We start from the raw sequence: 57,671 nt of genomic DNA on the forward strand, positions 1-57,671 counted from the left end.
TCCAGAACCTGGTCATCACCGGAAGCCTGATCACCATCATCCCCCTGGTCATCGCCTTCCTCCTCCTGCAGAAATACTGGCAGTCCGGCCTCGCCGCAGGAGCCGTCAAAGAATAGCCAAACAAACCAAAACCGTGCTATAGGCCTTGAGCCGTAGGACAGTGAAAGATATCAGCAGTCATGTGTTGTTGCAAAGGACAACAGAAAAGGAGATAGGGACAATGAGGTTCGAAAAGATGACGAAGGTCATAGCCCTTACAGGTGCTGTGGCCATGGCGTTCGGACTCGCCGGCTGCGGCGGATCCGGCAGCGGTTCCTCTGCGTCGGGCAAGGGCGGGAAGACCGAAATCTTGGTCTGGTCCTGGGATTCGACCCTTCCTCGAACTGTCAAGGGATTCGAAGCCAAGAACCCCGACATCAAGGTGAAAGTCACCAATGTCGGCACCAACAAAAAAGAGTACACGGCCTTGAACAACGCTCTGTCCGCCAACAAGGGCGCCCCTGACCTTGCACAGATCGAGTATTATGCTCTGCCTGAATATGCCACTCAGGACAAGCTGCAGGATCTGTCTGACATGGGCGCCTCCGGATACAAGAGCTTCTATACGCCGGGCACATGGAATTCAGTGAATCTGAATGGGGGCGTCTACGCGCTGCCTATGGATTCGGGCCCCATGGCTCTGTTCTACAACAAGGAGGTGTTCGACAAGGCCGGAGTGACCGAGATCCCCACGACCTGGGATGAGTATTACGAGGCAGCCAAGAAGATCAAGGCTGTTGGCTCCTACATCACCTCGGACTCAGGCGATGCAGGGTTCTTCGATTCCATGACCTGGCAGGCCGGCGCCAAGCCCTTTGCCACCAGCAAGGACGGCAAGACCGTCACCATCAATCTGACCGGTGATTCCAAGGTCAAGAAGTGGGACGACTACTGGCAGAAGATGATCAATGAGGACTTGATCAACACCAAGATTCCCGGATGGTCTGATGATTGGAACAAGGGCCTCAATGACGGATCAATCGCTTCTTTGCTCACTGGCGCTTGGATGCCCTACAACCTGCTGTCGGGCGCCCCTGATGCCTCTGGCAAGTGGCGTGTGGCGCAGATGCCGACCTGGGAGAAGGGCGGCAAAGAGAATTCCGAGAACGGCGGGTCTTCGCTGGCTATGATCAAGACCAAGGACGATGCCAAAAGCAAGGCTGCATATAAGTTCCTGGAATACGCCTGCCACAACGCCCAGGGCATTAAGACCCGTGTCGATGGCGGCGCTTTCCCGGCTGACAACAACACGCTGAAGTCCAACGAGTTCCTTTCGATGACCACCTTGAAGGATGCCAACGGCAAGGACAACGAATACTTCGGCGGCCAGAAGTTCAACGAGGTGCTGTCGCAGGCCGCCAAGAACGTTCTGCCTGGCTACCAGTTCCTGCCCTTTGAGGTCTATGCTCGCGGGATCTACGGCGACAAGATGACCGCCTTCACTTCCAAGTCGGCCACCCTGGATCAGGGTATCGCGGCTTGGCAGAAGGACCTGCAGAACTACGCCAAGCAGCAGGGCTACACGCTCAAGGAGTAGGAGTGACTCATATCAAACCAGCGTTGTAGCGCGGGTTTCCTTATTGCAGTGCCGGCCAGAGGGGCCCCAGGGTATTTTCCTTTGGTCTTCCTCCGGCCGGTTTTTCATGCACATCGTCGTGTTTTCCCCGTGGCCTTCAGCAAGGCATGAAGCGGGTAAGAGGTTGTGATCACGATCAGTACCAGAATGTTCCACAATTGCAGTGGTCATCTGTTCGATTGTCGTCGTGCAGCGAAGGGGCAGCTTCGACAATTCCTGTCTTCATCGTCTGAAGAACAATAAAAGGAATACTCATGAAATTTATGCGAACTATGGCGGTTATCGTAGCGGCGGCAGCGACTTCGACAGCCTTGGGCGGTTTTATGCCGGCCTATGCCGAACCTTCCGCACCAGCAACAGTGACGGTGCGGCCAAATCCCTGGTATGCCAATGGCCCATTTCAAGGCTGGGGCACATCATTGGCATGGTTTGCCAATGCCACAGGCCAATACGGTGAACCAGGGTCCATTACCCGCAGCAGCGGAAACCCCGTGACGGATGCCAAAGCACTGGAGTATGGCAAGCAGCTGCGAGAGAAGTTCTACACCAGTATTTTCGGCAAGGAAGGACTGGGGCTGAATAAGGCCCGTTTCAACATTGGCGGAGGCAACGCCTCAGACGTGGCTTATGGATACCCGTTCATGCGTCAGGGAGCGGCTGTTCCCGGCTACTGGGCGGAAGACCAGGATGGAAGCAAGGGGTTGTATGGTGGCGTAACTACCAAACAAGCCGATAAGAATGCCTTGGATCAGGCTTTTGATCCGACATCGGAGGATTCCTACGTGTGGGGTCCCAAGTCTTCCAAGAGCGACGCCGCCAAGTCCGTGCAGGCGCAGGAATGGTGGCTGAAACGCGGGGTCAAGGACGGCGATATCACTCATCTGGAGGCTTTTGCCAACTCAGCCCCCTGGTTCATGACCGAAGACGGATATGCCACCGGCGGTTTTCGATCCGGAGACAACAACCTCAAGGATCCCGAGAAGTTCGCCGGATACATGGCCAAAGTGGTGAGTCATCTGGATCAGTTGAAAGCTGACAACGGCAACAAGGTAAGGATCAATACGGTCGAACCCTTGAATGAGTCGGAGACGGCCTATTGGGGGACGCCGGACGGAAGGGCCTCAGACGATTGGCCCAGTGATCAGCAGGCCCTGATCGCACGCTATTGGAATCGGTACTATGCGGATAAGGACAAGTCCGTCACGCCTTATTCGAATGCGGTGAAGAAGCCCCAGGAGGGCATGCACGTCGACAACGCCCAGGCTCAGCAAACGATTCTGGTCCTGGACAAGGCGCTCAAATCCGAAGGTTTGAAGGATGTCAAGGTCTCAGCGACGGATGCAACCGACTCCGGACAGTTCGTTGACTCCTACAACCAATATCCGCAGGAGGTTCGTGACGCGATAGGGCAGTACAACACGCATTCATACGGCACCAACCGTCAACGTGTGGCCAGGGATATCGCTCAGGGCGACGGCAAGGTCATGTCCATGAGCGAGGTTGACGGCTCCTGGCAGAGCGGCGGATTCAACCCCTACGGCTTCGACAACGGCCTGGGCATGGCAGGCAAGATCAACAACGATGTCTATGCGCTGCAGTCGCAGGATTTCACCTTCTGGCAGGTGGTTGAGGATCTGTATAACATGTCGACCAAAGACCAGGATGTCAACGGGAATCAAGCCAACCCTCAGGGTGAAAACACCAATTGGGGGACTGTCCTGATCGACTTTGACTGCACTGTTGCGGGCAGTGACGGAAAACTGTATTCCGAGCGCGCTGTGGACAACAACGGGGGCAGGACCACGGGCATCAAGCCTTGCTCCGTCGTAGTGAACTCCAAGTACAACGCGGTTCGGGCATACACCCAATTCATCCATGAGGGGGATTCGATCCTGGCTAATGATGCCACCAAGGATAATATGACCGCCCGTTCGGCCGATGGCAGGACGCAGACCATCATCCACCGCAACGACAGCGACAGCCAACAGCGCCTGGTCATTGACCTTTCCAAATACGGCAGCATCGACAAGAATGCAAGCGGCAAGCTGTTCCTGACCACTGCGCCTGAATCCAAGAGCGATCCCTACGAGGCCACCATGGATTACATGAACGGGTACTCCAATCAGGAGCGTCCCGGAGCGGTCCATATAGATTCAGTCGCCAAGACGGCCACGGTTGAATTGCCTGCCCGTTCGATCGCATCCATTCAGCTGTCGGGCGTGAGCGGCAAGTTCGATCAGGCAGGCGTGCAGGATGGCGAGAGTTACCAGCTTGTAGGGCAACAATCCGGACGAGCACTTCAGGCCCTTGGCGATGGCAGCCTGGCCATTGAAGATTCGGCGCCGGATTCAGGGGCCGGCGCAGCGCAGACCTTCGTCTTCCACCAGGTCAAAGCCCCTCGAGAGCGTCCGGAGCTCAAGCTGTATACCATCACCGATCCCACAGGGAAAAAGATATTGGGGGACCAGGGCACAATGGTCTCTGGCGCCGCTGACAAGGCAAATCCAGATCTGCGGCAGTGCTGGATATTCAACACCGAGGATGGATCCTCGTGGAGTCTGGTCAATGCAGCGAGCAAAAGCGCGCTTGAAGTGAGCGGGCAGGCTACTGCTGCTGGTTCGCCGGTCGGGCTCTACACTTCCAACGGCGGAGACAACCAGGCCTGGACTATGAGATCCACCAAGCCCTCGGGCGTGCAGCAGGTCTATGTCCAGGCTCGAAAAGGCGGACAGCTGAAGATGCCGGCGACGGTCACTCCCTACTATCCTTGGGGCCTCGGGTCCCCGGTCCCCGTTCAATGGGATACCAGCATGATCGACGTCAGCAAGGAAGGTCGATATCAGGTGACCGGTCAGGCTGTCGACGTATTTGGCCATGCCGTCACATGCAAGGCTGAGGTTTATATTGGCGACTTCACCGTCACTGATCCGGTATCCGTCATCCTTTTGGTTGGCTCAAGCCGTCAGCAGGTGGAGGATGCAATCAAAGTGGCCCCGGTTTATGCGCACGTCGGAGCTTCCGAGGCTATGGAGGCGGACCGCACGGCTGTGAAGTGGGACTTCTCTCAGCTGGACGGGCAGCTTGCCGATGCTCATGCAGGCGACAGACTGACAGTCAAAGGACGCTTGGGGTTGGTCGGCGGCACAGGGTTGCCGGTGACGGCCTCTGTCTATCTGATGCGGGCCAAAGAGCAGAACATTGCCGACACCAGCAGCAACTTGACGGTCACTGACCAACAGACCGAATACGGCAAGGCTGAACAGTGGAAGAAGCTGACAGACGGGGATACCGCCGCCGAGGCCTGGGTGACATGGAACTCCCAAGGCGATTACTCGCATAAGCCCACCGCCACTCTGGATTTCGGCCAGGAGCGGGAATTGGGCTCGCTGGTCATCACCTATGGCGACCACGCTCCAAGCCGCGCTCAGGCTGAATACAGCTTGGATGGTCGAACCTGGCTCCCTCTGGGATCAGCTGCCAGTCCAAAGCCCGGACAGACCGTGACATTCAAGGGCGATGCCCGGGTCAAGGCCAGGCAGGCCCGAATCGTCAATACGGTGCAGGGCGACTTCATGAACGCCTCCGAAATTCAGGCCTGGGCCATTCCGAAGGCTGATCCAGTGCATAATATCGCCCCCTCCTCCAGCTCTCACTTCAAGGTGAATGTGCAGGAAGGCTCGACGGCTGCGAAGGCCATAGACGGCGACAGCATCCACAAGGGCTGGTCCACCTGGAACCAGGCGGGAACCCCGGTTGCCACCTTCACCTTCGACAATCTTCAATCCATCAGCCAGGTCAAGACCACCTTCTTCCGGGATGGCCGTGCCTCCTGGCCCAAGTCCCAGACCTTGGAGTATCAGGACGACAAGGGCGCCTGGCAGAGGGTCGGCGTGAAGAGCGGCTGGTACGTCCAGCCGGGTTCCGGTGCGGATACCTCTACGGATGCGGACACTCCTGTGGCTGACTTCCGCATGTCTACGCCCATAGTCGCCAAAGCTCTGCGTCTGACCAATACCCTGCAGGATACGGGCGTCTATATCAACGTGGCGGAAATTGAGGTTTTCGGAACGCAGACGCAAGTCAAGGCTGAACCTATGCCGTCCGCAGACAAGGCCTTGGGCGATCTTCGTTTGGATGGCAAGACCATAGACGGGTTCCTTCCTGACAAGACTGATTACACCATGCCGCTCCCCGCCGGTTCGCAAGGCAATCCGAAATTGCAGGCCTTTGCGCGCGACACTGCCGCTACGGTGAAGGTCAGGCATGTGAATGCCGAAGAGTCCGTTAAACGTGACGGGATTATTCTGGGCGGCAAGGATGTGATCACGGTCAATGCAGCTGACGGCAGCGGGAGCTCTGAGTACACCGTCAACTACCTTCCTTCCGTTCTTCAGAAACTGCTGGTCACACCGCCCAGCAAAACCCGATATCTGCTCAATGAGCGGCTCGACCTGTCCGGCATGGCTGTCAAGGCTGTGTATTCAGGGCCAAGTGGAGAACCGGTCAAGGTGGATATCAGCATCAAGGATCCCGAATTGCAGATGAGCGGGTTTGATTCAGCACAGCCAGGCAGGAAAAATGTAACCGTGACCTACCGCGGTGTCAGTGCCGCCTTCCAAGTGGATGTGGTTGATGGCAATGCAGGAGATGCCGATTCACAGCCCGGCTCGAGTCATGGTTCAGGAGCTCCCGCTCATGCCAAGCAAGAGGGCGGCTCAGACGGTGGCAGCGCCTTGAGTCGGACCGGCGCGAATGTGACGCCAACGATTCTGGCGATCGTGGTCTGCCTGCTTTGTGCAGGATCAGCATTGGCTGCAGCTCGCCGTCATCTGAAATGATTCTGAGAAGAGGAAAGCGATGAAGCTCAATCGAAGAAACATATTGGGATTCGCCGCGGCAGTCGTCGCCTTAGCGCTCCTGTCGCCCGGATCTGCGGCTATAGCCGCGCAGGAGAAGGCGGAGCAATCCGGTTCCGCCGGATCCAATCGACAGAGAACCGTTCGGGATGATGATCTCCGGACCATATTGGATACCACGAGGATTGAGGATCTGCAGCCGCTGGCATCAGGTCATCGATCCGATGATCAGAGCACGGCGCCTTATGATCATGCAGAGCCTAACAAGGACGACGTGGATAGGCTCAAGCATGCGCGGTCTGCGGCCGAGGGAGTCCTGGCCTCAGGCTCTGCCGATGAAGGGGAAAAGGGTCAGGCCGGCAAGGACTTGAAGCAGGCCTTCGCCGCTGTGCGCTTCATCTACCATTACACTGCGGTGACAGGCACCAATGGCGACAGGATTTTCGACAACAAGGGCGATCTGATTCAGGCTCATGGCGCCGGAATCCAACGGGTCAGCGCTGCCCTTCTTCCTGCCGCTGATCGGGGCCTGGACGTGGATGGAGACGGATATGTCTACATCCTGTGCGGCGAGGACAAAACCAGCGGTCTGGTAGCGCATGGCGTGCGGATATACTATTCCGACGATCTGTGCAACTGGGTAGATAAGGGACTGGGCTTTCAGACTTACCAGGGCGACAAGGATCTGGCTGCTAAATTGGCGGGCTCTGACCGCGTCTATCAGCGTTATTACAACGTGTCCAACCTGGAATCCGATCCGGATTACACGAACATCTACGGCCAGGATTTCAAGGCATTCTCCACGGACGCCTCCAATGCCAACATCTCAGGACCTCAGCAGGCCTTGGACTACCTGCTTTGGGATTTGAAGGCGCTGAGAGGCGACGGATCGGATCCGAAGAAGTCCAGCTGTGTCTTCGAGCGTCCCAAGATGGTCTACAACCCGGCGACCAAACGCTGGGTTATCTGGTTCCATGCGGATGGGCCACGATACGGCAACGAGGCCACTGCAACCTATTCCAAGGCTAAGGCCGGGGTCGCCATTTCTGAAGGTTCCGATCCGGCTGGGCCATACAAGTATCTGGGTTCCTTCCGCATGAGTCCCGGCGCCAACCTCGGCAACCCTGGCATGGCGCGTGACATGAACCTATACGTGGACTCCGGCAAGGATCAGAATCATGACGGCGTTGATGATGCCTATCTGGTGTATTCCAGCAACGAAAACCGCGATCTGACCATCTCGCTTCTGGACAAGACCTACACCAAGCTGGTTGAGCCGAATGCTCGGCAGCAAAAAGGCGTGGATGTCTCCGCAGGAGACACCTACAACATCGTGGCCAGCAATAGCAAGGAGTCGCCGGCTCCCTTCAAGTGGAACGGCAGATATTACATCATCTATTCAGGCACTACCGGCTGGGCGCCCAATGAAAACAAGTATGCGGTCAGCCAGGGCGATGACTTTCTAGGGCCTTACTCGGAGGTAGGATCGCCCTTCGTCAAGGGGAATGGCTGGAACCAAAGCCCGGCCAATTCCTTCTCGACCCAATCCAGCTCGGTCATTCCCTATGACCCCGCGCACGGCGTTTTCCTCTATTGGGGCGACCGCTGGTTCAACCCTGACACCGGAAATGACATCAGCCAATCCAGGTATGTGATGACACCGATGCAATTGGTGAACGGGCATGTGCAGGTGCTGCCGGCTGCCGACTGGAAGCTGTCCGGCATGGATAGGTATCAGGCCATCGATGTGGTCAATGCCGATCTGCCGACTGAAAGCAGTTCTGTCAGTCGGATCGTTGCTGCGCTGCCCAAGAGCCTGAGCGTCAGAGTCGGCGGCCAGACAGCCATCCGGCAGGCCACGGTCAACTGGGAGCCCTACTTTGGCGCAGACCGCCCGTACGGGCAGGTGACGTTCAAGGGGAAGCTGCCTGATTACCAGAATGCGCCTATCAGCTTCACGGCTTCCATCTATCCGGAAAACTCCCGTCTGTTCATTGACGCGGGCTCGGACCCTTCGAATGAGTCGAGCTACTACCGCAAGCTCAAAACCAAGGCTCCACAACTGATGAATGCAGACCGCAGCGACCAGGAATACACCGCTCAAGGCAAGTGGGGCCTGAGCAGCCGCAAAGGTACCGATGTCGAAGCATACGAGACCAGCCAGAACGGCATCTATGAAACAGGATACTGGGCAAAGTCCGGCAAGGACATACGGTATCAGGCGGATTTGCCAGCCGGTACCTATACAGTTCAAGCGGGCTATCAGGAGTGGTGGAACAACAAGCGCCAAACCGAGTTCTCGGTCGTCTGCCATGACAAGACCATCGGCAAGACGAATATCGTGCCTGTTCAGGCCGGGAATGCCACCGATCCGATCACTTTCACCCTGGATCATGCCGACAGCGTGACCTTCCTGACAAGATCCACAGGCGGCGGCGATCCCTTGCTGAGCTGGATAGGGATCTCTGCGCAGGATGATGACCAGGTGGTTTCAGTCCAGCAGATTCAAGGCATCAGAACATTCAAGCAGGGCAGTCAGCCCGAGCTTCCCGACAAGGTGAGTGTCAGCAAGGCGAATGGAGAAAGCGAGGAGCGGGCCGTGCACTGGCTGACTGATACGTCGAGCTTGACCCTCTACGCGCCTACCGAGGTGCTGGGCACCGTAGAGGGCACGACGCTGCCTGCCAGAGCCAGCGTTCAGGAGGTGGAAGATGGGCTGTCCTACTTTATTGACGTCAATGGAGGGGAGTCCTCGCCCACCTACAATGCGCTGACTGCCTTATACGATGGCAAATTGGCCAATGGATCCGCAGATCAGAGCTTTGATGATCTGTGGGGCAATGCCTCTGGCAATTATGGAACGAAAGCTGACGGCAATGCCGACCCCTATGAGTCAGGCGTATTTGCCGGGGCTGATGGCAAGAAGGGGAATCTGTCATACAGGGTTCTGCTGGCACCTGGCGAGCATCAGGTCTCTTTCGGTTTCCACGATTGGTGGAGCCAGAGCAGGCCGACGGTGATCAGCTATTCCTATGACGGTCTTCCGGCATCCCGTGCAGAGAATCGACTTACGACCGCGACCGTTGACGGCGGACGAACGATTGCCTCAGGAAAGATCAAGATTCCGCAGGGCTGGAACAAGGTGGTCACTTTCACCTTGGATTCCTCTACGGGGACTGGGCCGATACTCAATTGGATCTCCATCAAGGGTCCGCTGCCCCTGGGACCAGTGCCTGTGCGGCAGCAGCCTGTGATCTCGGGGGCCTCCAATGCGAAAATCGATCAGGGCTCCAGCTTCGATCCTAAGGCCGGGGTCAGTGCAGTGGATTCCTTGGAAGGTGATCTTACCCAGGCAATTCAAGTACAGGGGTCCGTGAATAGCGCCAAGGCCGGGCAATATGCGCTCGACTACACGGTTGCTAATTCAAGGGGGAAACAGGCATCTGAAAAGCGGATAGTCACGGTCAGCACCGTTGCAGGCAGCTCTTCCGACGAGCCGAAGGATCCGGGTGACAGCTCCGGCATCAATCCAGGTAAGGGTGCCGGTGTAAAGCACAAGACCGGAACGCAGAAGCATTCTGAGGGTTCGAGGCTTTCAGAGACAGGGTCGAACACGGAATTCTTCCTAGCGATGGCAGCTCTAAGCATGCTGTCGGCCCTGGTTTGCTTTGGGCTGATTCCGCATATCCGTCAACACAGGATGGAGAACAGACTATAGTGCATCATCCCGGTGCGATGTGAAATGATGATGCCCCTATCCTCAGGGATAGGGGCATCGGTCAATCTGCTGGACGAGCTGTCTAGCTATGTCAGACCGTGTTTAAGCCGGACCGTGTTCGCACCTGCTCGGTCAGACTTGCTTTCTGGCTACCATCGAGAAGGTCAGGGGGATCTGAGGCTGACTGCGAGGCATGACCCATCCCTCAGGGGTGGACTCGAGCATTGGCAGTGACTGCCAGTCGGCCACATCATGCTCGCCAATGGCCTCTATGGTCAGTCCGGCTTCCAGGAGGACGCTGCTTATCTCCTGGAAGTCATGAGCCCAATTGTGATTGGTGGTGTGCGTAATTCGGGGTTTCGTCTCGTCTTCGGTCGAGTCGACTGCCGACGTGTAGGTTTGATCCGTTTCATAGGTCGTTTCTGTTCCGCCGAAATAGTCTTGAACTATCGACAAGCCCTCATTGTCCAGGGCGAAAAGCAGGGGATGGTTGTCGCGGATCATAAATAGTCCACCGTCTGCCAGCAGGGAGGCTATTGAGCGAGCCCAGTCCTCCAGATCAGGAAGCCACGTGATCGTCCCGCTGCTGCTGACGATCAAGTTGAACGAGCCTTGTTGCTCGGGCATGGCGTTTGCGGCATAACGGGCATCACCTTGGACATAGGTTATGGATGCGCCGGCCCGTTCAGACAGACTTCTAGCATAATCCAGCGAAGTGGGTGAAAAATCCAGACCATATACGTCTCGAGCTCCCAGACGCCACCATGACAAGGTGTCAACGCCTATATGGCATTGCAGATGCAAAAGACGCAACCCTTTGACGCCGTGTTCGGATAGGTGCGGCTTCAAAACCTCCAGATCGCGCAAGGTCACTGCCGACAGGGCCGATGGGTCATCCGCAAAAGCGTCAAGATCTCCATAACCACCGTTGGCGTGCACAACAGCCCTGTCATTCCAGTTGAGAAGATTATCCTGTATATCCTCGTTCTGGTGCATTTGATGAGGCATAGCGCTCCTTCCGGATGAGGCTTATTGACAGTGATTCAGTCGGGCAATGTTTAAAAAACAGGCTTTCAAGTGCAGATTTGTCGATCATGTGCGAACACGCAGCTCTGTTATATCCTGATTATCCACTTCCTTGGCAGATACAGGGTGCCCCGGATGCGATTCGAACGCACGACACCTTCTTTAGGAGAGAAGTGCTCTATCCCCTGAGCTACCGGGGCAACGGAAACTACTGTACCACGACGTGGGACTTGGGCAGGTCGCCGGTGTGCAGGCTAGCGCCTTACTCTTCGTGGAAAAGTCAGCACCCTATCCCCGCCCGCCATAGGATCATGGTTTACAATTGCTCAACGGTCGAGCTGACTGCGTGTCCCTTGGAAGGGGCCGAGTCGGCGATGATTTGCTGGAGGAGACCATGGCGAGATTCAGACAGTCCTTCCTGGTGAGGCATGTCTTTGGGTGGGTGGCTAGGCTGTTGGCGCTGGCAAGCTTGCTGGCTCTGGCGGCGAGAGCCTGTCCGGCATGGCTTTCATCGATGCCTTACCTGCCGGATCTGGCTGCTCTGACGCCCTGGTTCATCTTATTGGGCCTACTGGCCCTGATCCTCGCTCTGATGGCTTCACGATGGTTCACGGCTTTGGTGCTTATCGCTGCCTTGGCCTTGAACGTCTACTGGCAGTATCCCTTCTACCAGCAAGGATCCCAGCTCAATGGGCAAGCCGATCAGTCCATGACTGTTGAGCATCCTGACCGGTACGACAACGTGGCCCGGGTCATGACGATGAACGTCTACAAGGGTCAGACCGATGCCGATCAGGTAGTCAAGACCGTCAGCGACAACCGGGTCGAGGTGCTGGCTCTGCAGGAGGTCAGCAGGGATTTTGTGGACCGTCTGCACAAGGCTGGCATCGACCGCTATCTGCCGCACGAGCAGCTTTCCACATCTTCGAAGGAATACGCCAATGGCCTTTGGACGGCCGCGCCGATGCAGTCGCCCTCAAAGGACGACGTGGGTTCTCGTTCCTCCATGATGCCGGCGGCCAGCATCGACTTCGGCAGGGGGAAGACCAGTGTCAGATTCGTTTCGGTCCATACCACCTCGCCGCAACCAGGCAGCTGGAATGCCTGGCGACGCAGCGTGTCCGACCTGGGAAACCTGCGAAAGCATGAGCACACACGATACGTGCTGATGGGCGACTTCAACGCCACCTATGACCATGCGGTCTTCCGAGACATGCTGGGGGAGCGGTTCAGTGATGGCGCACGTCAGGCCGGGCACGGCATGAGCATGACCTGGCCGGCCAACAGAGCACCATTGCCCAGGCTGGCGGCCATCGATCATGTGGTGGTGGACCGCGGCATCAGGGCCAATCGGCTGCAGACCATACCTATCGCGGGCTCGGATCATGCAGCTTTGCTGGCTACGCTGATGGTGGAGTAGGGGGCTTTTCAGGCATCCAAATTGGACTGGGTGCCAGCCTGAGCTCCGGCGCTGGCCTGCTCCTGCTGGGCGGCATCGAGCTTGGCCCGCACCTGGCCCAGCAGCTCCTGGGCACGTTTGGCCAAGGCTTCACCGATTTCCCACTGACGCATGGAGGCATCCAGGTCCAGGCCACCTGCCTCCAGCGCTTGAACCGCCTGAATCAGCTGGTCTCGGGCCTGCTCATAGGGCAGTTTGGCGATGGTTTCGCGTTCCTTCTGACTCAGAGCCGAAGCCAATACCGGCTGATCCTTGCTTTGCTCCTCATCGGTGTCGCTCATGCCTGCTCCTCTTCTTATCTGATTTTTATCTGGTGTGTTATCAAATTGCAGATAACGCAGATGATTATCGCGGATGATTATATGTGGCTGAACATCTCGGACGGGTCACTGCCCGCTGACGACTCTGGTCTCGATTCGCCCCTCCTTGACAGTCAGAGTCAGATCCTGATCGGTCTGAACCTGCTGAGGACTGATGACTACCTTCCCATCCAGAGTCTGCACGACTGCGTATCCACGGTCCAGCGTGGACTGGGGAGAGAGGGCGGTCAGCGAGGACTGGAGCTTCTCCACGGTCAGGGATGCGTCGTCCACGATCCGCCGAAGGGCAATGTCCAGACGGACCAGTGACTCGTCGACCAGCCGCTGGGGCTTGTCCAGCATGGTCTGCGGCTTGGTCAGGCTAGGGCGGTTGGCATAACCCTCAATCAACCGTGTTTCGCCTTCTACCATGTTTTCGATGCGCGCGTTTATGCGCATCCGGGCCTCCTGGATGATTCCCTCCTGCTCGACCAGGTCGGGCACCACCCGCTTGGCGGCATCGGTGGGGGTGGAAGCGCGCAGATCAGCCGCCAGGTCGATCAGGGTCCAGTCGTCCTCGTGGCCGATGGCCGAGACGATGGGGGTGACGCAGGCTGCGGTGGCTCGGACCACGGATTCGTCCGAGAAGCCCAGTAGATCCTCAAAGCTGCCGCCGCCCCTGGCCACGATGATCACATCCACTGCAGGATCCGCATCCAGCTTTCGGATGGCCTCGACCACCTCGGGCGGGCACTGAGGTCCCTGGACGTGGGCGTGCACCACGGAGAATTCGATGGTAGGCCAGCGCAGGCGGGCATTGGTGATCACGTCCCCTTCGGCTCTGGCCTTGGGGGCGCATATCAGGCCGATGCGCTGGGGAAATTCAGGCAGGGGAACCTTGTTCTCTGCATCGAAGAGGCCTTCGCCCTTGAGCTTGCGTCTGAGCTGATCGATCTGCTCCTTGAGGTCACCGGTGCCGACACGCTTGATCCGGTCGGCCATGAAGCTCAGACGGGTCTGCTTGATCCAGAGGTCAGGCCGCCCGTGCACCACCACCCGGTCGCCCTGGCGGAATTCCCTGGCCTGGGCGGCGAAGGCCCGAAAGCCCATGACGTTGATGGAGATGTCTTCGAAGTTGTCGCGCAGGGTCAGATATGCCGAACCGGTCCGGCGGGTGTTGATCTCTACGATCTGACCTTCCACCCAGGCTCCGGGCCAGCGGGCCACTGCGTCGTGGTACTTCTGGCTGAGCACGCTGACCGGCCAGGGGTCTTCCTCGGTGGTATCGCGTGCCAGGCGAGGCAGCTGATCCAGGGGCTTGGGAGCCAGCCCTGACGAGGCTGACCAAGCTGGTGCACCCATTGACCCGTGCATGTTCGAACCCATGTATGCTCGCACCTGATGCCTCCTGACCATCGATTCCGCCAGCCGACCAACTCATCTGGCATCGGCCTGTGCAGGATGGCATGCGGGTTGGTCAGTGAAGAAAACGTTCTTTCAGGGTCTCTCAATACGGGGACAAATCCATGGCCTCTGAAGGGCCTTCGCAAGATCTCTGCCGGCTGCTCATAAGTTGATTTCATCGTGGGCACAGTTGTTTTCTACCCTTCCAGAGAGGGCCGTGGTTGAGGCGCAAGCGTGGAGGGCAAGGGTTGCGACCAATTCTTTGATCCACCTGCGCAAGTCTGAGGCTTGCCCGTCCAGAGGCGGTTTTGCTGGCGGCTATGTCGAAGTTGACAGCCTTGATTCCTCGATATCGCAGAAGTTATTCACAATCTGGCGGTAGCATGAATACATAAGCCGGATATGATGCGGCGTCTGCTTCTTGAGCCCATCATGCGGCGGTCTCACGGATTGAGGTTGTTTCATGTCTGACGGCGTCGACATAGCAGGTCGATATAAGGGCACAGGACCGCGGGATCTCCTGCGTGTGGGATTGGACATTGGTTCCACCACGGTCAAGGCCGTCGTTCTTGGCAGGGGTGACGGGCTGGATCAGGCGCTTTTCAGCGACTATCGCCGCCATCACGCCAATGTGCGGCAGTGCGTGGCCGAATTGGTTGCGGACATCAGGCTTTCGTTATCCAAGGTTGGTCTGGCTGGCAATCCCATCAGCCTGGTGATCACCGGCTCGGGCGGGCTGGAACTGGCTAGCCAGCTTCAGACTGAGTTCGCCCAGGAGGTCATCGCCGAGACCGAGGCTATCAACGCCACCTATCCCGAGGGGGATGTGATCATCGAGCTGGGCGGCGAGGATGCCAAGATCACTTATCTAAAGCCCACTCCGGAGCAGCGGATGAACGGGTCCTGCGCAGGTGGAACAGGAGCTTTCATCGATCAGATGGCCACCCTGCTCAACACCGATGCTGCAGGTCTGAACGATATGGCCTCCAAGTACAAGACCATTTATCCTATCGCCTCGCGCTGTGGAGTCTTCGCTAAGTCCGACCTTCAGCCCCTGATCAACGACGGAGCCGCCAAGGAGGATCTGGCTGCGTCCATTTTCAACGCCGTTGCCACACAGACCATATCAGGGTTGGCCTGCGGACGTCCCATCCGTGGCAACGTCATCTTTTTGGGCGGGCCTCTCTTCTTCATGAGCGAGCTCCGGGAGGCATTCAAGCGGATCCTCCAGGACAGGGTCGGGCGTTATATCATTCCCGAGAATGCACACCTCTATGTGGCCTACGGCGCTGCCATCATGGCTGGCCGCCGCGACCAGGACGATCAGGACAAGGCTGCGCAGGTCAAGACCGATTACTCGCCTGAATCTGATGTGAACGACCCCTTCGGCCCGGCTTGGGGGCTGGACCAGGAGAAGGTCGACAGGGCACGGTCCGAAAAGGCTTCGAGCCTGGACAAGGTGGCTCTGCAGGATGCCATGCAGGATGGCCGCACTACCACCTTGGTCGACGGTGAGCATAAGGATCCCGCAACGGAAACCGCCAAGGATGGCCGCCAGGATCAAGAGATGCACTTTGGTCTGACTACGCTGGAAGGCGTTCTTTCCGCATTGAAGGGTCTGGAGGACATGCCCTCGGCGGCCAGAACAATACGGCCGCTCTTCCTGACCGAAGACGAGCGCAGGGAGTTCAACGACCGGCATGGGGCCCAGGTCATCCCTACTGGTGATCTGTCTGGGGCCAAGGGGCCGCACTTCCTGGGCATCGATGCGGGCAGCACCACCATCAAGGCCGTGCTGATCAACGATGACAAGACCATCGTCTGGTCCACTTACGGGGTACATAAGGACAGCCCGCTGATCGCCGCCGCCAACATCGTCAAGGAGGTCAGGAAGTCTCTGCCGAAGGGCGCCTACATTGCCCGCGCCTGCGCTACTGGCTATGGTGAGGGTCTGGTCAAGGCAGGTCTGCATGTTGATGATGGCGTGGTCGAGACGATGGCTCATTACCGGGCTGCCGAGGAGATCAGCCCCGGCGTTACCTCGGTCATCGACATCGGCGGACAGGACATGAAGTATATCGCCGTCAATGATGGGGTCATCGATTCGATCTGCGTCAACGAGGCCTGTTCGGCCGGCTGCGGGTCCTTCCTGCAGACCTTCGCCCAGTCCATGGGCATCAGCATCCAGGAGTTCACCAAGCAGGCACTGGCCTCCGAGGCTCCGACCGATTTGGGCTCCCGCTGCACGGTCTTCATGAACTCCTCGGTCAAGCAGGCTCAGAAGGAGGGCGCCTCCCCGGAGGACATCGCCGCCGGGCTCTGCTACTCGGTGGTCAGGAACGCCCTCTACAAGGTCATCAAGCTGCGTGATGCCAACGCCCTAGGGCCGGTGGTCGTGGTCCAGGGAGGTACCTTCCTCAACGATGCCGTCCTGCGGGCCTTTGAGCTCCTTACCGGTCGCAAGGTGACCAGGCCCAACATTGCCGGACTCATGGGAGCCTACGGCGCCGCACTGACGGCCCGCATGCACTGCCCGCAGAATGACGAGGTCGAGGATCTTACTGTGGCCAGCTCTCACATGGCCGACGGGGTGAAGTCCGTGGGCAGCACGCCCACTACGCCTAATATGGCTCCGGCTTCTACCAAGTCACAGTTGTCACCGGCCGCCGTCAACAAGATTGCCTCTAAGAATGACCAGGGGTTCAAGACGACCATGCCTGACCTGAAGGTGCAGGACGGCCATGTGGTCAGCTCCATCCTGGCGGGGGACGATCTGGACAACCTCTCCATGACCACCACTCACGATGTCTGCAAGCTTTGTCAAAACCATTGCAAGCTGACCATCACCGAGTTCGAGGACGGCGGCCGCTATGTGACCGGGAACCGCTGCGAGCGTGGCGGAGACAAGAACAGGAAGCGCTCCGACAGGCCCAACCTCTACGACTTCAAGTACAAGCGGGCCTTCGCCTACCGCCGTCTGACTCCGGACAAGGCCACTAGGGGCGATATCGGCATCCCCCGTGTGCTCAACATGTACGAGGACTACCCCTTCTGGTTCACCCTGCTGACCTCCCTGGGCTTCCGGGTCATGATCTCCGGGCGGTCCAACCACGAGCTTTTTGAGAGCGGAATGGAGTCCATCGCCTCCGAGAACATCTGCTACCCGGCCAAGCTGGTCCACGGGCACATTCACTCCCTGGTCGACAAGGGCATCAAGACCATTTTCTATCCCTGTGTCACCTATGAGCAGGAGCTGGTTCCCGATACGGACAACCACTACAACTGCCCCATCGTGGCCAACTACCCAGTGGTGATCGAGGCCAACATGGCCGAGCTCAAGGAGAATGGCGTCCGCTTCATGCGGCCCTACTTCAACCTGTCCAACAAGGAGAAGATGGTTGAGCGGATCGTCAAGGTCTTCGACTGGGCCAAGGTGAGCGAGGCTGAGGCCCGGACGGCCGTCCAGGAGGCCTACCGGGAGGACGCCCGGTTCAAGGAGGATGTCCGGCAGGAGGGACTTCGTGCCCTGGCCTACATGCAGGAGTATGGGGTCAAGGGTGTAGTCCTGTCAGGGCGCCCCTACCATGTGGATCCCGAGGTCAACCACGGCATTCCCGAGACCATCTGCTCCCTGGGCATGGCTGTGCTTTCTGAGGACTCCATATGTGAGCTTGACGTGCATGACCTGCCCAAGCTGAGCGACTACATCATTCCGGCAGCGGGGGAGCGGGCTCTGGCCTCCAACAACCCCACGGCTGCCAAGTTCCGCAAGACCGTGCCAGGCTTCGGTGACGACCATCACAAGATGCCTCTGAGGGTGACCGACCAGTGGGCCTACCATTCCAGGCTCTATTCCGCAGCTAGGTTCGTTTCCGAATATCCTGACCTGCAGCTGGTTCAGTTGGTCAGCTTCGGATGCGGCGTGGATGCCATCACCACTGACCAGGTCCAGGAGATTCTGGCCGACAAGGGCGATGTCTATACGCAGCTGAAGATCGACGAGGTCTCCAACCTGGGTGCAGCCAAGATCCGTCTGCGCTCGCTGAAGGCTGCTATGGACGAACGCCATCAGCGGGATATGACACAAGAGGACGGCGAAAATCAGAAGGAAGCCCCCGTTATGGAGCAGGCGCCTGCCAAGGTCGCGGTCAAGGATGCTGACCCGTTGCCTGACCTGGTTCAGGCGGAGGATTCATCTGATTCTCAGGGTTCTCAAGAGTCTGCAGACCGTATTGAAGCCGTGGATACGAATGCGTCTGACAAGCCGGCATCCGATGGGTTCCGGTCCACTAACGCCCAGAAGATCAGCCTGTCCCAACGCAAGGCCGACATTGTGGCTCTGGCCCGGTTCGTAGCCCTGCACGACAAGAGCGATCAGGGTCTGATAGGCCTCCACCCGATGGGCATCAGGCCCATCCGGGAGACTATGGCCTCGCAGCAGAAGGAACGGGAAGCCGAAAGCAGGTCGGCAGATCATCCAGCCGACCAGGGTACAGATGTTCAGGCTAGCGGAGCTGCCGTCAAGCCGACCCTGTCCAAGTACGCTACTGAGCATCGCTTCACCAAGGAGATGGGGCATAAGTACACGGTTGTTGCGCCGCAGATGTCCCCTGTGCATTTCTCCCTCCTGGAGGCGGTCTTCTCCAGCGCCGACTACCACTTCGAGCTCCTGAAGCATGCCACGGCAGAAGACATCAATACCGGTGTCAAGTACGTCAACAACGATGCCTGCTTCCCGGCCATCATCGTGGTGGGGCAGCTGGTCAACGCCTTCCTGTCCGGCAGGTTCGACCCGCACAAGTGCGCAGTCATCGTCACTCAGACCGGCGGCATGTGCAGGGCCACCAACTACTACGGCCTTCTGCGCAAGGCTCTGGCTGATGCAGGCTATGGCTATGTGCCGATCATCACGCTGAGCGTACAGGGGTTCAGGGCGAATCCAGGCCTTCAGGTAACCCCTGCCCTGCTTCACCGCGCTGTCAAGGCCTTCTATCTGGGCGATGCCATGATCGAGTGCCTGCTCAGGGTCCGCCCCTACGAGCAGGAGCCCGGCTCCGCCAACAGGCTCTACAAACTCTGGGACACGATCTGCAAGGAGACCATCGAGCACCACGGGTACTCCAAGACCGCCAAGAAGGTGTATGGCCATGGTTATCTGCCCTATGGCACGCTGATGAAGCGGATGATCCGAGCCTTCGACCAACTGCCGCTGCGCAGTATTCCTCGCAAGCCTCGTGTGGGCGTAGTAGGCGAAATCCTGGTCAAGTACCATCCTGATGCCAACAACCATGTGGTCGACCTGATCGAGAGCCAGGGCTGTGAGGCCGTGCTCCCCGGTGTCTGCGACTTCATGGTCAACGGCATATCCAATGCTGAATGGAACGAGGAGATGCTAGGCACCGGTGGTCAGGTGGGCGTCAAGAAGATCGTCCTCAAGGCGGCGGATGCCTACCGTGCCCCCATGATCGCCGGCTTCAAGGCTTCAAAGGGAAAGTTCGACATTCCTGCCCACATCAGCGATCTGAGGGAGAAAGCCGCATCGGTCACCTCCCTGGGTGTTCAGGCCGGAGAGGGTTGGCTCCTGACCGGCGAGATCATCGAACTGATCCAGTCCGGGGCCCCCAACATCGTCTGCGCGCAGCCTTTCGCCTGTCTGCCCAACCATGTGACCGGACGAGGCATGTTCGGCAAGATCCGCAGAACCTACCCCGAAGCCAACATTGTCTCGATCGACTACGATCCCGGCGCTTCGGAGGCCAACCAGCTCAACAGGATCAAGCTGATGATCGCAGCTGCCAAGAAGCCAGGCGCCCCGCAAAACACCGCCCAGAGCCTCAAGGCTGACGTCGAATCCGAGCAAGAGGAATCGACCGGTCTGGATGCAGGGCAGGCAGGACACGTCCAGGATGAGGAGAAGGTTCTGGAGAGCCTGTAGCCAGGCCGTGGCCGGTGTTTGGGCCAACCCGCCTGTCTTGAAAGTAGTCGAACCACGAAGATCAAGGAGAGAGAGGGGTTGCCCATGACCAGCCTTGAGGAGATCAAGGCTCTGCTGGACACCGATCAGATCTACATTGCCGATACGCCCGAAATGAAGCAGGTCCAAGATGCCCAGCAGGATCTGGTCTTCGACTTCAACGCCTGCCGCCCCACCCAGGTGGAGAAAAAGCGGGATCTCTGCCAAAGGATGTTCGGGTCATTCGGCCAGGACAGCTGGATTGAGGGACCGGTGCGGGCCAACTGGGCCTGTAACACTTACTGGGGGAGCAAATGCTATGCCAACTTCAACCTGGTTCTAGTCGACGACGGCCGAATTGACATAGGCGATCACACCATGTTCGGACCCAACGTCACCATCGTCACCACCGGGCATGCGATACGTCCCGATATACGTGCCTATGGAACGCCCCAGTTCTCGGTCCCGGTCGGCATCGGCAGGAATGTGTGGATCGGAGCAGGCTCCATCGTCATGCCGGGAGTGACCATTGGAGACAACACGGTCATCGGGGCAGGGTCTCTGGTCACCAGGGACATCCCTTCCGATGTGGTCGCCTACGGCCACCCCTGTAAGGTCGTCCGTCCCATCGATGACCACGATTATGAGTTCTACTGGAGGGATCGACGGTATCAGGCGCCTTATGATGCCAGGCCCTTCAGGATGAGTCAGGATGGCTGAACTAAAAAATAAGTGTTTGATTGACGCTTGCGGATCGGTGACAATTCAGCCAGTGGCCCTGGAAAGCTCTATTGTGATCAGCAGCGCTCTTTGGGTGTGCAGAAGCGGATGCCCGATTTCATGTCGTCAGAAATGGTCCGAGGAGATCTGTCGGTTAATCCAGCAGGCATCGGCAGGATATTGCTGTGGGTGACTCGACGATCCGAAAGTGCAGATGATCAGTGAAAAGATCTGGGTAATCAGCCTGGATTGCAATTCCTCGGTAGCGAGCCATGCAGCGGTTTTTGGTCTAGGAGCATCAATAAATCTGCATGGAAAGCACGGTATTTGCTGCATTGCAGGCTTTGAGAAAGTTAGTTGTCCGTTTCGGTTTATCAGCCGTCCGCCCAAGGCATGCGGATGCTGCTTTCGGATGCAGCGGATGCGGCTGGCCTGAACGGTCCAGTACGGGACCTGGCTGGTTTGGTCACCGTGCAGGAGGGCATCAACCCCCGGGCGAGCAGGTCGCCTGCCTGCTCAATTACTCGTCAAGGAGGTCAGACCCGACGCTTTCTATGAGAGCATCGGCTGGTGGCTGACGGGCAAGCTGACCCTCAGGCTCACGTGAACCAGGGTCGGCCCATGACCGTCGGACCCTGGGACTTGGCAAACATCGTTCTTTGGACCGTCTTTAGTCTGACCGGCTGCAAAGATATCAGTTAACGGGTTTTCAGCGAGAAAGGGAGGTGTCCAGATGGCAGCAAAGGAGTTGACGCAGAATCTGCCCTACTGCAATCCCGACCTAAGCGTGCAAGAGCGGGTGGCCGACCTGCTGGGCCGGATGACCCGGGAGGAAAAGGTGGGTCAGATGATGCAGCTGGATGCCCGCCAAGGAGTGGACAAGGAGGTGGTGGATCAGCATGCCGGATCCCTGCTGCATGTCTCTGCGAAGAATATGACCAAGGTTGACCAGGCCGTTCATCGCACCCGTCTAGGCATTCCCCTGCTGATCGGCGACGATTGCATCCATGGCCATTCCTTCTTTCGCGGGGCCACCATTTTCCCTGAACAGTTGGGCATGGCGGCCTCTTTTGATCCTGAGCTGGTCCGGCGTATGGGACGAGCCACGGCCCAGGAGGTCGCCGCAACGGGCATCCACTGGACCTTTTCCCCGGTGCTTTGCATCGCCAGGGACACCCGTTGGGGACGGGTGGACGAGACCTTCGGCGAGGATCCCTTCCTGATCGGCGAGCTGGCTTCGGCCATGGTGCGCGGCTACCAGGGCGGATCAGCCATGACCGGGAACCTGCCCAAGGATGCTGTGCTGGCCACAGCCAAGCACTTTGCCGGATACTCCGAAACCCAGGGCGGGCGCGATGCCTCCGAGGCCGACCTCTCGCACCGCAAGCTGCTCTCATGGTTCCTGCCGCCCTTCGAGCGCCTGGCCAGGGAGGGCGTGGCTACCTTCATGCTGGGCTACGAGTCCATTGACGGGGTTCCCGTCACCATCAACAACTGGCTGCTTAACGACGTGCTGCGCGGGCAGTGGGGCTACCAGGGCACCCTGATCACGGACTGGGACAACGTGGGCCGGATGGTCTGGGAACAGAAGGTGCAGCCCGACTACACCAGGGCCGCTGCAGCCGCCGTCAAGGCTGGCAACGACCTGATCATGACCACGCCCGATTTCTATCAGGGAGCCTTGGATGCACTGGATGCCGGGCTGCTGCGCGAGGAGGACCTTAACCGGGCGGTCAGGCGCATCCTGGCTCTGAAATTCCGTATGGGGCTCTTTGAAGATCCGCGTCTGCCCGATCCCGAGACTCAGAAGGCGGTCATCAACTCGTCTGAGCACCAGGAGCTCAACCTCCGGGTGGCCCAGGAGTCGGCGGTCCTTTTGAAGAACGACGGCATCCTGCCCCTCTTTGGCGGTGTGGATGCCGATGGCCGCCCCGGTGATGACTCAGCGCACAGCATCGCCCTGGTGGGTCCGCTGATCGACGATGCCCAGAACCAGCTAGGGGACTGGGCTGGCGGCTCGGGTCAGTGCGACTGGATCAAGGACCAGCCTCGGGAGATGATCTTGACTGTGGCGGACGGCCTGCGCCAGGAGCTGCCTGAAAACTGGCGGCTCAACTGCGAGCAGGGCGTCGAAGTGGTCCGTCTGGTTGATGACCCGGCGGGTCCACTCTTCCCTGACGGTCAGCCCAGGCCCAAGTTGGCGGCCCCGGCCAGAATCGATCAGGGCCGCTTCGACAGGGCCATCGACCAGGCTAAACAAAGCGACCTGGTGGTGGCTGTAGTCGGTGACGTGATCCAGCTGGTGGGCGAGGGGCGTTCGACTGCCACCCTGGAACTTTACGGTCCTCAGCGCGATCTTCTGGATGCCTTGGCGCAGACGGGCAAGCCCATGGTCATCGTGCTCATGTCTTCCAAGCCGCTGATCCTGCCCCCGTCCGCGCAGTCGGCCAAGGCCCTGATCTGGCAGCCCGACCCGGGCATGCAGGGCGGTCGTGCCCTGGCCAGGATTCTCACCGGCACGGTTGAACCCACAGGCAGACTGCCCATTACCTTCCCCAGACACGCCGGGCAGCTGCCGATCTACTACAACCAGATCCGAGGCCAGCACGGTGATCGCTATGCCGATCTGACCCAGGATCCGGCCTTCGCCTTCGGCCAGGGTATGGGCTACACCACCTTTGCCTACGGAAAGCCCTTGGTCGATGGACCAGACACCGTGGGCCCCGAGGATACGGTCAGGGTGACCGTGGACCTGACCAACACCGGCCAGCGGCCAGGCACCGAAGTAGTTCAGGCCTATATCAGCGACTTGGTAACCTCCGTCAGCTGGGCTGACCGCGAGCTCAAGGCCTTCCGAAGGATTCAGCTGGATCCAGGGCAGACTCGGAAGGTGGTCTTCGATCTTGCAGTGGCTGAGTGGACCCTGGTTGATGCCGACTGCAACCGTAGGGTCGAACCCGGTCAGTTCCAGGTGCTGGTGGGATCCTCCTCGCGTAGGGAAGACCTACAGGCTGTAACGGTGACCGTAGGGTGAGCCTGCGATCGACTGAGTTGCGGTTGTTTCGGATTGCAGCTGTTATAGGTTATGGCTGCTCCGGATGGCCGTCGGTCGGTTGACGGCCATCCGATAGCGGAACTCCTCGCGTGTTGGTTGCCTAGGGGCTGCGCCCGCTCCTACGATGACAGCATGAGGAAAAGCGTAGGCGCTGGGTATGCGCACCTGTTGACGGTCCCCAATCCTCGGCATGTGGCCAGCCTGGTTGACTACTTCACACGCGGATCCAAACCGCGGTCCCAGTGGCGGTTCGGTATTGAGATCGAACATCTGCCAATCCGCAACGATGGGTCCGATGCTCCGGTTCCCTATGAAGGGGAGCGGGGCATCGAGGCTCTGTTGTCTGCCTTGGAGCCCTGCTACGACGGCGATGCAGAATATCGTGAGGACGGTCATCTGGTCGGACTGAGTCGTCCTGGCTGCGTGGTCTCGCTGGAGCCCGGAAGCCAGGTGGAGTGTTCCCTTGGCCTGGTGCGGGACAGTCGTGAATTCGAGGACCTCTACCGACGCTTCCGTGCCGATGTCGATCCCATCGCCGAGCGGCTCGGGTTTCGCTTGGTCGAGTACGGGTACCGCCCGGCTGGGTCCTACGCGGACGTGAGCGTCAATCCCAAGGAGCGCTATGCGGTCATGAACACCTATCTGGGCCGCATAGGCCAGTGCGGACCCATGATGATGCGCAGCACCGCCTCCACCCAGATCAGCATCGACTACCAGGACGAGGACGATGCCATCGCCAAGATCCGTCTAGGCACGGCCATCGGTCCCATTCTGGCCTACTGCTTCCGCAACACTCCGATCTTCGAGGGAAGACGCAACCGCATGCCCCTGCGGCGCCAGCGGATCTGGGACTGGCTTGACACCCAGCGCACAGGCCTGATCCCGGGGCTGTTTGAGGATGGCTTCGGTTGGGAGAACTATGCCGTGGACATGCTCTCCACCCCGCTCATGGTGGCCGATGTCTCCCACACCCCTGAGGTGGATGGACCACAGGGGCAGCAGGTCTTCATAGCCTGGCATGAGAACGCCGGAGAGATTTATCCTGATCGGCGGCTCAATGATGCCGAGATAGCCCACATTCTGACCACGCATTTTAATGATGTTCGGCTGAAGAACTACATCGAGCTCAGACACTGGGATTCTCTGCCCATGAAACGTGCCAGCCGACTTCTGGAGGTCGTCGGCGGCATCTTCTATGACTCGGATCGATTCGCCAGACTTGTCGGGCTCCTGGACGGGGTGAGCGAGGAGGATGTGCTCCAGGCCAAGGCCGACCTGCAGGTTCGTGGCGGACAGGCCAGCCCCTATGGCCATTCCTTGGATTTCTGGAGGCAGGCCTTGGGCGCAGAGGACACTCTGGACGGTCTTCCGGGCGATCCACGCCATCCTGATCTCTTCCAGTCCTGACGACTATTTCGTTATGCGAACGGACGATACCGGTTTCCTGAGGATGGTATAATCTGTTCACCAATGGGCCTTGATCCGTTATCAGCGGGGAGCCCTCGGAAGAACGGGCTCGCTTGCAGCGATCCTCAGTAGAACCGACGGGTGGGCCCGCATAGCCCAGTTCAAGCGGTCCGGCGTAGGTCATTGGCCGGGCAAGCGAGGTGGTACCGCGGTGGGCCCCATGGTCCCTCGTCCTCGGCATGGCGACATGAACGACCAGCGAGGAGCGTGAACGGTGAATCAGACCACTGATACCCCAGATGCGACAAGTCAGGATGGCGAAGTCTATCCCAAGGCGGTGGTGGACCCGGCTCTGGCCAAGGTGACGCCCAACCCCTCCTTCCCCCACATGGAGGAGTCCGTTCTGGACTACTGGGATCAGGACGACACCTTTAACAAGTCGGTGGATCGCCGCCCTTCCGGCGATCACGCAGACAATGAGTTCGTCTTCTTCGATGGCCCGCCCTTCGCCAACGGCCTGCCCCACTACGGACACCTGCTGACCGGCTATGTCAAGGATGTCATTCCCCGCTACCAGACCATGAAGGGCCACAAGGTCAATAGGGTCTTCGGCTGGGACACCCACGGTCTGCCCGCCGAGCTGGAGGCCCAGCGCGAGCTTGGCATCGACAGCGTGGATCAGATCGAGCAGATGGGCATCGAGAAGTTCAATGACGCCTGCCGCGCTTCTGTGCTCAAGTACACCAGCGAGTGGAAGGACTACGTCCACCGTCAGGCTCGCTGGGTGGATTTCGACCATGGGTACAAGACCCTGAATGTCCCCTATATGGAGTCGGTGATGTGGGCATTCAAGACCCTCTACGAGAAGGGCCTAGCTTACGAGGGGTATCGGGTGCTGCCCTACTGTTGGAAGGATCAGACCCCGCTGTCCAACCATGAGCTTCGCATGGATGCCGATGTCTACCAGGATCGGCAGGACACCACCGTCTCCGTGGCCGTCAAACTCAGAGACGAGGATGCCTATGCGGTCTTCTGGACCACTACCCCTTGGACCGTCCCCACCAACCTGGCCATCGTGGTCGGCGCTGACATCGAGTACTCGGAGGTCAGTCCGGTATCGGGGCCCTTCGCGGGCAAGCGTTTCTACATCGCCACGGCCCGTCTGGGCGACTACGCCAAGCAGCTGGGGGAGGACTACCAGGTAGTTCGCACCCTCAAGGGGTCAGAGATGGAGGGATGGCGATACTGGCCGGTCTTCCCCTACTTCGCTGGAGGGCAGGCTGAATCCGAGGGTGGCACTCCCGGTCCCAATGCCTATACCATTTACACGGCCGACTATGTCGACACCGTGGAGGGCACCGGCCTGGTCCACCAGGCTCCCTACGGCGAGGACGATATGAACACCCTGAACGCCAAAGGCATTCGCAGCGTGGACGTGCTTGATGCGGGCGCCGTCTTCACCGAGCAGTGCCCTGATTACCAGGGCCTGCAGGCCTTCGATGCCAATATGCCCATCGTCCGCAACCTGCGCGCAGGCGACGGCCCCCTGGCACAGATCCCTGCCGAGCATCGTGCCCTCCTTTTCCAGGAGAAGAGCTATGTCCACTCCTACCCCCACTGCTGGCGTTGCGGCACCCCGCTGATCTACAAGCCGGTTTCCAGCTGGTTCGTCTCCGTGACCAAGATCAAGGACCGTCTGTTGGCCCTCAACCAGCAGATCAACTGGATCCCTGAGAATGTCAAGGACGGCCAGTTCGGCAAGTGGCTGGCCAATGCCCGCGACTGGTCCATCTCCCGCAATAGGTTCTGGGGCTCGCCCATCCCGGTCTGGGTCTCGGATGATCCCAAGCACCCTCGGGTGGATGTCTACGGTTCCTTGGATGAGCTCAAGAAGGACTTCGGCCGCTACCCGACCGATGACAAGGGGCAGATCAACATGCATCGGCCCTGGATCGATCAGCTGACCAGGCCCAACCCTGATGATCCGACCGGCAAGTCCACCATGCACAGGATCAGCGATGTGCTGGACTGCTGGTTCGAGTCGGGCTCCATGCCCTTCGCACAGTTCCACTACCCCTTCGAAAACAAGCAGTACTTCGAGGATAGGGATCCCTGTGATTTTGTGGTCGAGTACATCGGCCAGACCCGGGGCTGGTTCTACACCATGCACATCATGTCCACGGCCCTCTTCGACCGGCCGGCCTTCAAGAACGTGATCTGCCATGGCATCGTCCTGGGTTCCGACGGCCAGAAGATGAGCAAGCACCTGCGCAACTATCCGGATGTGAACGAGGTCTTCGACAAGTACGGATCCGATGCCATGCGGTGGTTCCTGATGAGCTCTTCCATTCTGCGCGGCGGCAACCTGGTCGTCACTGCCGAGGGCATCCGCGACACGGTCCGTCAGGTCATGCTGCCGGTCTGGAGTTCCTACTACTTCTACACGCTTTACGCCAATGCGGCCAACAAGGGCGCCGGCTACCAGGCCCAGGCGCTAACGCCGGACCGTGTGGGCGACCTGCCGGAGATGGACCGCTTCCTGCTGGCACGGACCCGTCGGCTGATCTGGTCGGTGCAGAAGGCCCTGGACGACTTCGCCATCTCGGATGCCTGCGATGCGGTGACCGACTTCATCGATGTGCTGACCAATTGGTACATCCGCAACAACCGCGACCGCTTCTGGGGCGAGGACCACCAGGCCTTCGACACGCTCTACACGGTCCTGGAGGCCTTCGCCCGAGTTCTGGCCCCGCTGGCGCCCATGGAAGCCGAGCAGATCTGGCGTGGGCTGACCGGTGGGGAGTCGGTCCATCTGGCCGACTGGCCCTTCCTGGCCGATGAGGCCACCGGGCAGGAGACCGAACTAGGACAGGTCCTGCGTGACGATCCTGCCTTGGTAGCCGCTATGGAGAAGGTCCGCGAGGTGGTTTCAGCCACTCTGGCCCTGCGCAAGGCCGAGCAGATTCGCGTCCGTCAGCCCTTGTCCCGGTTGACCGTGGTGGTCCGTGACCCCGATGCAGCCAGCCCCTATGTGGACGTGCTCAAGTCCGAGCTGAACATCAAGGATGTGGAATTCTGCACCCTGGATCAGGCCGGTCAGCACGGCCTGCGAATCATCCATGATCTCAAGGTCAATGCCCGTGCCGCCGGACCTCGGCTGGGCAGGCAGGTCCAGTTCGTCATCCGGTCCTCCAAGCAGGGCGACTGGTCCGAGCAGGACGGGCACGTGGTCGTCACCACTCCTGATGGACTTGTGGCCCTGGAACCCGGCGAATACGAGCTGGACAACCGGATCGAACAGGAGGACGGCTCCCAGGCCGATCGGTCGGCTTCTGCGGCTCTGCCCACCGGCGGTTTCGTCATCCTCGATACTCAGCTGGACGACGACCTTCTGGCCGAGGGCTATGCCAGGGATCTGATCCGCCAGGTTCAGGATGCTCGGAAGACCGCTGGCCTGGACATCGCTGACCGGATCCAGCTGACCCTGACCCTGCCCGAGGAGGATGTCCCCAAGGCTCAGCAGTTCAGCGATCTGATCGCTCGCGAGACCCTGGCGACCAGCCTGACCGTCCATGCCGGCGATCTGGACCAGCCTAGGATCGATCTGGTCAAGCCTTGATCGTAGTTAGACAAAAGGGCTTCCATCCTGTATCAGATGGAAGCCCTTTTCCTATGCCTGCGCTTAGCCGTGTACTGACATCTGAGCTGCCGTGCCGGCTGTTGATCAGCCCTTGACCTTGTCGCTGACCTGATCCAGGGTCTGCATATCCTGATCGCTCAGTTCCAGATGAGCAGCGGCCAGGAGAGCCGGCAGCTGCTCAGGAGTGCGCGCAGAGGCAATGGGGGCCGCGATACCAGGCCTTTGGTTGAGCCAGGCCAGTGCTACGGTGGCCAGTTCGACTCCATGGGTCTTGGCGATGCCGTCCATAGCGGCGACCACGTCCAGCCCCTCCTGGGTGAAGAAGTCCTTGACCATACCCTCGCGCTGCTTGCCCTTGAGGTCGCCCATGGTCCGGTACTTGCCTGTCAGGAAGCCTGAGGCCAGTGAGAAGTAGGGGAAGACCGCCAGATCCTCGTCCTTGGCAACCTGCATAAGGCCATCCTCATAGGTCTTGCGGTATACCAGGTTGTACTGGGGTTCCAGAGCCACCGGCAGGGTCAGGCCCTCCTTGCGTGCGATGCTGAACCATTCGCGGATCCGCTCCGGGGTGTAGTTTGACAGGCCGATGGCCCGGACCTTGCCCTCCTTGACCAGCTTGTCGAAGGCTTCAGCGGTCTCCTCCAAGGGGGTGGAGCTGTCGTCGAAGTGGGCGTAGTAGAGGTCGATCACATCCAGGCCCAGCCTGAGCAGGGATGCGTCGGCGGCGGCCTCTATGTTCTTGGCCGAAAGACCGGAGTACTGCGGGTGCTGACTGACCTTGGTGGCTACCAGGACTTTGCTGCGGTTGCCGTTCTTGGCCAGCCATCGTCCTAGGACGATCTCGGACTCGCCGCCGGAATGTCCGGGAGCCCAGGCCGAGTAGACGTCAGCTGTATCGATCAGGTTGCCTCCGGCTTGCGAGTATGCGTCCAGAACCCGGTCGGATTCGGATTCGTCGCTGGTCCATCCGAAGGTGTTGCCGCCCAGAACCAAGGGGAAGATTTCGGCATCGATGCCGCGTAGTTTTGCCATGTTCATCCTTTCGGTTTGAAGTCTTATTAAGCCGAGTCTATTACCGCTTTATCGTCAGAAGGGATTATTTAGTCGGGTTCATCATGTATGGTCATGATGGAAAAGGCCGGAATGCAGCGATTTGCAGGTCCGGAATTCAAAGGTTTTAAGCTCGAAGGAGAACACTTATGAGTTTAGGCGTTGTCATTTTGGCCATCCTGCTGGTCATCTTCCTCATGGGGATCTTCGTAGTGCCCCAGCAAAAGGCATACGTCATTGAGCGCTTCGGCAAGTACCAACGGGTGGCCCTGGCAGGCATCCATATCAAGATCCCTTTGGTGGACCGGGTAGCCACCAGAACCAACCTGCGGGTCGACCAGCTCAACGTCAAGCTGGAGACCAAGACCAAGGACAACGTCTTCGTCATGGTGGAGGTCTCTGCACAGTTCCGTGTGGAGGCGGCCAATGTGGCTACGGCCTACTACGAGCTGGTCAACCCGGAGGGCCAGTTGCGCTCCTACATGGAGGACGCCCTCAGGTCGGCCATTCCGGCCCTGAGTCTGGATGACGCCTTCGCCCGCAAGGACGACATCGCCTCCGATGTGCAGAAGACTGTGGGCCAGGAGATGCAGCGCTTCGGGTTCTCGGTCATCAAGACCCTGGTCACCGCCATCGATCCCTCCGGCCAGGTCAAGCAGGCCATGGACTCCATCAACGCGGCTCAGCGTGAGAAGGAGGCCACCAAGGAGCGTGCCGCGGCCCGCAGGATCGAAATCGAGACCCAGGCCAGGGCGGATGCCGAGAAGACCAGGATGCAGGGCGAGGGTCAGGCTAATTACCGCCGGGAGATCGCCAACGGCATTGTGGACCAGATTAACAGCCTGCGGGCTGTGGGCATGGATATCGATGCCGTCAACAATGTAGTCCTCTTCAATCAGTATCTGGATGTGATGCGCTCGCTGGCCGATTCCAGCAATGCCAAGACCCTGGTTCTGCCTGCGGCGACCCCCGGCGGGTACAACGATCTCTTCAACCAGATGACCGCTGCACTGATGACCGCTCAGAGCAGCCAGGACAGCAAGAATCCCCAAGACAGCAGCAGGTATACACAGCCAGGGGGCGGGACCGAGGCATCGGTTCTCTAAGGTTTCAATAGAAGAAGCCGAAGACAGGCGCCGTTTACATGGCAGGCCCGGCGGGATTCAGCCTTTCAGGAAGTCGTTTATAGCCTCGGCTGCCCGATAGCCCTTGTCGTACATGGCATTGAGTCCCTTGAGTGACTTGCTGAGCGTGGTCAGCCCGCACAGACTGTCCGGGGCCAGGATGAGTACCTGGCCCTCCTTCTCGGCCTGTTTGGCCAGGGCCACCTCGTCGTTGTAGGTGCGATAGCGCTCCATCAGACGCTCGGCGGCCGCCGGATAGGTCTTGGCCAGGATTCGGGCCGGCAGGACATCCTTCTTCTGCTCGCGCAGAATATCCCTCTGCCGTGTCAGGACCAGAACGATGCGCTCATAGCCCTCGTCCAGGGCCTTGCGGATGGGGACTGGATCGGCGATTCCGCCGTCCAGGTAGGGCACGCCATCGATCATGTAGGGCTTATTGGCCACCGGAACAGTGGATGAGGCCTTGAGGACGTCATAGTTGTCCTGGGCCAGGTCTGACTTGTCGAAGTAAGCGGTGGATCCGTCAGTGGCGTTGCAGGCCACAATGGTGAATAGGGCAGGATTAGCCTTCAAAGCAGGGTAGTCCAGCGGGCATTCCCCATTATGGGCTGACAGTTTGCCATAGACGTAGTCCAGATCGACGAAGGTGCGCTTGGTCAGGAAGTTGCTCACACTCGCGTACTCCTTGCGGGAAGAGTAGACGGTGTAGAAGCGGTAGCAGCGCCTGAGCTGGCCTGATAGAAAAGAGGCCAGATTGGCGCTGCCGGCCGAGACTCCGTAACAGTGATCGAAGGTGATGCCCTGCTCCATGCAGCGGTCGAAGACTCCGGCTCCAAAGATGGATCGGTAGCCTCCACCTACGTCGATGACAGCTGTTCGTTTGCGTGCCATGGGCACCTCGTTTCCTGACAGAAATCTGCGCTTGATGACAGCTTATGCGTGAACGTTGGACAAGCTGCTCAGGGGCGGCAGGAGGCTAGAAGCCGCTTGGACAGATCCAGGATGGCCAGTGAGGGATCGGAATTGGCGATCTGTACCCTTCCGGGACCAGGGTCCTGGTTGAGGGCATCGTCTTGGGCCAGCAGATCCTTGAGGTGGCGAGCCGTTCCAGGGTTGCCGTCGATCAAGGCCAGGCTTGGCGGGCAGATTCGGGCGATGGGCTGTCGGAAGAAGACAAAGTGGGTGCAGCCCAGGACCAACGCATCCAAAGTCTGCAGATCATAGGGATCCAAATAACGGTGCAGGGTGGCATCGACTAGGGGCTGGTCATTCAGCCTGTCAGACTCCACAATGGTCACCAGATCTGGGCAGGGCTGGGTGAGGATGGTGTGCTTGCCGGAGAACCGTGCCATCAATTGGGAAAACTTGGACTCCTTCAAGGTCAGCGGGGTGGCCGTGACCAGAACTCGTTGGGGTCGGCCTCCGCCTCGTGTGCAGGCTAGTTTCAAGGCCGGCTCCATGCCGATGACCGGCACAGGGTAGCGTCGGCGCATCGCATCCACGCAGACGCTGGTGGCGGTGTTGCAGGCAATGACCATGGCTTTGACGCCCTGGTCCATGAATCGGTCGCCGATAATTTGACAGCGCTGGGCAATCTGGTCCGGCTTCTTGGTGCCGTAGGGGGCATAGGCGGAGTCGCCGAAGTAGAGCAGATTTTCCTGGGGCAGAAGGTTCTGGATTGCCGCAGTGACGCTCAGACCGCCGAGCCCGGAGTCGAAGATCCCGATCGGTGCATCTGATCCCATGTGATCTGCTCCTTTCACAGCCGAACAACCAGCCTAGCCTGTCGCCGAAAGGCCGTACGCTACAAGCATGAGTATTCCCCGGACTGTTTACAAAATGCAAGCCACTGGCAACGATTTCGTGGTCTACGCCGATCCCCGGGGGAATCTGGAACCCACCGGCGACCAAGTGCGATGGCTGTGCGACCGGCATTTCGGGGTCGGCGCTGACGGGGTCATCCGGCTGACTCACCCGGCCGATGTCAGCGACCTGAATCAAGAGCAGGTGGATGCCTGCGACCGTTTCGGCTGCCAGTGGTTCATGGACTACCGCAACGCGGACGGATCACTGGCCCAGATGTGCGGCAACGGGACGCGGGCCGTCACCCTCTTCGCTCAGAAGCAGGGACTGACGCCGACCATGGAGGGTTCCTCCTTCCTGCTGGGGACCCGAGCCGGGGTCAAGCGGATCGTTTCGCACGGTCCGATGAAGAGCGATGGCGAACATGTGTTCAAGGTCAAGGTCGGAACCTGGCGGATGGAATCGGTAGGGGAACAGCTGGTCGATGGCGGGGACCTATCAGGCTCGGCTCCTGGCACCATGGTGGATATGGGCAATCCGCATGTAGTCGTTCTGACCTCAGTCGCTGCTGAATTGGAGGCCAGAGGGCTGCCGGGAACCGTGACTGACCTGCTGTCCAGGACTGATCTGCCGGACCCGGGCGATCTGGACCTGTCTGCTTCGCCACGGGTCAGCCCCGGACTCGCCGAGGGGCAGAATGTGGAGTTCCTACGTCTGGATGCCCTGGATGCCGAGAATGGCAGCGGTCGGGCTACCATGAGGGTCTATGAGCGTGGAGTCGGAGAGACTTTGTCCTGTGGGACAGGTCTGTGCGCCAGCGGCGTACTGCTGCGAGCACTGACCGGAGCCGATCACTGGTCCATACAGGTAGGCGGGGGCCGTCTGAAGGTGGACGTGGATTCGCAGGATGTGTGGCTGACCGGACCGGCCAGAATGGTAGCCCGTCTGACTCTGGAGAATGTTCCCGGCTGTTGATCAGCCGAAGAGGGCGGAGCCTTCAACAGCGAGGACGATGGTTGCCAGGACAACCAGCCAGATTAGATCAACCATCAGATCGAAATGCCGCTGGTAGTAGGTCTGAAGCCATCCTGGCCTCTTGCGCGGCAGACCCTGCTGAACCACTGTGGCATGGCTGAACGCCATGAACTGCAAGCTGGTGGAGAAGGTCATGACCAGGCACCAGGGGCAGAGGGCGTGGATGACGAAGAGCGACTGGGTGAACAGCCAGAGCGCATAGGCCAGGGCGGCAAGCGAGGCCAGCCAGGTCCCTGCCGCCAGCAGTGCGGGCATCTTGATTCGGCACATGCCCACTACAGCCAACGTCAGGAAGACGGATTCGGCTATCAGTCCTAGGAAGGCATTGGGAACCGGCAGGGTGCCCAGACGAATCAGCTCTGCCTGGGGCGACTGGGCCACGGCTGAGCAGGAGACCACCGAGTTGATGTCGCAGCTCAGCTGGCCTTGGGGGTGACGTGCCAGCTGCAGGGTTTCCGCAGATAGGACCAGACTGGCATAGAGTGCCATGAACGATGCCAAGGCAGCAATCACATAGCTGGAAAGCGATGAAGAGGTCTGTTCGCTCATGGGGTCCATCACCTCGATGATTGGAGGGGTTGTTCTGGGACTGGAACGCGTTCACGAGTTTAGGATGGAGGTATGACGCATGAGGATACTGCCACGGTCTCCAGTCCGTTTGGAGTCGGGGCCGGATGGGACCTGCACTGCCATACCGTGTTCTCAGACGGCACCGAGACGCCTCGAAGGATGGTCGAGCAGGCGCAGCAGCAGGGACTGGAGGGTCTGGCCATCACCGACCATGACACCAACGCGGGCTGGGACCAGGCTCGACAGGCTGCGCACGACTTGGGAATGCCCCTGCTGCCGGGTACCGAGATCACCGCGCAGGATGGCCGTGTCTCGGTCCACATGCTGGCCTATCTCTACGATCCGAAGGATCCGGTCATTGCCGGGCTCTTCGCCAAGACCAGGGAAGCCAGACTGACCAGGACAAGGACCATGGTCGAGCGGATATCTCAGGATTATCCCATCACTTGGCAGGATGTGCTGGATCAGGTCAAGGAGGGGTCGAAGACCACGGTGGGCCGTCCGCATATCGCCGATGCCCTGGTCAAAGCCGGTATCTATGGCGACCGAAGCCAGGCCTTCGCAGGAGTCTGCTCCTCCAAAAGCGCTTATTACCTGCCTACGCCCTCGCCGACCACTCACCAGGTGCTGGAAGCGGTCAACCATGCAGGCGGCGTCCTGATCATCGCCCACCCTGGTGCCGTCAGCCGCAATGCCGTTCTGCTCTCCGACCGGCAGATCGCGGCTCTGGCCAGGGAGGGGCTTGGTGGCCTGGAAGTCTGGCATCGAGACAATCCGCCTGAGCAACGTCGACGACTGCTGGCCCTGGCCCAGCGCTGGGGACTGCTGGTGACCGGAGGATCGGACTGGCACGGCCAAGGCAAGCCCAACCGCATGGGTGAGAACAGCACCAGTGGTGAGGTGGTGGCCCGAATCGTGGACAAGGCCCAGGGATCTCGTCCTGCGGCTTGGAGGAATTAGCGAATACGGATCGGGGGCGGTCAGACCACAAGGATCCGGCCGCCCCCGTCAGGTGATCATAGCCTTATTCGGCGGAGCTTCCCAGGGCGCCGAAACCGACCGGATGAGTGGTGTCTGAACCGACTACTGCGTAGCCCAGTGACTCCTTGGGAACGATGATGTGCCGGCCCTTGTCGTCCACCAGATCGATGGGTCCGCCCTGGCTCAGGGCTTGGCTGATGTGGGCAGCCACCTCGTCGGCCTTGGCGTTGGTGCTGAAGTTGACCGTGCGGGCCACATTCTTGATGCCGAATTCGATATCCATTGCTACCTCCAAGGTTTTCTCCGTTGCCCAGTCCTGCCGGTCTACGGATCTTCCGGTCTCATTATTCGCTGACCCCGGTGATTACGCTCTAAGCGTCCTGGAGCGGCTTCTCTTGGGAAGAATTGGTCTCCGGGGGCGACGCTGATGCCTGTCCGTCTGTGACGATCGTAGGAGTCTGCTCGGGCAAGGGTTTTCTGGCGAGGACGATGGTCTCGGCCTGATCGTCTGCAAGAGCTTTGGATGACAAGGCTTCATGCGGTTGGGGAGCGGTCTTTCCTGCCTCAGCGGCATTCGAAGGCTGGTCGTCTATGGAAGGGTCAATATCGTCATCACCGGTGACTGGGTTGCCGATGCCGCGGAAATGATCGCTTAGGCCCGATTCTTCGTGCTGGGAGACAGGATCAACAGTTGGATGTCTGGACTGATCGTCACTGCCGATGTCGGCGCTCTGGGCCTGCCTCACGGGTTTCTGCCTTGCGTCAGAATGATCCATGGCAGTCTGAGTCTGAGCCAGGTCGGCCATATCCACCCTGCTGATGGCGATAGTGACCGAGCTTTCATCCACCGGTTCGGCGGAAGGCTCCTTGGGCGAAGCCGTTGCATCTGCCGAGGCGGGGTTCTGCCCTGGCTGCGGATTCTTCTGTATCTTCGCTGCAGAGGGGTCTTCAGAATTGTCGCCCTCCAGCAGCGTGCCCACAGTGATGGTAGAGGGTGCGCCATCGGGTGACGAACTGTGCGTCTGCTGCTCATGACGGGTTCGCAGGCCCTGCTCGTGATCGCCCAGCTGCTGGGCCAGACGCTCCACCTGGGCCTTGAACTGGACGATCCGTTCGTTGTCCGCCCGGTCCAAGGCGGTGATGAATTCGCCCACCTGCTCCATCTGCAGCCAGAGATTGGCTCGGAGCATGATCAGGTCATCCAGCCTGGCTCCCATCATCCTGCCATAGGCCGCTATGACTGCGTTTCGGCGGGACCCGTCCAGCTTAGCGAAGATCCAGGCCAGGTCGCGGGCAGGGTCGTTGACCTGCATGTCCTGCCATCCGTAGACCCCGCTCAGTCCTGAGCCTGCGTAGAGCAGATCGCCATCGGAGAATCCTCCGTGCACGGTGCAGGTGTCGAAGGACCAGAGTCCGTCGGTCGCCACGATGGAAGCCCAGGAATCAGTGATTTCCTCGGGCACATGGCCATCCATGCGCAGCCGCTTGATCCATCCTCGCAGTTGTGCCGCGATTTGGTCAGTGGAGAAGGCTGGATAGCCGTAGGTTTTCAGGAAATCAGAGCGCACCCGGTGGATGGCGCCGATGGCGGTGCCTGCGGCGGTGCATTCGTTGAGGGTCAGCAGATGGAGGGGACGGATTCGGCCCGGGCAGTGAGTCATGACGGCAACGGCTGTGGTACCAGTCCGACTGTCGTCCCGCTCGCCTGGCTGGTAGGCCAGAATGTGCTCGACCCGGAAGCCCATGGCTGCAATCTCTTTGGCATCGGCCAGGGCCTGAGCTGCTTTGACCCGAGCGCCCAGCCGACGTTTGCCGGCATCCGAGCTGGTCGCCCAGACATCGTAGACATTGCCGGTCGCGTCCTGGACTACGGCGCAGTCTACGCCCTGTGCACGGTCCAGGCTGCTGAGCTGGTCGCAGTCTCGCGCTCCGGTCATGGGAACGTCGGGCATGGCAGCCGATGCTAATGCAGCCAGGGTCAGCTTCGTTCGTTCACTCACATTCTCAAGGATAATACAAGGACTGTTGTGGATTCGGTTGTCCACTTGACCACATAGGCACGCCGCCGCCGGTTCCGGTACCGGTCTTTGGCACAATGGGGGTGTGCATGAGGATGAGGAACGATTGCTGGAGGGTCTGGATCCTGCCCAGCGACAGGCGGCCACCGTGCTTGACGGCCCTGTGCGGATCGTCGCAGGCGCCGGGGCTGGCAAGACCAGAACCATCACCCGGCGTATGGCTTATGCCTGTGCCAGTGGCAGCTGGGAGCCATCCAGAACCTTGGCGGTGACCTTTTCGGTCCGTGCGGCAGCTGAGATGCGCGATCGTCTGAACAAGCTTGGCGTGTCGGCCTCGTTGAAGGCGGTGACCTTTCACTCGGCGGCCTTGCACCAGCTCAGGCGGGTATGGCCTCAGGTCAGCGAGACCTATCCTCCCGATCTGATTGAGGATGTGGCTCCCCTGGTGTCATCAGCCTATCAGCGGGTCTGCGGACAGGAGCCCGATCCAGGCCAGATCAGGGATCTGACTGCCGAGATCAACTGGGCCAAGGTGGGGCTGATCGCTCCGCAGGACTATGTTCGCGTCTGTGCGGCCGCTCACCGTCTGCCTCCTGCCGGTCTGGAGGCTGATCGGATGGCCGACCTGTACACGGTTTTCGAGAGCTCCAAAGCCGCCCACAATCAGATGGACTTCAACGATATTCTCCTGCTGGTCTGCCACATATTGGAAGAGGACGGGCGGGCTGCTGCAGATATTCGAGACCGGATCGGCTGGCTGACCGTGGACGAGTACCAGGATGTCTCACCCCTGCAACACCGGCTGCTCAAGCTCTGGCTCAACGGGGGGCAGAACCTATGCGTGGTAGGGGACCCGGCTCAGACCATCTACTCCTTCGCTGGGGCCACATCCTACTACCTGCTGAACTTTCCCGGGGAATTTCCAAGCATCAAGGCCGATCTGGACCTGTCCACCGACTACAGGTCCACTAGGAAAGTGGTCCATTATGCCAACGGCATTCTGGCGCACTCGCCAGTGCGTGGCGACTATCTGAAGCTGACCTCGGCCCGTGAGGAGGGCAGCAGGGTCGCGATGACCCGTTACGAGGACGATCGTGATGAGGCTGGAGCCGTGGCTTCTCGTCTTGCCTCCATGATCAGAAAGGGGGCTCAGCCCGGCCAGTTTGCAATCCTGACACGGATCAACGCCCAGCAGACTCTGATCTGCCGTGCCCTGCACGAACATGGAATCGGATACCGGGTTCGCACCGAGTCAGGCTGGCAGAACCAGTCGGTCGATCTGAGCAAACAGGAGGTGCTAAAGCAGCTGGAGGGCGGCATGGGCCAGGGGAGGGTCACGGTCTCCACCATTCACGCCGCCAAGGGGTTGGAGTTCGCTCACGTCTTCATTGTGGGCTGTGCCGAAGGGCTGATTCCCTTTGGTTCACCGCCCGAGGGGGACGCCCTTGAGGAGGAGCGCCGTCTCATGTACGTGGCAGTGACCCGGGCCGAGGACACTCTGCATCTTTCCTACGCGGAACACAAGGATGGCAGTGCCTTCGTCCGACGCGCCCCCAGTCGGTTCATTCATCGCTGAGCACTAACGTCCCGTCCATCGTAGCGTAGGGGAATCGGTTCAGGCTTGGTCGCTGTCCGAATCGCCCCTGTCTGAGTCGTCCGTGTCCGGGTGGGCGCTGCCAGGGTCTTTGGAATCCGAGCCGGCGCTCTTCGGATTGCCAGGAGCTTCATGGTCTGAATGCTTCTGGTCGGTTGAAGCGTCAGAATCGGAATCGTCGGAGTCTGCAGGGGCGGTCGCATCGGCAGAGGAATCCTTCTCCTGGGCGTTCAGCAGTTTGTCCAGCTCGGCATCCCAGTCCACCGAGGCGGCGGTCTTTTGCTTGGACTGCCCCTCTGCAGCGGTTGATGTTCCTCTCTGATCGGCTTCGTCCTTGGCGGGCAGGGAAGGCAGAAGATCAGGGTGGGACCAGTGGCCGTCCCGGCCTTGGATTCCCTCGTCGGCGGTTATGCGCTCCCAGAGATCGGCAGCCTCCCGCAGCCGCTTGGGATGAAGATGCAGACCCAGCAGGGATTCGAAGGTCTGTTCAGCCGGTCCTCCCACAGCACGCTCGCGTCGGGTCATCTCCCGCAGCTGCTCAAGATGGGGCAGGTGGGCCATGCCGGCGTTCCAGACCACGCAATCCACCCAGCCGTCCACCAGGGCCAGCAGATCGCCTAGGCTGTGCAGGGCCTCCTTCTGTTCAGGGGTGTCCTCAATGCCGACGTTGCTGAGGTTGATGGCGCCGGCGATGGATTCGGGGTTGATCTGTTCGGCATCGCGCAGTTGGTCCTCCACGGCGTCCAGGTCGATGGAGACCCCCCGTGCATACTTTCCGATCAGGGCCTCGAAGCGCGGCATCAGCCAGGGGACAGCCGCGTAGAGCCGGGCGTGTGCGGCCTCCTTGAGAGCCATGTAGCTGGTTACCTCATCCAGATTCAACTCCAGGGATTTTGCGTATGACTTGATGTTCTGCGGTATGAGGGCGCCGGCGGGGTTCTTCAGCAGTAGAATGCCCTGGTCGAATCCCCCGTGGACCTCCTTGGCCAGCTCGCCGGCGGCCTGTCCCAGCTGCATAGCGAAGGAGGTATTTCCCAGCAGCCTCATCAGTGTGGTCGGGTCTTTCAGATTGTCGGGCAGTGGGATGGGCACAGGCCCGGCGAACATTCCCGAGATCTCGCCCTGGTCGAAGCCTTGGAAGCGCTGGCTTATGACGGAGGTCAGCGCCTCGCTGACCGCCTGGGCCACAGGTGATGCGAACTGGACCCAAGCGTCTATGCTGCCCTCGATCCATCCGGCACGGGTCAGTGCTTCGGCGTGGCCTGGGGCGGGGTCAAAGGCGCAGACGGTGTCCAACCAGAGGTTAGCCTCGCTCATGACTCGGGCCACCCGGTCGCTATCCTCGGCGGTGACGGTGGTATCGGACTGGTCGGCCCTAGTGCGCCCCAGTGCGATGTTCTTGGCCAACGCAACGTTGATGGGCCCCTGATCAGCCTGGGCCTCCATATCGGTCGGCGTATTCAGCCCCCCAGCCGTGAAAGCCTGGATCAGAGCCTGAACCTCGGCGGGTTTGGGCAGCTGATCGGCTCCCTGGGCCGCCATCTGGGATCGGATGGACTCAGGCAGCTGTGAGAACTGACTCCAGGCCAGCTCGCCCTGCACCGGGCCGAAGCACTCGATGAGCCATTGGTGGATTGCATTCTCGTCCATAGCTTTGTTTCCAGTCCTCGCCAAGGCAGGTTGCCCGCCGTCAAGGTTGACATCTGCCAGGATTATCGTCTTCATCAACCATAATATTGGAGCTATGACACTTCCGCACGGAAAATCGGATCACTGCGCCACAGGCGCATCCGAAAGGCAAGTCGGGGCGCTTGGCGGACCCACGCGCAAAATGCTGGTCGGCGGTCTTCTGGTCATTCTGGCCCTCTTGGTGCTTTTTCTTCCCTCGCCTTATACCATCGAGACGCCAGGACCCACCCAGGATGTGCTGGGAAATTCAAAAGGCTCGCCAGTCATCAAGGTGAAGGGCGGCCAGGTCCACCGTGACAAGGGCCGTCTGCTGATGACCACGGTCAATGCCCGCGGAATCCCCGGCTACCCGGCCTCCAACCTGGATGCCCTGGTTGGCTGGGTGGACCCCCATGCCGCAGTTCTTCCCCAAGAGGCTGTGGTGCCTCCCGGACAGAGCGTAGAGGAGTACAAGCGTCAGGAGCAGGGCGACATGCACGGCTCGCAGAAGGCTGCCTCGGCCCAGGCTTTGGCCTTCCTCAAGACCCATGGATATGACGTGTCAGGTCTGCAGTTCAGCATGAAGGTAGCTGATATCGGCGGACCCTCGGCTGGGCTCATGTACACCTTGGGGGCCATTGACATGATCACGCCGGAGCAGGAGACAGGCGGTCTGACCATCGCCGGAACCGGCACCATGGATCAAAAGGGACGGGTCGGGGCCATAGGCGGCATCCGGCTGAAGATGCTTGGAGCCAGACGGGACGGCGCCACCTGGTTCCTGGCTCCGAAGGACAACTGCTCGCAGGTGGTTGGCCATGTGCCCCAGGGGCTGCGCGATGTGCAGGTGGCCACTTTGGATGAGGCCTATAAGGCCCTAGTGGCTATTGGCCATGGTCAGGGGGAGGGGCTGCCCCGCTGCACGGCCGCTAAAGGCAGATAAGACAAGGCCGGCCCAATTGGTGAATTCCGGCAGTCTTGTTATGCTGAAGCCGTGGCTGAGACTACAACCTATACAGCGGAAGAGTTCGGTTTTCATCCCGGAGATATCGTTCAGGAATGGATGTGGGACGATGATGTCGATGACGGGATCCGGACCAGGATCGAGGACCTGACCGGCGAAGAGCTGGTGGACGAGGACTATGACGCAGCCGTGGATGGAGTCATCATCTGGTGGCGAGACGGCGATGCCGAGGACGATCTGGCGGACACCATCATGGATGCCTCGGCCATGATCAACAAAGGTGCGCCTTTCTGGGTGCTGACTCCCAAGCCCGGCAGACCAGGAGCTTCGGCGCCAGGAATCGTCTCCAATGCGGCCAAGACTGCAGGCATGAATGCGCTGATGCCCACTACCGTCAGCAAGGATTGGAACGCCACCCAGTTGCGGGCTTTCGGTAAGGGCAAGTAAGACTTTTGGCCGTCCAGGCGTTTCTTGCGGGTAGGTATATCGCGTAAGCGCCGATAAACGAGGTGGTGGGCATCGGGATCAACCGATGCCCACCACCTCGTTATCATTCATGAGGAATTCCCAGAGGAATCCCGCTGACCCAGCTGCCCCTACTGCTTGTCCTTCTCAGCAATCGCAGGAGCTGCCGTCGTGGCCTTGTTCTGATATTCGGCCAGCAGGGTATGCGAGCGGATGTCGCATAGGTTGGCCACCAGGGCCATGATCAGAATGACCAGGCCCACCAGGAATATCCAATGCAGACCATCGAAGACGATGGTGCGCGCCGGGCCCAGCAGTCGGGAGGGGATGCTCCCCGCCGTGGCTGGGTTGATCATGCTGTTCATCATATCCTCGGTCAGTCCCTTATGCTGAGGCACCTCGCGAGCAATAACCGTGTTCATGACGATGCCGAAGATGGAGACCATCAGGGTCTGTCCCAGGGATCGAGCCAGGGTGTTGAAGCTGGTCGAGGCACCCACGTCGCCTGAGGGCACCACGCTCTGAGCGGTGATGGTCGAGGTGGTGATGGTCAGACCGAAACCGAAGCCGACCACGGCAGAGATGAGCAGGAAGGCCCAGTAGGCGGTGGCCTGGGGGACGGCTATATAGCAGACGCAGGCTGTCAGGATGAAGGCCAGGCCTATGTTGGTGGCCCGATGCGGCGGGTGGTGCATGGTCAGCGGTCCAGCCAGATATGCGCCCAGGAGCCAAAGGATGGAGGAGGGTGTGACCACAAAGCCGCCCAGGGAGGGGTTCATTCCCAAAACAGACTGCATCCAGATGGGCATGTAGGTGTCGAAGCCCATGAGGAATCCCGCCACCAGGAGCATGCAGATGTTCTGTATGACGAAGGTCCTGATGCGGAAGAGCCGCAGGGGCAGGATGGGATCCTCCTGGCGGCCCTCCACATGGAGAAGCAGGGCAAAGGTGACCATGGTGGCGACGGCTAGGATCAGAGTGATTCGCACATTGCCCGCCGAACCCAGGCTCTGCAGGCAGAGCATCAGGCAGATCAGGCTGACGCTGAGCAGTCCGATGCCCATGTAGTCGATACGGCTTTCGCGCTTCTGGATATGCTCGCTCAGGAAGAGCTGGATCATGACGATGACCAGTAGTCCGATGGGCACGTTGATGGCGAAGACCCAGTGCCAGCTTATCTGCTGGACGATGAAGCCGCCCAGCAGGGGAGCGATGATGGAGGCGATGCCCCAGGCCGAGCCGTTCAGGCCGATCATTCCCGCCCGCTTGTCCAGGGGATAGATGTCTGCCAGGACCGTGTAGGTCAGCGGCTGGATGGCACCTGCCCCCAGACCCTGCAGAAAACGGGCGCCGATCAGCTGGGGCATGGACTGGGACAGGGCGCATAGGGTGGACCCGATTACGAAGACCAGCAGACCGATGGTCAGCAGCGGCTTGCGGCCGAAGCGGTCTGAAAGCTTGCCGTAGATGGGCGTGGTGACCGCCGTCATGAGCAGATAGATGGAGTAGACCCAGTTCATGATGGACAGCCCATGCAGGTCCCCGATGATGGTGGGCATGGCGGTGGAGACGATGGTCCCCTCGATGGCCGTCATGAATGTGGCGATGAAGACCGCTACCGTCACCAGGGTGCGGTTGGTCTTCCTGCCACTGCCTGTATCGACTGTCTGTGACAATCCGAACCCCCTGTCGTATGGTGTGTTTCTCTTCGTTTGCGGACAATGGCCGCGAATTCCTAGTGGATTATAGCCGCACCGTGTGGTCTTGTCACCGTGTAATCTGCTAAGGTGGTGTGCTGGTCCCGTGGCTCAGTTGGTTAGAGCGCCACCTTTACACGGTGGATGTCCCCGGTTCGAGTCCGGGCGGGACCACAGGGGTTTTGAGAAGGGCGTGCTCGGAGTTGCGTCTTAGCGCTCACGTAGAATCGATGCACTACGATCGTTGGCAAGAAAGGTCAGGAGGTCGATGCCTGATGTCAGCTAAGCCTGATGCCCGCGGAACCCAGGCGACCATAGCGCGCTCGGGCAAGCACAAGTGGGGATATGACACCAAGCAGGTGGATGCCTTCCTGGAGCGGGCTCACTCGCTTTATGAGAGCCGGGATCCTGACCTGACACAAGAGGAGATCGCCAACGCATCCTTTGATCTGTGCAAGAACGGCTATATCGTCACCCAGGTGGATGCTGCTCTCTCCCGATTGGAGAGGGTGATTTCCGACAGACAGACCAGTATGGAGCTTGCCCGGGTGGGCGTGGATGGATGGAAGAACAGAATGGTCAGTCTGCAATCCGAGCTGACCACTCATGCGGGCAGAGCTTCGGGCAGCGTCTTTAAACGCGGGGATCCTGGCATGCCTTCCTACGATTGCAAGCAGGTGGAGCGGCTGATTGAGCAGATTCTCAACAAGACATCGGATCTGCTCAACCTGCAGGAGGGGCGGAAAACAGGCTCGGACAAGCCAAAGAATACCGATATTACGGCCGATCGCGTCTCCAATGTCATCTTTACGCAGCGTCGGGGCTCCAAGGGCTATGACGAACGTCAGGTGGATTTCTTCTTGGCCAAGGCGGTCGAGCTCCTGGAACAGCTGGAATCCTTTGCCAGGGTCAGCGAGAAGTCCAAAAACCCTGGCCGCAGTTCGTCGACGCCTGCTGCTTCTGCACGATCGCAGTTTTCAGCGCAGAATTCTTCAGCCTCGGCCATTCAGCCTCTAATCGGGCAGAGCCAGACTCCTGCATGGAGCACAGCTGATGCCTCCGCTTCCGGACCGGTGGGGGCAGCTGTAGAGGGCACCCCGAACAATCCGGATGATTTTGCTCAGCTTCATCAGGCTGAAAGGGCCATCTTTGAGGCTCCGACAGCCAACACCCAGACGATGCCTTCGGTCAAGCCCAGCAGCTCTCTGAGCGCTCTGGCCTCGGCGGTCAACAAGCGGCTGGCACAAGACCGAGCTGGGGCATCCACGGGTGTTGGTGCAGCAGTTGCTGGTACAGCGCCTGCTGCATCCTCTTCAGCCAGACAGACCTATTCAGCCGGGACGGCGAACGGCGGATCTGCCGCCGCCCCTGTCAATTCCGCCGCTATGCCTGCCTCCGTCCCGCCTGCAGCGGCAGGATCAGCGACATCCGCGTCAGCTGCGCAGTCCGTGCCTATCAGCTACCCACCTTCTTCTTCGCCTACGACGCAGACGCCTTCGGTTTCCGTCTCATCCACTCCGACCGCTGCTTCGGCAGGAGGGGCGTTCTCTCCCTCTGCTAGCACTGAATCGTCGAGACCCGCTTCGAATGGTGCTGATGATGACTGGTCGCCGGCGCCAGGAAGCACCTCGATTATCTCTTCACCCTTCGTTGACGGCCCTCTAGGAGCAGGCGGACCCTTGGGCAGCTATGATGATCCTGCACCGGAAGAGCCTGTCCCACAGGAGCGTCCCTCGGCTCAAACGACCGGAAGCGATAAGGATTCGCGCCAGTCAGTCTCGGACACACCCGACTGGGCCAAGCCGCGGTATTCACCAAACGCGCAGGGCGGTCAGAGCCAGGATCAGGATCCGGATTCCTATCTGGCATCCCTGGTCAACCAGGATCTTCCCAAGATAGAACTGGACATCCCAGATATTTCCTTCCCCGGTTTTGATGACGAGGGAGGCAAAGACGATAGCGGTCACTGAGTCATCGAGTGGTTGCGGAATCCGGAAAGCATGGCAGTGATGAGTGAGGGCAGGCAGGCTTGTTCGTCGCTAGGGCGTGAACGCACCTTGGAGGATTGGTCGCCCAGGAACGAAGTCAATGAGCCTCGCAGTCTAGTTATCCTGGGATCCACAGGATCCATCGGCACTCAGGCCCTGGATTTGATCAGTCGTCATAGGGATCGGTTCCAGGTGACCGGTTTGGCCGCTGGCGGCGCTCATGTCGAACTGCTGGCCCGCCAAGCGCGTGATTTTGGCGTGACCCGTCTGGCTCTTGCCGAGAATGCCCAGGTTCCGGCCCTGCTGCAGGCTCTCAAGGCCCTGGGATTGAATGGCATCCAGGTAGAGGCAGGCATGGAGGCGGTACAGGCTCTGGCTGGTTCGGGCAGCGATCTGGTCCTCAACGGCATCACAGGATCAGTCGGTCTGCGTCCATCCATTTCGGCTCTGCAGGCCGGATCGCAGCTGGCCTTGGCCAACAAGGAGTCTGTGGTGGCTGGTGGCCATCTGCTCTTTGACGCCCAGCTGAGGCCCGGCCAGATTAACCCGGTCGACTCCGAGCATTCGGCCATTTGGCAGTCTCTGCGTTCTGGGCAGCATGGAGAGGTGGCCCGTTTGGTGGTCACCGCCTCGGGGGGTCCTTTCCGGGGTTGGAGCCGCCAGGCTATGCGCAAGGTTACCCCTGAGCAGGCCCTGAATCATCCGACCTGGTCCATGGGCCCGGTGGTCACTATCAACTCCTCCACTATGGTCAACAAGGGTCTGGAGGTCATCGAGGCCAGTCGGCTTTTCCGCATCGAGCCCGAGCGGATCACTGTGGTCGTCCACCCTCAGTCCGTGGTCCACTCAATGGTCCAGTTCCAGGATGGCGCCACCATTAGCCAGGCTTCGCCTCCTGATATGCGTCTTCCCATTGCCCTGGGCCTTTCAGCTCCCGCTCGTCTTGACAATGTGGCTGCCGCCTGCGACTGGTCCAAGGCCAGTACCTGGACCTTCGAGCCCTTGGATGACCAGGCTTTCCCGGCGGTCAATCTGGCAAGACGGGCTCTGGGAAGCTGCGAGCCCATGACTGCGGTCTTCAATGCCGCCAACGAGCAGGCGGTTCGGGCCTTCCTGGATCACCGGCTGCCCTACCTGGATATTGTCGAAACCATCCGTTCAGTCATGGATGCCATGGAAACGCATCTTCCGGGAACATTCACATCCGTGGAGGTAATGGAGCAAGTCGAGCATGAGGCGCGTCAAAGGGCTGATGCTTTGATAGACATGACTGCGTGAGTAGCATTCCCAAGACCGAACAGTCAGCATCCTCCCAAGGGTTCCGTAAGACAGGCGACCAGGCCATCAGCCAGACTCCTCTGCATCCTCGCCGCCGCTCGCGTCGGATCATGGTGGGGCCTGTGCCGGTCGGCGGGGGCGCACCGATTTCGGTGCAGTCCATGACCAACACGGTCACCGCTGACATCAACGCTACCTTGCAGCAGATCGCCGAGCTGGCTGCCGCCGGCTGCGACATCGTACGTGTGGCTGTACCCAGCCAGGACGATGCCGACGCGCTTCCCATCATTGCGAAGAAGTCGCCCATCCCGGTCATTGCCGACATCCATTTCCAGAGCAAGTACGTCTTCCAGGCCATCGATGCGGGCTGCGCAGCTGTCAGGGTCAACCCGGGCAACATCCGCAAGTTTGACCAGGTTGGTCCCGAGATCTGCAAGGCCGCCACCGATGCAGGCATTTCCCTGCGCATCGGGGTCAACGCCGGCAGCCTGGACAAGGACATCTACGCCCGCTACGGCGGCCCAACCCCCGAGGCCCTGGTCGCCTCGGCCTTGCAAGAGGCCCACATGTTCGAGGACGTGGGTTTTCACGATTTCAAGATCTCCGTCAAGCACCACGATCCCGTCACCACGGTCCAGACTTACCGGCTTCTGGCATCCAAGGGCGACTGGCCCCTGCACCTGGGCGTGACCGAGGCCGGGCCTTCCTGGCAGGGGACCATCAAGTCCTGTCTGGCCTTCGGCGCGCTTCTGGCTGAGGGCATTGGCGATACTATTCGTGTTTCCCTGTCCGCACCGCCTGTGGAAGAGGTCAAGGTGGGCTGCAAGATTCTGGAGTATCTAGGGCTGCGCCAGCGCCACTTCGACATCATCTCCTGCCCCTCCTGCGGCAGGGCCCAGGTGGATGTGATCGAGCTGGCCAAGGAAGTCACCGAGGGGCTCAAGGACATCACCGCTCCCATCCGGGTGGCCGTCATGGGGTGCATCGTCAACGGACCAGGCGAGGCCAGGGAGGCCGACCTGGGGGTGGCTTCGGGCAACGGCAAGGGCCAGATCATCATCAAAGGCAAGGTGGTGCAGACGGTGCCTGAGGACCAGATCGTCCCCACTCTGCTGGAACGGGCTAAGGAAATCGCCGCCCAGATGGATGCCAAGGCGGCTGTCGAGGGTGAAACCTTGCCGGAGGTAGGGCCCATGGTGGTCCCGGTTACCGGCCGTGCCAGCTGAGGGCGTAAGCGCCATCCCCGCCACCGGTTACAATGGCCGACGTGTCCCAAGAGGTTGAGCGTTCCCTCCCCGCAAGCGGGTGGAGCAGGGTAAGACGGCTGATGACCAGTCTGCCTGTCTTCGTCATCCTCATGGGTCTGCTGGTCTCTGTCTCCCACCTGACCGCCGTCCCTTGGAAGTACGAGCCGGTGGACCAGAATTTTCCCACTCTGACTCCCGACACTGCAGTCACCTTCGACTGGCCTGCCGGGGTTGCCAGGGAGGCCATGGGGCAATACCAAGTCGAATCCCGACACCAGGAACTGAGCGTGGAAAGGCCCGCCACGGGCGAGCACCAGCGCATCAGAATTCTAATTCGCGCTCCTAAGGGCGCTTCGGGCCATCGGCCGGCTGTAGTCTTCATGCACGGCGCCGGTTACGGGACCTGCGACAACTCCTTCGGGGACGTGGCCCGGTCCATGGCCTCTGCAGGTTTCGTCACTGCTGTGCTGGACAAGCCGGTATGGTCCACTACGGATGCCGACAGGGACTATCCCGCCTCGGCCAGGGCCTATGAGCGGGTTGCCAATCTGCTGCGCGACCAAGATGATGTGGATGCCTCCAAGGTGGGCATCTATGCCACCAGCGAGAGCACTTGGATCGCAGCCATGCTGCTGACCATGGACCATCGGATCGCCTTCCAGATTCTGCTGAGCCCTATGGTCTATTCCCCGCGGCATGCCATGGGCTTCTTCGTGGCCCAGGACTTCGCCATTGCCGGGGCCAACCAGGGCTACCAGTCGGTGGTCCGTCGGCTTTTCAGCACAGATGCCACCCTCTTGGGCCTGAACAATCTGGACATCGAGCCCACCGACCGCTACACCTACGCCATCCCCACCCTGCTGGCCTACGGGGCCAAGGACGTGATGACCGCACAGGTGGAGGGGGTGCAACGCGTGCTGTCGAAGGCGCACGCCTCAGGCAACGAGAACGTCACTGTGCGTTCCTACCCGGTCTCCAACCATGTGCTGCGGCTGGGGGATGAGGCCCGGACCGGCACACCCCTTGCTGACCGCTACCAGCAGGACATGATCGACTGGGCGGTGGGTCAGGTTCATGGCCTGCATCAGACCAGCCCCAGTGTGGGAGGGGCCACCATCCACCAGTCCATCGCCGTGCCTACTGACCTGCGGGGGCGGCGCTCGCTGACCATCTATATGCTGGTCCTGCACCTGCTGACCCTGGTTCTTTTGCTGGCGGCCCTGGTCATGGCAGTGGTGGCAGGTCTGATGAAATTGTTCCGTCTGCGCAGGCGCAAGGACCCGGTTCTGGGCTTCAGCCATGGCTTCGGCGGCACCTTGGTCACCATCACCGGCACCACCCTGGCCACCCTGGTCCTTTTCGGAGCTGGTCTGGGTCAGGTCATCATGGCCGTGGTACGCCTGGGTTGGGGTGGCGTGCCCGACCAGGCTGGGGTCAGCTACTGGAGCTGGCCGGTCATCCAGGTGGTCTGTGCCCTGGTCATCTGGGCCTGGTCGCGCACCTTCGCCCGTATGGTCGAAGTAGCCTCCCTCAAGGGACTGGACCGATTGCCCGATCAGGTCCGCGCGAGCAAGGCCGGCGGCCCCAGCCTGCGTCAGCAGATGCGTGACATGGATCCCAGGCCTGTTCTGGCCTCCACCCGTTTTGGCGTTGCCCTCTTCATCGTCACCACCTTGGCCATGTTCGGAGTCCTGCTGATCTTCGCCTTCTGGGGTCTGTTCATCTATCAATGAAAGGACGGGACCGCCGTGGCTATCTATCGTGACGAGGGCCTTGTCCTCAGAACGGTTAAGCTGGGCGAAGCCGACCGGATCGTGACAATCCTGACCAAGGGGCACGGCAAGGTCAGAGCCGTGGCCAAGGGAGTGCGGCGGACCAAGTCCCGCTTCGGCGCACGACTGGAGCCATTCATGCGTGACGATCTGCTCATCTCTAGCGGTCGGAACCTGGATATCGTCTCCCAGGCGGTATGTCTGGTCCCCTACGCCGATGCCATATGCGTCGACTATGACCTCTACGCCAACGGGGGCGTCATGCTTGAGACCGCCGACAAGCTGGTGGTGGGCGAGCACGAACCTGCCCCGGATCAATACCGTCTGCTGGTTTCCGCACTGGCCAGTCTGGCTGGTCACCGGCATGGCCCCCGTGACATCGGCGCATCTTACCTGCTGCGATCCCTGGCGATGGCCGGCTGGCGTCCCCGGCTGGATTCCTGCATCGTCTGCGGCCGGACCGATCAGCTGACCCACTTTTCGGTGCCTGGCGGCGGGGTGGTCTGCAGCCGGGACAGGACCACCGATGCTGTGGCGGTGGATCCTGCCACTCTGGCCCGCTTCCAGGCTCTGAGCAGCGGGGATTGGTCAGTGCTGGACGGCAAGGTCTCAACCCCCCTGTGCGATGGTCTTGTTGAGAAATGGGGCGAATATTATCTGGAGAGACCAATCAGGTCTCTGCGGCTATTAGATTCTTGAAGCATGAGCTTTGACCCGGTCGACTATACCTCCCTGGATGTGCCAGCAGCCCCCTTCTCCGACCCCGGACGGATCCCGCACTTCCCCAAGGGAGCGGTCCCGCGGCATCTGGGCGTGATCATGGATGGCAATGGCCGTTGGGCCAAGCAGAGGGGCATGGAGCGTACCGAGGGCCACCGGGCCGCCGAGCCGGTGGTCTTCGATACCATAGCCGGAGCCATCGAGGCAGGGGTTCGCTACCTGAGCCTGTACACCTTCTCGACGGAGAATTGGAAGCGCTCGCCGGCCGAAGTGCACTTTTTGATGGGTTTCTCCCGGGACATCATCCACCGTCGGGTGGCCCAGATGGACGACTGGGGGGTGCGCGTGCGCTGGTCGGGCCGTCGACCTCGGCTCTGGAAGTCGGTCATCGACGAGCTGGAGGCGGCCATGGATCGGACCCGGGACAACACCAGGATCGATGTGATCTTCTGCATCAATTACGGAGGCAGAGCTGAGCTGGCCGATGCAGCCACTGACATCGCCCAGGAGGTGGCGGCAGGGCAGATCAAGGGTTCCAAGGTGACTGAGAAGATGATTGCGCAGCACCTTTATAACCCTGACGTACCGGATTGTGACCTGGTCCTGCGCACTTCGGGGGAGCAGCGTACTTCCAACTTCCTGCCCTGGGAGGCGGCCTATGCGGAGCTGGCCTTCGTGCCTGAGCTCTTCCCTGACTGCGGGCGCGAGGTGCTCTGGCGGGCCATCGACGATTACGTCCACCGGGACAGACGCTTCGGCGGTGTGGAGAATGCCTGAGAAAACGAGACATCTCAATTTGTGAAGTTAGCCATAGTCGTCCAAATTTACACGTTCGAACTCTCTTGTAATGCTCTTGAACGGTAGTCTGTGTCATATCGCAGCGGAGCAAGCCATGTCTGCTGTGGAAATCAGGGCAGCAAACGAAGCGAAGGAGTGACAGGCGTGGACGATAAGCAACGCATCATGCAGATCATCGAGGACAAGTCACAGGAGTTCATCGATGCTGCCGACCATATTTGGGGTACTCCCGAGACCAGATTTGCCGTGAAGGAATCGGTTCAGCAGCACTACAAGGTGCTGGAGCAGGAGGGCTTTGACGTCGAGAGGGGCGTAGGCCATATGGAGTATGCCTACGTGGCGACCTGGGGCTCGGGCCGTCCAGTGATCGGCATCACCGGCGAATACGACGCCCTGGGAGGCCTCAGCCAGGTGGCTGATCTGGGCGAGCACAAGCCATTGGTCGAAGGTGGCAATGGACAAGGCTGCGGTCACAACATTCTTGGCATGGCTGCCGTAGCGGCAGGCGTGGGCATTAAGACCTTCATGGAGGAAAAGGGCCTTAAGGGAACCATCAAGGTCTTCGGCTGCCCGGCTGAGGAGTCGGGTTATGGCAAGGCCTTCATGGCCAGGGACAGGGTCTTCGACGGGCTGGACCTGGCCCTGTCATGGCACCCCTCGGATGTGACCCAGGCCTGGGGCTCCTCCAGCCTGGCAGTTCTGCAGGCCTACTTCGACTTCACTGGCGTGCCGGCGCACGCGGCTGCGGCTCCTGAGCTGGGACGGAGCGCCCTGGATGCCGCGGAGTTGATGAACGTGGGTGTGCAGTTCCTGCGTGAACACATGATCGATGAGGCCCGCGTGCACTACGCCTTTATCGATGCAGGCGGCGAGTCGGCCAATGTGGTGCAGTCCCATGCCCGGCTCTACTACTTCGTGCGCGCTCCCAGGATGGATCAGGCTCAGGATCTGTTCAAGCGTGTGGAGAAGATCGCCCAGGGTGCGGCCCTGATGACCGAGACCCAGGTCAAGGAGGAGTTCGACGCAGCCTGCTACAATTTCATCCCCAACCATCCGCTGACCGAGGCCATAGACAGGAACCTGGACGTCGTCGGCCCTCTGCCACTGGACCAGCAGGAGCTGGACTACGAGCGCCGCTACACCGACACGGTCCCCGAGGCCGGCAAGCAGCGGGTGCTCAGTCGTGCCAGGGCCGCCTTCTCTGATCTTTCGGAGGAGGAAGTCAGGAAGATGGCCGAGTCCACCATGGCTCTGAAGAAGTATCCCCTGGTCTTCACCGATACGGCATCGGGGTCCACCGACGTCGGCGATGTCAGCTGGCAGACGCCCACCGCCCAGTTCAGCGGCGGCTTCGAGCCCCAGGGCACCTCACCACACTCCTGGCAGTGGGCGGCCAACGGCAAGTCCTCGGTGGCCCACAAGGGTCTGCTGGCTGCTGGCAAGACCCTGGCTCTGACCGTTTATGATGCGCTGACCGACCCGGACCTGGTCAAGGCCGCCAAGGAGGACTTTGACAAGACATTCGCCGGCCAGGAGTACAAGGTCGTCATTCCTGACGATGTGATGCCCCACTGACCTACTGTTCGGGTGCCGTCGGGCCCTGTGACCCTTTGGATCACTTCGCCTGGCGGCTGTCGGCTTCGACTGAAGGATGACAGACCAATGGCAATCAAGCAATCCTCAAAAACGGCAAGCGGAACGCTGATCTTCTCCCTGATGGCGGGTTACTCGATCGTGTACATGGACAAGAACATGATCTCGACCGCCATCATTCCCATTTCCGAGCAGTTCCATCTTGACTCGGGTCAGACAGGCATCATCATGTCGGCCTTCTTCCTGGGTTACTCGCTCATGCAGATACCCAGCGGATGGCTGGCCGACCGGCTTGGAGCCAAGCGGGTGCTGATGGCATCCATGATCATCATCGGCCTGTTCAGCTACCTGTTCGGCCTGGCTAATGGTCTGATCTTCTTCATCATCGTCCGGTTCTTCGCCGGCATGGGTCATGGCGGCTATCCTCCTTCCTGCTCCAAGTCGATTGCGGAGAACTTCCCCCAGGAACGGCGCACCTTCGTACAGTCTTTGATCCTGTCGACCTCGGGCATCGGCGGCATTCTAGCCTTCGTCCTGGGCGCCAACCTGGTTGCCATCAACTGGCACCTGGCTTACGGCGTGCTAGGCACCCTCTATCTGCTGGCTTTTGTCTGCATCCTGATCTTTGTGCCCTCCCAGCCTCGCCAGCCCGAGGTTGATCAGAAGCCCGGAGCCAAGGGTGCAGGGTTCCTCGAGGTCCTGAAGAATCGGAATGTGCTGGTTCTCTTCGTGGCCATGCTTCTGCTCAACATCCTCCTGTACGGCAATATTTCCTGGATGCCCACCTTTATAAAAAACACCTTCGATCTCACGATCGGCCAAGCTGGCATCCTGTTGGCGGTCAATGCGGTATTCACGACCGTTGCGACCATCTATGCCGGTCAGCTGCTCTCGAAGCTCTTCCTGGGCAGGGAAAAGGCGGCCATCCTGGGTGCCGGGCTGATCAGTGCCATCCTGGTCGTATGCTTTGTGTTCTCGCGCAACATCTGGCTTTCCCTCCTGCTGCTGATCCTGGTGTCCTGCGTCTCCGTGGTGGCCTTCACTGGCATCTTCACCTGGCCCCACAAGATCATGGATCCGCGCATCATCGGCTCCGCCATTGGCATCATCAATACTGGCGGCACCCTGGGCGGATTCCTGGCCCCTATGATCATCGGCTATCTGGTCAAGGCCGCCGGCGGATCCTTCGTTGGAGCCTTCCTCTTCATGGGTGCGGCGGCCATCGCTTCCGGACTGATGGCTCTGCTGGTCAAGGTAGGCAGGTAAAGCCGAAGCTGGATCGGCCTGATTCTGGTTCCGAGGATCAGGTGTCTGGGACCGAGTCATGACTGCCGATCTACGGCAAGGAGTCATTGATAAAGGACTGCTGCCTCTTCTAGGATTTCCGATTTTTGGTTCTGACCATGGATGCTCAAAGGCGAGGCTTGCAAGGCAAAAGGCCTGCCCCCTGAGCGATTTCAGGGAGGCAGGCCTTTTCTATGCCGACTAGGGGAGCAGGATTAGCGATCCGGCTGTTCCCAGATGGTGCCCAGCCGGGCGATAGAGAGGGAGTTTATCAGGGCCTTGCCCTCGCCGGATTCGGCAATCAGGCGGATGCCGCGCGGCCCTTCGGCAGGGAAGGAGTAGGAGGACATGATCTCCAGTCCGTCGTTGACGACGACCTCGATCGAGCCCCGGTCTACAATGATGCGCAGCTTGAGCTTGCCCGAGGACTTGTCGACGGGAGCTGTGCGATAGCCGCGGTCCCCATAGGTGTTGCAGTGGCGGTCCAGCACTACGCGGCCCAGTTGATCGTCGTAGCAAACCAGCGTGTGGTCGCCGGATTGTGTCTTGTGGATCTCCAGACCGATGCGTTCGGCCTGGGACCTGTTCAGATCGATCTCCAGATTGATGTCGGCGGTCTGGGCGTCGTCCATCAGATCCTGGCTGCCGTTCACATCCAACTCGATGGGGCCGAAGTTCTGCTGGTCCTGGTCCAGGTTGGAGAATTCGCGCACGGGCAGGCAGCGCAGATGGTCGCTGGCCAGGGTAACCTCGCGGGGCACCGTGAACTGGCCGCACCAACCATCCTCCTGCATGGGGATGGGCTCGGTGAAGGGGCTCATCCATCCGAAGACCAGTCGGCGGCCGTCAGAGGCCTGGAAAGTCTGCGGTGCATAGAAGTTATGGCCGTCGTCCCAGAGATGGAATTCAGTCTCCTGATGGAAGTCGCCGCCGGGCTGCCAGCTGCCGATCACATAGCCGGCGTTGTTGTGATTGCGGGCTTCGAATCCGTGGGGCTTCAGGCCCATGGCCGAGTAGCAGATCACCCACTTGTCCTCCAGGGGGAACATGTCGGGACACTCCAGCATGAAGACCTGTGGGTCGGGGTGCCGGTAGATCACCCGGTCGAAGGTCCAGTGCTCCATATCCTTAGAGGTATACATCCAGATCTCGCCCCGATGAGCGGGGGTGCTGACTCCGAAGACCATGTACCAGAGTCCGCTCATCTTCCACACCTTGGGATCGCGGAAGTGCAGTATCCTGTCGTCGGGACAGGGGACTACCACTCCCTTCTTCTCGAAGTGGATGCCGTCGGAGGAGACGGCCATGCACTGCTCCTGGAGGTTGCCGTCGTCTTCGTTGACCCCGTTGCGCCAGCGGTGACCGGTGTAGTAGATGGTCAGGCGGCCGTCATCACCAACCACGGCCGATCCGGAGAAGACCCCGTCCTTCTCGAATTCCAGCGTGGGTGCCATGGCCAGCGGCTCGCGCCGCCAGGTGACCAGGTCGGCGCTGGAGACGTGTCCCCAGTGCATGTTGCCCCATTCGCTCCCGTAGGGATTGAGCTGGAAGTAGGCGTGGTAGCGGCCCTTGAAATAGCTCAGACCGTTAGGGTCGTTGATCCACCCTGCCTTGGAAGCGATGTGACACAGTGGATACCAGCGGTCATTGCGGGTGGCGAAGAGCCGATCGATGCTCTTCTGGGCCTTGTCCAGCTGAGCGCTCATATCGGCGTTCTCCTTGTTTGTTGGCTGGTTCATCCTTGAATCCTTTCCGGTCCCCGCCGGACCTGGCTGGTCGGGCGGGATCCGCTGATGGTCGATGTGCATGAATGGATTTGCACGGGGTTCAGCCCTGAGTGACGGCAGTCTTCTGCGAATCCCTGATGAAGGGGTCGCCATCCACCTGCTGGTCGTCGCGCTTGAGCACGAAGATACCGTAGATCAGAGCGACCAGCACCACCAATGAGATGGTATAAAAGGTGACCTGGTCTCCGGCCCGGTCGTGGAGCATGCCCAGCGGTGTGGACAGGGCTACTTGGCCCACCTGGGAGGCGATCTGGAAGCCAACCATGTAGAGGGTGGCAGACAGCTTGGGGTTGAAGTGCAGTGTGAAGTAGCGGAAGGCCGGCAGGCTGAAGAGCGGGACTTCGATGGAGTGGAAGAGCTTGACGATGGAGACCATGACCGGGTCGTGGAAGAAACCGCACAGTCCGATTCTGGCGAACATGACCGTGGCCCCTAGCAAAAGGGAGTTGCGAACGCCGATCTTGCGCATGATGACGGGTACGACGCCCATCATGGCCGACTCCAGGAAGACCTGGAAGGAGTTGAGGACGCCATAAACCTGGTTGCCTAGCTGCGGAGTGGCGAAGAGGTTGGCATAGTAGGTGGGAAACATCTGCTGGTCAAAGACCGTGTAGAAGGTGTTGGTGAAGATCATGAAGACGATCAGCAGCCAGAGGGCTGGCATACCCAGCACGTGAAGCATATCGCCCAAGGAGGGCTGAGACCTCTCGCCCTCGGGGGTCGACTCGCGGCTGATCTCCTCGCGCTGTTCGTCGGGGATCCAGAAGGCGTAGACCAGCAGCATGCAAAGGCCGAAGGCGGAGCCCAGCCAGAAGTTGATCATGGGGTTGATGTTGAAGACGAAGCCGGCGATCAGAGCCACAATGGCGTAGCCGAAGGAGCCCCAGGCCCGGGACTGCCCATATTCGAAGCCAAACTTGCGAGAATAGCGCTCGGTGATGGCCTCGATCAGGGAGCAGCCTGACATGAAGCCGGCCGAGAGGACCACAGCGCCCAGCATGGCGCCAACTATCATGTTGGTACGCATGAGCGGCGCATAGATGAATTGAACGAAAGGTCCCACCAGAGCGGCGATGGCGGCGA

At 60.0% G+C, this 57,671-nt stretch carries 35 protein-coding genes, 2 tRNA genes and 2 pseudogenes (1 of these 39 running past the window's edge); 25 read left to right on the forward strand and 14 right to left on the reverse strand.

Annotated elements, in window-relative coordinates; genetic code table 11:
* The 4 genes and pseudogenes from DKK75_RS02030 to DKK75_RS02045 all read left to right on the forward strand — a co-directional run.
* A pseudogene (locus tag DKK75_RS02030) lies at nucleotides 1-116 on the forward strand (carbohydrate ABC transporter permease); the annotation flags it as partial.
* A 104-nt stretch (nucleotides 117-220) separates the two neighbouring features.
* Nucleotides 221-1,576 (forward strand): ABC transporter substrate-binding protein, encoded by a 1,356-nt coding sequence (locus DKK75_RS02035; RefSeq protein ID WP_110451819.1) that lies wholly within the window; start codon nucleotides 221-223, stop codon nucleotides 1,574-1,576.
* Between the two features lie 293 nt (nucleotides 1,577-1,869).
* A complete protein-coding gene (locus DKK75_RS02040; RefSeq protein WP_110451820.1) occupies nucleotides 1,870-6,453 on the forward strand; it encodes a discoidin domain-containing protein in 4,584 nt (1,527 codons plus the stop codon).
* Between the two features lie 19 nt (nucleotides 6,454-6,472).
* Complete coding sequence (locus tag DKK75_RS02045) at nucleotides 6,473-10,189, forward strand: immunoglobulin-like domain-containing protein (protein WP_110451821.1); 3,717 nt, start codon at nucleotides 6,473-6,475, stop codon at nucleotides 10,187-10,189.
* A 132-nt stretch (nucleotides 10,190-10,321) separates the two neighbouring features.
* Here the strand turns inward: DKK75_RS02045 and DKK75_RS02050 are convergent, their stop codons facing one another.
* Nucleotides 10,322-11,197, reverse strand: a complete 876-nt coding sequence (locus tag DKK75_RS02050) for a class I SAM-dependent methyltransferase (RefSeq protein ID WP_219997306.1) — start codon at nucleotides 11,195-11,197, stop codon at nucleotides 10,322-10,324.
* Between the two features lie 145 nt (nucleotides 11,198-11,342).
* Nucleotides 11,343-11,415 (reverse strand) — tRNA-Arg (locus DKK75_RS02055).
* A 194-nt stretch (nucleotides 11,416-11,609) separates the two neighbouring features.
* Between DKK75_RS02055 and DKK75_RS02060 the strand changes: the two genes are divergently transcribed.
* Complete coding sequence (locus DKK75_RS02060) at nucleotides 11,610-12,635, forward strand: endonuclease/exonuclease/phosphatase family protein (protein ID WP_110451822.1); 1,026 nt, start codon at nucleotides 11,610-11,612, stop codon at nucleotides 12,633-12,635.
* 8 nt (nucleotides 12,636-12,643) lie between these two features.
* On the opposite strand, the gene DKK75_RS02065 is transcribed toward DKK75_RS02060, so the two are convergent.
* Together DKK75_RS02065 and xseA are read right to left on the reverse strand one after the other, a co-directional pair.
* A complete protein-coding gene (locus tag DKK75_RS02065; protein ID WP_110451823.1) occupies nucleotides 12,644-12,955 on the reverse strand; it encodes an exodeoxyribonuclease VII small subunit in 312 nt (103 codons plus the stop codon).
* 105 nt (nucleotides 12,956-13,060) lie between these two features.
* A complete protein-coding gene (gene xseA / locus DKK75_RS02070) occupies nucleotides 13,061-14,335 on the reverse strand; it encodes an exodeoxyribonuclease VII large subunit (RefSeq protein WP_110452264.1) in 1,275 nt (424 codons plus the stop codon).
* Nucleotides 14,336-14,879: 544 nt separating this feature from the next.
* Between xseA and DKK75_RS02075 the strand changes: the two are divergent.
* The 5 genes and pseudogenes from DKK75_RS02075 to ileS form a co-directional block, all read left to right on the forward strand.
* Nucleotides 14,880-20,312: pseudogene (locus DKK75_RS02075) on the forward strand (acyl-CoA dehydratase activase-related protein); the annotation flags it as partial.
* Between the two features lie 84 nt (nucleotides 20,313-20,396).
* Nucleotides 20,397-21,050: a sugar O-acetyltransferase gene (locus tag DKK75_RS02080; RefSeq protein WP_110451825.1), complete on the forward strand. Its 654-nt coding sequence runs from the start codon at nucleotides 20,397-20,399 to the stop codon at nucleotides 21,048-21,050.
* A 733-nt stretch (nucleotides 21,051-21,783) separates the two neighbouring features.
* A complete protein-coding gene (locus DKK75_RS02085; protein ID WP_110451826.1) occupies nucleotides 21,784-24,084 on the forward strand; it encodes a glycoside hydrolase family 3 N-terminal domain-containing protein in 2,301 nt (766 codons plus the stop codon).
* A 153-nt stretch (nucleotides 24,085-24,237) separates the two neighbouring features.
* The gene (locus DKK75_RS02090; protein ID WP_110451827.1) at nucleotides 24,238-25,512 is read left to right on the forward strand and encodes a glutamate-cysteine ligase family protein; all 1,275 of its coding nucleotides are present in this window, start codon (nucleotides 24,238-24,240) and stop codon (nucleotides 25,510-25,512) included.
* Between the two features lie 274 nt (nucleotides 25,513-25,786).
* Nucleotides 25,787-29,131 carry a mupirocin-resistant isoleucine--tRNA ligase gene (gene ileS / locus DKK75_RS02095; RefSeq protein WP_181414417.1) on the forward strand — a complete coding sequence of 1,115 codons (3,345 nt, stop codon included), beginning with the start codon at nucleotides 25,787-25,789 and terminating at the stop codon, nucleotides 29,129-29,131.
* A gap of 105 nt (nucleotides 29,132-29,236) precedes the next feature.
* Here ileS and DKK75_RS02100 read toward each other — a convergent pair whose 3' ends face one another.
* Entirely contained in the window at nucleotides 29,237-30,184 is a 948-nt protein-coding gene (locus tag DKK75_RS02100) for an aldo/keto reductase (protein ID WP_110451828.1), read from the reverse strand.
* Between the two features lie 167 nt (nucleotides 30,185-30,351).
* Between DKK75_RS02100 and DKK75_RS02105 the strand changes: the two genes are divergently transcribed.
* Nucleotides 30,352-31,308, forward strand: coding sequence for an SPFH domain-containing protein (locus DKK75_RS02105; RefSeq protein WP_110451829.1), 957 nt, complete (start codon nucleotides 30,352-30,354; stop codon nucleotides 31,306-31,308).
* Between the two features lie 57 nt (nucleotides 31,309-31,365).
* Here the strand turns inward: DKK75_RS02105 and DKK75_RS02110 are convergent, their stop codons facing one another.
* Together DKK75_RS02110 and murI are read right to left on the reverse strand one after the other, a co-directional pair.
* Nucleotides 31,366-32,217, reverse strand: a complete 852-nt coding sequence (locus DKK75_RS02110; protein WP_110451830.1) for a patatin-like phospholipase family protein — start codon at nucleotides 32,215-32,217, stop codon at nucleotides 31,366-31,368.
* A 68-nt stretch (nucleotides 32,218-32,285) separates the two neighbouring features.
* The gene (gene murI / locus DKK75_RS02115) at nucleotides 32,286-33,071 is read right to left on the reverse strand and encodes a glutamate racemase (protein ID WP_110451831.1); all 786 of its coding nucleotides are present in this window, start codon (nucleotides 33,069-33,071) and stop codon (nucleotides 32,286-32,288) included.
* A gap of 67 nt (nucleotides 33,072-33,138) precedes the next feature.
* Here murI and dapF point away from each other — a divergent pair, with 67 nt between their 5' ends.
* Nucleotides 33,139-34,104, forward strand: coding sequence for a diaminopimelate epimerase (gene dapF, locus DKK75_RS02120; protein ID WP_110451832.1), 966 nt, complete (start codon nucleotides 33,139-33,141; stop codon nucleotides 34,102-34,104).
* On the opposite strand, the gene DKK75_RS02125 is transcribed toward dapF, so the two are convergent.
* Complete coding sequence (locus tag DKK75_RS02125) at nucleotides 34,105-34,713, reverse strand: vitamin K epoxide reductase family protein (protein WP_181414418.1); 609 nt, start codon at nucleotides 34,711-34,713, stop codon at nucleotides 34,105-34,107.
* Nucleotides 34,714-34,785: 72 nt separating this feature from the next.
* Here DKK75_RS02125 and DKK75_RS02130 point away from each other — a divergent pair, with 72 nt between their 5' ends.
* Nucleotides 34,786-35,694 (forward strand): PHP domain-containing protein, encoded by a 909-nt coding sequence (locus DKK75_RS02130; protein WP_110451834.1) that lies wholly within the window; start codon nucleotides 34,786-34,788, stop codon nucleotides 35,692-35,694.
* Between the two features lie 64 nt (nucleotides 35,695-35,758).
* Here DKK75_RS02130 and DKK75_RS02135 read toward each other — a convergent pair whose 3' ends face one another.
* Together DKK75_RS02135 and DKK75_RS02140 are read right to left on the reverse strand one after the other, a co-directional pair.
* Nucleotides 35,759-35,998, reverse strand: coding sequence for a DUF3107 domain-containing protein (locus DKK75_RS02135; protein WP_110451835.1), 240 nt, complete (start codon nucleotides 35,996-35,998; stop codon nucleotides 35,759-35,761).
* Between the two features lie 88 nt (nucleotides 35,999-36,086).
* Entirely contained in the window at nucleotides 36,087-37,715 is a 1,629-nt protein-coding gene (locus DKK75_RS02140; protein ID WP_110451836.1) for a phosphotransferase, read from the reverse strand.
* A gap of 103 nt (nucleotides 37,716-37,818) precedes the next feature.
* On the opposite strand from DKK75_RS02140, the gene DKK75_RS02145 reads away from it, so the two are divergent.
* Nucleotides 37,819-39,309 carry an ATP-dependent helicase gene (locus DKK75_RS02145; protein ID WP_181414419.1) on the forward strand — a complete coding sequence of 497 codons (1,491 nt, stop codon included), beginning with the start codon at nucleotides 37,819-37,821 and terminating at the stop codon, nucleotides 39,307-39,309.
* 39 nt (nucleotides 39,310-39,348) lie between these two features.
* Here the strand turns inward: DKK75_RS02145 and DKK75_RS02150 are convergent, their stop codons facing one another.
* Nucleotides 39,349-40,977, reverse strand: coding sequence for a zinc-dependent metalloprotease (locus tag DKK75_RS02150; protein ID WP_110451837.1), 1,629 nt, complete (start codon nucleotides 40,975-40,977; stop codon nucleotides 39,349-39,351).
* Between the two features lie 94 nt (nucleotides 40,978-41,071).
* Here DKK75_RS02150 and DKK75_RS02155 point away from each other — a divergent pair, with 94 nt between their 5' ends.
* Nucleotides 41,072-41,938, forward strand: coding sequence for a S16 family serine protease (locus DKK75_RS02155; protein WP_110451838.1), 867 nt, complete (start codon nucleotides 41,072-41,074; stop codon nucleotides 41,936-41,938).
* Between the two features lie 51 nt (nucleotides 41,939-41,989).
* A complete protein-coding gene (locus DKK75_RS02160; protein WP_110451839.1) occupies nucleotides 41,990-42,406 on the forward strand; it encodes a DUF3052 domain-containing protein in 417 nt (138 codons plus the stop codon).
* 149 nt (nucleotides 42,407-42,555) lie between these two features.
* On the opposite strand, the gene DKK75_RS02165 is transcribed toward DKK75_RS02160, so the two are convergent.
* Nucleotides 42,556-44,100, reverse strand: coding sequence for an MDR family MFS transporter (locus DKK75_RS02165; RefSeq protein WP_110451840.1), 1,545 nt, complete (start codon nucleotides 44,098-44,100; stop codon nucleotides 42,556-42,558).
* A gap of 121 nt (nucleotides 44,101-44,221) precedes the next feature.
* On the opposite strand from DKK75_RS02165, the gene DKK75_RS02170 reads away from it, so the two are divergent.
* From DKK75_RS02170 to DKK75_RS02210, 9 genes are all read left to right on the forward strand, one after another.
* Nucleotides 44,222-44,295 (forward strand) — tRNA-Val (locus DKK75_RS02170).
* Nucleotides 44,296-44,396: 101 nt separating this feature from the next.
* A complete protein-coding gene (locus DKK75_RS02175) occupies nucleotides 44,397-46,091 on the forward strand; it encodes a DivIVA domain-containing protein (protein ID WP_181414420.1) in 1,695 nt (564 codons plus the stop codon).
* 39 nt (nucleotides 46,092-46,130) lie between these two features.
* A complete protein-coding gene (gene dxr / locus DKK75_RS02180; protein ID WP_258333121.1) occupies nucleotides 46,131-47,387 on the forward strand; it encodes a 1-deoxy-D-xylulose-5-phosphate reductoisomerase in 1,257 nt (418 codons plus the stop codon).
* On the forward strand, nucleotides 47,384-48,613 hold the full coding sequence (gene ispG / locus DKK75_RS02185; RefSeq protein WP_181414421.1) for a flavodoxin-dependent (E)-4-hydroxy-3-methylbut-2-enyl-diphosphate synthase: 1,230 nt from the start codon (nucleotides 47,384-47,386) through the stop codon (nucleotides 48,611-48,613). Before dxr ends, ispG begins: the two co-directional genes overlap by 4 nt.
* A 101-nt stretch (nucleotides 48,614-48,714) precedes the next feature.
* Nucleotides 48,715-50,367 (forward strand): alpha/beta hydrolase family protein, encoded by a 1,653-nt coding sequence (locus tag DKK75_RS02190; protein ID WP_110451842.1) that lies wholly within the window; start codon nucleotides 48,715-48,717, stop codon nucleotides 50,365-50,367.
* 15 nt (nucleotides 50,368-50,382) lie between these two features.
* Nucleotides 50,383-51,105, forward strand: a complete 723-nt coding sequence (recO, locus tag DKK75_RS02195) for a DNA repair protein RecO (protein ID WP_110451843.1) — start codon at nucleotides 50,383-50,385, stop codon at nucleotides 51,103-51,105.
* Nucleotides 51,106-51,108: 3 nt separating this feature from the next.
* Complete coding sequence (locus DKK75_RS02200; RefSeq protein ID WP_110451844.1) at nucleotides 51,109-51,903, forward strand: isoprenyl transferase; 795 nt, start codon at nucleotides 51,109-51,111, stop codon at nucleotides 51,901-51,903.
* Between the two features lie 165 nt (nucleotides 51,904-52,068).
* Nucleotides 52,069-53,499, forward strand: a complete 1,431-nt coding sequence (locus DKK75_RS02205; protein ID WP_110451845.1) for an amidohydrolase — start codon at nucleotides 52,069-52,071, stop codon at nucleotides 53,497-53,499.
* An 87-nt stretch (nucleotides 53,500-53,586) separates the two neighbouring features.
* Entirely contained in the window at nucleotides 53,587-54,783 is a 1,197-nt protein-coding gene (locus tag DKK75_RS02210; RefSeq protein ID WP_110451846.1) for an MFS transporter, read from the forward strand.
* Nucleotides 54,784-55,016: 233 nt separating this feature from the next.
* On the opposite strand, the gene DKK75_RS02215 is transcribed toward DKK75_RS02210, so the two are convergent.
* Entirely contained in the window at nucleotides 55,017-56,540 is a 1,524-nt protein-coding gene (locus DKK75_RS02215) for a glycoside hydrolase family 32 protein (protein WP_110451847.1), read from the reverse strand.
* Nucleotides 56,541-56,628: 88 nt separating this feature from the next.
* Nucleotides 56,629-57,671, reverse strand: partial view of an MFS transporter gene (locus tag DKK75_RS02220; RefSeq protein ID WP_110451848.1) — the 3' portion only. 250 nt of this gene lie beyond the right edge of the window; only the last 1,043 of its 1,293 coding nucleotides appear in the window; its start codon lies off the right edge, out of view; the stop codon is at nucleotides 56,629-56,631.

The sequence above is a fragment of the Bifidobacterium asteroides genome, from assembly GCF_003202695.1.
In the GTDB taxonomy this organism is placed as follows: domain Bacteria; phylum Actinomycetota; class Actinomycetes; order Actinomycetales; family Bifidobacteriaceae; genus Bombiscardovia; species Bombiscardovia asteroides_G.

What these genes read in the sequence shown, in the direction of transcription:
- DKK75_RS02215 (WP_110451847.1), bottom strand. Translation starts at nt 56,540, where the DNA reads ATGAACCAGCCAACAAACAAGGAGAACGCCGATATGAGCGCTCAGCTG.
- DKK75_RS02085 (WP_110451826.1), top strand. Translation starts at nt 21,784, where the DNA reads ATGGCAGCAAAGGAGTTGACGCAGAATCTGCCCTACTGCAATCCCGAC.
- DKK75_RS02040 (WP_110451820.1), top strand. Translation starts at nt 1,870, where the DNA reads ATGAAATTTATGCGAACTATGGCGGTTATCGTAGCGGCGGCAGCGACT.
- murI (WP_110451831.1), bottom strand. Translation starts at nt 33,071, where the DNA reads ATGGGATCAGATGCACCGATCGGGATCTTCGACTCCGGGCTCGGCGGT.
- dapF (WP_110451832.1), top strand. Translation starts at nt 33,139, where the DNA reads ATGAGTATTCCCCGGACTGTTTACAAAATGCAAGCCACTGGCAACGAT.
- DKK75_RS02105 (WP_110451829.1), top strand. Translation starts at nt 30,352, where the DNA reads ATGAGTTTAGGCGTTGTCATTTTGGCCATCCTGCTGGTCATCTTCCTC.
- DKK75_RS02175 (WP_181414420.1), top strand. Translation starts at nt 44,397, where the DNA reads ATGTCAGCTAAGCCTGATGCCCGCGGAACCCAGGCGACCATAGCGCGC.
- DKK75_RS02210 (WP_110451846.1), top strand. Translation starts at nt 53,587, where the DNA reads ATGGCAATCAAGCAATCCTCAAAAACGGCAAGCGGAACGCTGATCTTC.
- DKK75_RS02125 (WP_181414418.1), bottom strand. Translation starts at nt 34,713, where the DNA reads ATGAGCGAACAGACCTCTTCATCGCTTTCCAGCTATGTGATTGCTGCC.
- DKK75_RS02065 (WP_110451823.1), bottom strand. Translation starts at nt 12,955, where the DNA reads ATGAGCGACACCGATGAGGAGCAAAGCAAGGATCAGCCGGTATTGGCT.
- DKK75_RS02110 (WP_110451830.1), bottom strand. Translation starts at nt 32,217, where the DNA reads ATGGCACGCAAACGAACAGCTGTCATCGACGTAGGTGGAGGCTACCGA.
- xseA (WP_110452264.1), bottom strand. Translation starts at nt 14,335, where the DNA reads ATGGGTGCACCAGCTTGGTCAGCCTCGTCAGGGCTGGCTCCCAAGCCC.
- DKK75_RS02035 (WP_110451819.1), top strand. Translation starts at nt 221, where the DNA reads ATGAGGTTCGAAAAGATGACGAAGGTCATAGCCCTTACAGGTGCTGTG.
- DKK75_RS02080 (WP_110451825.1), top strand. Translation starts at nt 20,397, where the DNA reads ATGACCAGCCTTGAGGAGATCAAGGCTCTGCTGGACACCGATCAGATC.
- DKK75_RS02060 (WP_110451822.1), top strand. Translation starts at nt 11,610, where the DNA reads ATGGCGAGATTCAGACAGTCCTTCCTGGTGAGGCATGTCTTTGGGTGG.
- DKK75_RS02050 (WP_219997306.1), bottom strand. Translation starts at nt 11,197, where the DNA reads ATGCCTCATCAAATGCACCAGAACGAGGATATACAGGATAATCTTCTC.
- dxr (WP_258333121.1), top strand. Translation starts at nt 46,131, where the DNA reads ATGAGTGAGGGCAGGCAGGCTTGTTCGTCGCTAGGGCGTGAACGCACC.
- DKK75_RS02190 (WP_110451842.1), top strand. Translation starts at nt 48,715, where the DNA reads ATGACCAGTCTGCCTGTCTTCGTCATCCTCATGGGTCTGCTGGTCTCT.
- DKK75_RS02090 (WP_110451827.1), top strand. Translation starts at nt 24,238, where the DNA reads ATGAGGAAAAGCGTAGGCGCTGGGTATGCGCACCTGTTGACGGTCCCC.
- DKK75_RS02150 (WP_110451837.1), bottom strand. Translation starts at nt 40,977, where the DNA reads ATGGACGAGAATGCAATCCACCAATGGCTCATCGAGTGCTTCGGCCCG.
- DKK75_RS02155 (WP_110451838.1), top strand. Translation starts at nt 41,072, where the DNA reads ATGACACTTCCGCACGGAAAATCGGATCACTGCGCCACAGGCGCATCC.
- DKK75_RS02100 (WP_110451828.1), bottom strand. Translation starts at nt 30,184, where the DNA reads ATGGCAAAACTACGCGGCATCGATGCCGAAATCTTCCCCTTGGTTCTG.
- DKK75_RS02200 (WP_110451844.1), top strand. Translation starts at nt 51,109, where the DNA reads ATGAGCTTTGACCCGGTCGACTATACCTCCCTGGATGTGCCAGCAGCC.
- DKK75_RS02135 (WP_110451835.1), bottom strand. Translation starts at nt 35,998, where the DNA reads ATGGATATCGAATTCGGCATCAAGAATGTGGCCCGCACGGTCAACTTC.
- DKK75_RS02130 (WP_110451834.1), top strand. Translation starts at nt 34,786, where the DNA reads ATGACGCATGAGGATACTGCCACGGTCTCCAGTCCGTTTGGAGTCGGG.
- DKK75_RS02045 (WP_110451821.1), top strand. Translation starts at nt 6,473, where the DNA reads ATGAAGCTCAATCGAAGAAACATATTGGGATTCGCCGCGGCAGTCGTC.